The sequence below is a fragment of the Bifidobacterium thermophilum genome (assembly GCF_002846655.1).
In the GTDB taxonomy this organism is placed as follows: Bacteria; Actinomycetota; Actinomycetes; order Actinomycetales; family Bifidobacteriaceae; genus Bifidobacterium; species Bifidobacterium thermophilum.
The window spans coordinates 1-57,671 of record NZ_PCGX01000011.1; the positions used below are offsets into that span (position 1 = coordinate 1).

Sequence of the window (57,671 nt, forward strand, 5' to 3'; positions counted from 1 at the left end):
CCCGTCGAAGCCTTGGTGGGCCCTCACCCCGCCAACAAGCTGATAGGACGCGACCCCATCCCACGCCGCCAGAGCTTTCCCGGACCCCCATGCAGGAGCCCGGCACATCCGGCATTACCACCCGTTTCCAGGAGCTATTCCGGAGCATGGGGCAGGTTGGTCACGCATTACTCACCCGTTCGCCACTCTCACCCGCAAGCAAAGCCTGCAGGATCCCGTTCGACTTGCATGTGTTAAGCACGCCGCCAGCGTTCATCCTGAGCCAGAATCGAACCCTCCACAAAAAAACAATGCGGAAAGCCAAAAACAGACTCTCACAAAATAATTGACGGTCGCCTAATAAGGAAAGGCGACTCGCACGAAAACCCCGACCCCCATCAACCGCCCTCGCGGACTCCCACGCAGGACAATCAAACACCCCGCACGGAAGCGGGGACCGGACTGGCAATCATTGACTATAAAGAAGTAGTACAGACACGCTCTTGAGTTCTCAAACCACCACCACACACCCGACAAAACCAACCCCCCAAGGGAAGCCGGCCGGCGAGCGGCAGCAAGAGAACAACATACACCACCAACACCACCCACGCAAACCAACCACCCAACCACCACCCCACAAACCCCCGGAAAACCAACCAAACACCGGCGTGTCGAAAACACCACACACAACCAACCAAACAACAAAACAACACCAAAAACACGGCGCTTAGTCGCAGCTAAATCCGGTTGCCTTCATGCCCATTGCCGCACTCCGAGCCAGATTTGCGTACCCCGACTATTCCCGATTCAATCAGCCAACGTCGTTTCGAGTGAACCATCCGACGGTGGTGTCCCAACTGTACATTTGAGTGACACACTTTCTTTCGAATGCGGAAGGTAATCAAGCACCCCATACCAAGTTCCGTCATCATGTTCCGATGCTTCTCCCCGCGTATTCATCGCCTCCTGGCATGTTAGGAAATCCTGTTTACCGATGCGGTATTTTTGTGGGTACAGATGCTGCAGTGTTGCCTGTGCCTGAACGTAATAGCTTTCCGGCGTATGGTCGAGCAAATCATTGACGGCTTCAGTCGTGCCGTGCCAAGTACCTTCTTCGTGACTCACACTCGGCTTGGTGATTACAACTCGTTTCGGCATATCAAGATAGGGGATGTCCAGGAGGTGCCGGACAGCAGATGGCATGAACAAGACAGCACACAGGACGGTGACGATTGCTCCGAATCTCAACACCCACATACGAGCTCGAGTATAGATTTCAGGCTGTTTTCGCCACCGAAGCGCGACTAGGACGGTGATGGCGGCAAACCCAATTGGCGTAATACCGAACATGATGCTTCGCGCGAATCTGTTGACGAATACTGACGCAATCATCCACGCGATGGTGACGGTGACGGCTGCTGCAATCGGGATTTTGTAGGCGTTACGATTCTCGTCAGCGGCTTGTCTCCACTCGCGTTGTGCCGTCTGCTGCATCCGGGGAAATTCGATGTGGATCGGTTGGGAATCATCGCCGATCAAGGTGTCAGCCGATTGGCGTTCTTGGTTAGAAACTTCGCCGTAGCCCGCTCTACCAAACGACTCGTTCATCATGAACTCCTCCTCGAGTGATTTGTTCGTTTCCCTCGTGCTTTCTTATACCTTTCTTGGTACACGGCATCGCACATGGGTGTGCATCCCATTTTCGGCCTGGACATGCCATTATCGGCAACTGTCTGTATCGGCGTGTCGCGGCGATATGATGATACTCAATCCGGTTGCGAACCACCGCACTCGGAAGTAACGATGATGCTCCACAAAGAAGGGGCGCAGGCAAGGGAACTGCGAGAATACGGCAGACCAGAATCGGCCAAAACAGAAGGGAAAGATGATGGTTCAGCACACAATCTGGCATTGGGGTAAGTTGGCAGATGGGTCCGCGCGGACGCTGCGAGACGCCATGTATGGGGAAGCTGTCGGCGATGCATTGGGTGTCCCATTCGAGTTCAGGGCTCGCGGTACTTTCACATGCACAGGCATGGCATGGGACCGCGCGAATGGAAGCGTCAGCGTCGGAGGTGGAGTTGGGGCTTGGCACCAACCCGTCGGCACATGGAGCGATGACACCGGAATGGCCTTGGCAACCTGCGATTCGTTGCGGGAGCTCGACAGAGTGGACGTTGCGGATATGCGTGACAAGTTCATACGGTGGCGCGACAGCCAGGACTACAACGTTGACCTGCGATTCGACATTGGCGGCGCTACAGCGAGCGCACTCGCGAGCGGGCACGGATTGGCGGGCGAGCGCGACAACGGCAACGGCTCGCTCATGCGCATCGTCCCGCTGGCGTTCACGGATGCCGACGACGACGAAATCCGCTCAGTGAGCGCGATTACGCACGCTCATCCGATAAGTTGTGAAGCATGCGTCACGTATGTTCGGTATGCGCGGTTGCTGCGGGATGGCGCGTCACCGCTCGAGGCATTGCATGACAAACGAGTCGCATACGGTTTGAGTGGAGTCGCTTCTAGAACCACCGCAGGAGTAGGGGTTGACGATTTGACAATCATTCCCGAGCTGAATCGAAAGGACGTTGCATCCAGCGGATTTGTTATCGATACCTTGGCGGCTGCGATCTGGTGTCTGACCACCACCACGAGGTATGCGGATTGCGTGCTTGAAGCAGTCAATCTGGGAGAGGACACTGATACGACAGCCGCGGTGGCGGGCGGTCTTGCCGGAATCGTCTATGGTATGGGTGCGATTCCGGATGAATGGCTGCATCTGCTTCGTGGCAAGGATGTGATTGACCGTTGCACCAATCTTCCAGAAGACAACTGAACGGTGCGGATCGGCTTGCTTTACCGGCTGCGGCGGAGCTGGAATGGGGGTTGGCGATTCCACCGGCATCAGGGTCGAGATATATAGCGCGTTCCAGGATGTCACGCTGCGAAATCCACGCTGGCGTTCCAATGCTACCGGTCGAGATATCTAGCAGGTACCAGGATGTCACGGATATCCCCGACATCTCGAGAATCCCGGGTGTCTCAGGGCTCCCTGGCATACCGGGCACCTCGGGTATCTCGGATATCTCAGATAAGCACTTCCTGCCCTCGTTAAATCTCTTCGAGCTGTTGTGAAGACAGGATGACCACGTCTCGACGTTGCCTCGCGATGATACGTCGATCTTCCAGGTATCGAAGTTTACGCGACAGTGTTTCCGGCGTGGTACCCAGATATGACGCAAGTTCCTTCATCGTCATCGGTATTCGGACACGCCGTGAGCCACCGGCGCTTTTCGACAGGTCGAGCAGATACGACGCAAGACGTTCCTCGACTCGCCCCATCGCGAGAAACTGCGTCTGTTCTTCCACCCTCGCCATTTTGCTGGCGATTGTGGAGAGCAGTCGGATACTCAGCTGCGGATGCGCGTCCAAAAGACGCATAAAATCCCGGCGCAGCAGGACGCACACCATGGTGTCGGCGAGCGCTTCCCCGTACAGGTTCTGGTTGCTGGCACCGAACAGCTGGCTCTCGCCTTCGTAGCCGCCTGGTTCAATCACTCTTAACAGTTGTTCACGACCATTGGAGGTGATTCTATAGACCTTCATGCTTCCCTTGGCCACGATACTCAATTGAGGATCGGAGTGCGAGGAGAAAACGATATCGCCCTTATGAAAGGTGCGGAACTTGGTACTCCGTTGAATATTCAGCTGGTCTTCACCGCTGAGGTCTTGAAATAGCGGTACCAGTTGCACACACAAGTCTTGAGGCATGATATCGTCTCCTTCCCTTCATCGTGGGGGTACCATCACGCAATCGTCGTCACGAAACCCTGACACCGGATCATTCTCGTGAGGCCGCTCGCTCAGGACCGTTTACTGCACACGTCTTTCGTCCGTGGATTCGTAGATGCGATGCGCTTCCTCGAGCATACGGTAAGTTGCCGCAAGCGTGGGGCAAGCATCATCTGGAATCGTGTAGCCATTGGTGAGATCCCTGATTCGCGCAAGCTCGTCGCCGATCTGGGGCTGCGCACCATTAGCCAACGCGATTCGATCCCGAATGGTTTCGTAACGCTTGCGTATCTCGAACACTTCAGGATGATGCGTTCCATGCGCGCGCGTGATGGCGAGCGTACCCAAGTCGAGTTGCTCTGCATGGTCTGCGAGATAGTCGGTGAATGCTGTCATAACTGTCCTTTCAAGTGGTTGAATTCATAAGTTCCGTGTGACTCATCAGATGGTGATGACGTGCATGTGGAAGGGCACAGCAGCGTCGAGCACCATACGTTTGTCGTTTATCACCGTTGCGCCGCGGTTCGAGTGGAAAGCACAGGATATCCGACCTTTTCGATGGCGTGTGCAACAGTTTGTGCATCGGTGAGATCCTCGTCAAACCGGAACGTCACTTTGCTGTTCGCAAACGAGACGTGCACAGTATCCTGGTCGACTCCCGGCACGTTGCGTGCGGCAGCTTCGATCTTGAGCATGCACGACGGGCAGGTTAGCGTATCCAGTTTCAGCGTTGCGGTGTTCATCTTGGTATCTCCTTTCATGCCGGTGGTGTTCACCGGCCGGTATCCCCGGCTGGCAGCCGGGACCATTGGTTATGCCGCCACAGTATCGATAACGGACCGCGGCTGTCCTTGATAGGTATCAAGTTTTCTGATATTCCAGTGACGGGTTCCATGATTTCTGTCAGTCCGGTAACGCAGCAGTCGCATGCCGTTGAGAATGACCGCCAGCACACTCGCCTCGTGGACGAACATGCCCACGGCCATGGTGAGCCACGTGGTGAGCACCAGCCCGGACAGCAGTAGCGCTACCGTACCCACTGCAATCGCAATGTTCTCGCGCATGTTGCGCACCGTGCGCTTCGCCAGGCCGTACGCGTGCGGCAGGCGCGACAAGTCGGAATCCGCGAGCACCACGTCGGAGGTGTCGATGGCCACGTCGGTGCCGTTGCCCATCGCGATGCCCACGTCCGCGAGCGCGAGGGACGGGCTGTCGTTGATGCCGTCGCCGACGAACACCACGCGGCGGCCTTCGTCGCGCAGGCGCGAGATGTACGCGGCCTTCTCGTCGGGCAGCATGCCGCCGACCGCGCGGTCGAGGCCGAGGCCGGCCGTCATGAGGTCGACGGCGCGCTGGTTGTCGCCCGAGAGCACCACGACGTTCCTGACGCCCAGGCGGCGCAGGTTCCTGATGCCGTCGGCGATGCCGGGGCGCAGGCGGTCGCGCACGCCGAGCATGAGGCGGATGCGTCCGTCGAGGGCCACGGCCACGAGCGAATCGCCGTGCGATTCGAGCTCGGCCGCGTCCGCGCGGGCCGTGGAGCCGAGCTCCACGCCTTCCGTTTCGAGGAAGCGCGGGCTGCCGACGAGGATCCGGTGCCCGTCGTGCACGGCGCGGATTCCGCCGCCCGTCACCACCGACACCTCGTCCACCTGCGGGGCGGGGACATCATCGAAATGCCGCACGATGGCCTTCGCCAGTGGGTGCTGCGACTGTGCCTCCACGCCGACGAGGTAGCGCGTGGCGTCGTCGGGGGCGGGGGCGGAGGAGGTCGCGGCGGCGTCGGGGGCGAGGGTGCTGGAATCGTCGTAGCGCCTCACGTCCGTCACCTGCGGCATGCCGACCGTGATCGTGCCGGTTTTGTCGAACACGAAGGTGTCGGCGGAGCTCAGGCGGTGCGTCACTTCGCTGCCTTTGATGAGCACGCCGTGGCGCGCGCCGTTGCCGATGCCGGCCATATTCGACACGGGCACGCCGATGACGAGCGCACCGGGGCAGCCGAGCACGAGCATGGTGATGGCGAGGTCGACGCGGCGCGTCACCAGGCCCACGATGACGGCGATGACGAGCACCGCGGGCGTGTAGTACGTGGCGAAGCGGTCGATGAAGCGTTCCTCTTTGGATTTGGAGTCCTGCGCGTTTTCGACGAGCTCGACGATCTTGCCGAAGGTGGTGTCCTCCCCCACCGTGTCGGCGCGGATGGTCAGCATGCCGTCGTCGAGCAGGGTGCCGGCGGAGGCGCTCGATCCCTTGGATTTGTCGACGGGGATGGGCTCGCCGGTGATGGCGGATTCGTTGACGAGACCGGTGCCCGACGTCACGACGCCGTCGACGGGGATGCGGTCGCCGGTGGTGACCTTGACGATGTCGCCGACGCGCACATCGTCGACCGGCACGGTTTCGAAGGTGCCGTCGGCGCGGCGGACCGCGGCGGATTGCGGCGCCATGTCGGTGAGGGCGCCGATGGCCGAGCGCGTCTGGTTGAGCGTGTAGCGCTCTATCTGGCCGCCGACGAGGAAGAGGAACGTGACGATGGCGGATTCGTCCCAGCTGCCGATGAGGAATGCGCCAAACACGGCGATGCTCACGAGCACGTCGATGGACAAGACCCGGACGCGCAGTGCCTGCACCGCCTGGATGAGGATCGGCAGCGCGCCGACGACCGAGGCGGCGATGAACGCCGTTGCGTAGGCCGGCTGCGAGTGCAGGGCGAAGCGCGCGACCAGGCCGGCGGCGATAAGCGCGCCGCTGATGATGGTGAGCTGCGGCTTGTGACGCAGGATGAAGCTCTGCATGGGCGGGGCCTTCTTTCGTGGTGTCTGTCGCGATGTCTGATGGTGCCCAAGATACGGGCGACGCGCCGGGAAAACATTGACCGCCGTCAAGTTCGGGGAAATTCTTTGGGATGTTTTTTGGAGGTGGCGGGGCGAGGCGGGCGGCGGGTGGAACGAGGCGACGGCAGAAGACAGGCCATAGGAAGCGTTCGGGCGCCCTTTCGCGTCGGAAGTCTCTACCACCGCCTATGCAGACACCCGCGCGAGTGCGTCGACGAAAAAAGCAAAACCGCATGATTCCGCGGTTTTCTGGCATCCGCCATGCGTTCGGTACACGTACGAAAACCTATCTGCCGGTTTGTGGGGTCCCGCGGCGCGAGACGCCAACGCAATTTCAACGTTTTCGGGCCCCGTATACTCGCCCCACCCCCGGAAAAGGACCCCACAAATCGCGAAATGCACCCCCGAAACCGTATCGAACACCAGGTAATGCGGCTATGTGCCCACGCCCCTTGTCTAGCGGAGCCTATCATGTATGACAATGACTACTCCCGGCACCCGAGGAGCGAAGGAGCCCCCATGAAGGCAGGAAACATCACCGGCTACTGGCCGCCCTGCGCTGACGAAACGGCGCGCACGCACAGGTACCGCCCGGTCAGCGAATGCGAAGCCGCCATCGCCGCAGGCACCGCCGGCCCCTGTCACAGCGGCGAAAGCGGACTTGTGGACTACGGCATCGTGGAGTGGGGCGACGACGACATCGTGTCGATTAACGGAAAGCGCACGCTGTCGGGGTATGTCTTCATGCTTGAGGACGCGATTTTCGGCTGCCCCAGGCTGCACCTGTGGAAAAGCAACGCGTCGGTGCATCAGGGCGCGGGCACGGCGGTCGGCGGTGTGTGGGGGCTGGAGATCGACCCCGAGGGGACAGAAATCATCCCCTATCGATCGATCAGCTCTATACGCGAGGATGCGCGCAGCCGCAACTTGATTCTCACCCTCGACGATGGTACCGAGCGCCCATTCCCCCTGACACCGTTCCCCTTCCTCTCAGGCCGTGCCAAGCGCCGTCATCAGCGCGCGGAGGAACTCGCCAAGCTCATCAACCAGCACCGGTAACCGCCGATACCGGGCGCGTCGACCGCTGCCGTACGCTCGACGCGCCCGCGCAGTGCAGATACGCCATTGGCTGTTTCCGGGTCTGCACAACACTCGCATTACGGCGATTTTCCCTTCTCGCGTTCTTCAACGCGACATTCTCCGCATCTGTCTGCTGGAAAAAGTGTTGTAATCGACACTTTTTTCCGGAAATAAATGTCGATGTTGACACTTTTTTCGAGTTAGGGCGGTAGCGCTACAGTGCGGGCGTCCAGAAAAGGACCGATCGTATGGAACAAAGCATCACGTCAGACACGACAGTCGACATGTTCATGCACGCGCCGGAATTCCATCGCGCTCTTGATGACCATCTCGCACGATTGCGATAAGCAAGCTCACTTCCCCGGGTAGACGCCAGGCTGCATCGCGAACAGATACCGCTAACCGATGGCAGCCAACAGGTCCAGTACCGATGGCATTCACCTGTCATGCGACGCCACAATCGCGTGAAGGTCGGATACTACCCCCGCTCTCCGCCAACGACGAACCCTATCCTGCGGTTGTGAGACTCATACGTCACACAGCAAGACGATAGCCCAGCCAAGTAGGTTGATCGCCACCGGTACATTGGCGCCTATGGGACCGGCCAGTCACACAGCAGACAGATAGCGTTCCCAGCAGGCGATCAACGAACTGTACCCCGCCGCGGTGCGACCAGCCGATCACGCCACACGCAGATACCGGCGTTACCGCACGCACGACGGTTCCACACGCACGACAGCTGCCACACATACGGCACACGCGAAGCCCCAACACACATCGCGACACGAACAGCACGACACAACTAGCACGACACTGCGGGCAATTCCCCAAATTCCGCGACATTCCGCGGTATGCTAGCGAACGTACGTACCATCACATAGGAATACGCGGGCCGTCAGACCGGTCCGGCGGTCGCAGAGCATGACGAAGGGAGAGCCAATGAACCGGCCGGTGCTGTACACCGACTTTGACGGGGTGCTCAACGCGTTCCCTGACAAGGAAATCCAAGACAACGGCGGGGTCGGGCATACGCAATGGCTCGACGACAACGATTCCCGCGCACAGCTCTATAGCACAGAACGCGCATTCGTGCTCACCGGCGATGACATCGTGCGCACCCCATGCGGCTACTATCGCATCCGCTGGTCGCGCAACATCGCACAGACTCTGCATCGACTCGCATCCGAAGGCGATATCGAACTCAACTGGCTGACGACCTGGCAACCGTACTGCTCACGGATTCTCGATCCGCTGCTCGGTTGGGACCCGCACATCGAACACACCGCCATCTGGTACGACCCCATCTCATACGAACGCCGGTACACCGGAAAACTGAGCACGGTATTCTCCCGAGTACGTTTCGAAGCCACCCAAGCCGACCCATCGCCGGTCATCTGGCTGGATGACGAGGAATGCTATGAGACCGCGGCAGACAGAATCCGCGCACTCTCCCCCAAAGCGCCCGTCCTCATGGTGCGGCCGGACGCCCGGATTGGAATCAGCCGCCGGCAGTGGCGCATCATCCAGAAATTCATCAGGAAGCCTGAGACATTCCCCGAACTGACACTCGACGAGGAACCGACCATCCGCAAGTATCCGGGACATCTCGGATTCTGAGGGCACACGCAATCTGTGAGCGCCGAGAGTCAGACGGGCGTGAATCGAACCAGGAATCATTAGGAATCTGCACACAACAAGGCAATCAAACCGAAGGATATCGTGCGCGCGACCCGGGTAATCCGCCGGGCGACCACCCGGGCGTAACACAACATCGGCAGGGCGCCGAGGCGTCCCACCGATGTACCAGTTCCCCGCCTGCCTACCGTTCCTCGCCGGCGGTCGCCCGCTGCGCCAGCCACAGAGGAATCAGCGAAATCGCGACCATCACCACCGCGACCACAGAAACCACAGGTGCCTGATGTGGCCGGAACATGTTATTCATGATCCAAATCGGTAACGTGGTCACGTTCTGTCCTGCAGTGAACGTCGTCACGACGATCTCGTCGAAGCTCAGCGCGAACGCCAGAAGCCCGCCAGCGATGAGAGACGTTCGGATCCTCGGGAATGTCACTTTGGTGAATGTCGTCCACAGCCCGGCCCCAAGGTCGGCGGAAGCCTCCTCCACATGCCGTCCCAGCTGGCCGAGCCTGGCAAAAGCGTTGTTGTACACTGTCACGATGGTGAAGGTGACATGTGCGACAATCAGCGTGAAAATCGACAATTTCACCCCCAGCATCGTGGTGAACGCGTTGTTGAGCGCGATACCGGTGACGATGCCGGGCAGTGCGATCGGCAGAACCACCAGCAGATTGACCGCGCTTTTACCGAAGAACTCGTAGCGCTGCAACGCGATGGCGCACAATGTGCCGAGAATCAGGGAAACGACGGTCGCGGCGACGGCCACTTCCAAGCTGGTTCCCACAGCCGCGAGCAAACCGGTTGATGACAACGCCTTCGACCACCATTGCAAGGTCAGCGAGCGCACCGGCCATGATAGCGTCGTGCTGCCGTTGAACGAGTTGACGACAACCACAAGCAGCGGCAGATAGATGAACAGCAGAATCAACACGGTAAGCGTGCCGAACACGATTCGAGTGGGTTTCTTCAGTTCCATGGAAAGCTCCTTTCTCTAGTCCCCTTGCTTCTCTTGTAACCCATGTCCTACGGTTTCGCGTTACAGCCGTTTGAGTGCGCCGGTTCGGCTGACCAGAAGCAGGTATCCCGCGATGATGATGATCGGGATCAACGCACATGCTGCGGCCATGGGGGCGTTGTTGGCGACACCGACATCCGTGTAAATCAGGTTGCCCAGCACCTGAGTCTTTCCGCCGACAATGCCCGCGACGATGTAATCGCCCAGTGACAAGGAGAAGCTGAAAATCGAACCTGCTACCATACCCGGCACAATCATGGGCAGCAGCACACTGCGAATGGTCGTCCACGTGTGTGCCCCCAAGTCACCGGACGCTTCCAGCAGAGATTCAGGGACTTGCTCGAAAGCGGTGAATATCGGGGTGATTGCGTACGGCAGCCACAGGTAGACCTCAGTGACAATCACCGCGGGCAGTCCGTAACCGGGCGATTGCATGTGCAATGGCGCCAGCAGCATGTCCAGCAGTCCAGAACCGGAGAGCACTGACCGCCAAGCGTACGCCTTAACCAGATAGCTCGCCCACAGCGGGGTGGACACGAGAATCAGGAGGATTCTACGCGCCTTGCCCTTGGACATGCGGGCCATGAAGAACGCGATCGGAAAGGCCAGCAGCACGTCTGCCACGGTGGCGATGACCGCAATCAAAAGAGTTCTGCCTGTCACCGCAAGGTACAGCTGATCAGTAAACGCTTCGACGATATTTGAGAACGTCCAAGTCATCTCGACCGCACCGGTGTATTCGTTGACCGACCATAGCGCGGTGATCAGGAGGGCGAACAGCGCGACGATGTAGACGAGCGCCATCCATCCCACCGGCAGCACCAGCAGCGCAACCCGGTGGACGACGGGATGGTTGTAGAGGAATGTCGAAATCGGCTTGCTGACCTTCTTCTGCCGAGCCGCTATCGGCGTGCTCGGGGAGATGACCATAGCGCTACGCGCCGGTTCGGCAGGTCGTGTCGTTGTCGTGGTCGTCATGGTCTCACCCCTTGATTTCCTGCCATGCCTTGGTCCACTCCGTGTAATCGGTGCACTTGACGTTCTTGCGGCCGTCGATACACTGCGAGATCGGAGTGTTCCAGTACCAGATCTTCTTCTCGAAGTCCTTGTCACCGGCGTGGTAGATGTCGCAGAACTTGCTGTCGGTTGCATACTGGCATGCGTTCTTGTTCGCCGGCGCCTCGCCGAAGTATTCGGTCGCCTGGGCGTTCGCCTTTGGACTGTCGATGTAGTTGAGCCACTGATAGGCGCAGTTCGTGTGCTTGGTCTTCGAGCTGATCATCCACGTATCCGACCAGCCGGTCACGCCTTCCTCGGGACTGGTGATGCCGAATTTCGAGGAATCCATCTGGTTGTAAATCACCTGCCATCCGGTACCCACCACGGTGTCGCCGCTTTGGAACGCCTGGGCGAGTTTGAGGGAATCCGACCAGTATTCGCCCACGTTCGCGTTCTGCTCCTTGAGCAGGTCGACGGCGGCTTTCAGCTGGGTCTCGTCAAGCGCGTACGGGTTCTTGATGTTCAGTGACGGCTTGTGCTTCATCAAGTAGATCGCGGCGTCAGCGATATAGATCGGGGAATCATAGGCAGTGACTTTGCCCTTGAACTTACTTGCCTTGGCTTTATCGAAGACGACATCCCACGAGGTTGGCGCCTCGCTGAAGTCAGCCTTGTTGTACATCAGGAGATTAGCGCCGTACCCGTGAGGAACACCGTAGGATTTGCCGTCCACTGTGTTGAAATCACGGTTCTTAAGGAACGAGTAGACGTCCTTGTAGTTGGGGATGAGACCGGTGTTCACCGGCTGGACGAGTCCGGCGTTGATGAGCCTCAAAGTCAGATCGCCGGATGCGGCGACCACATCGTAGGCATCGGAGCTTTTCACCAGATTGTAGGCTTCATCGCTGGTTCCGTAGGTTTTGGAGGTGACTTCGCATCCGGTTTCCTTCTCGAAGTCGCTCACCCAGTCGATGTCCGGGTCGTCAGAGCCATCTTCCACGTATCCGGGCCAGGCGAGAATCGATACCTTGCCTTCCGATTTGCCGAGTTTTTGCACGGCTTGCGCGGCTTTTGCGCCTGACGTCGACGTTCCGGAGGCACCGCAACCGCTGACGGCGAGTACGCCCGCCACTGCTACCGCCGCTGCGATCGCGGCCACCCCGTGTCGCCGGCCGTGACGTCGGCTGTTCGCGGCGGCGGTGTCCGTGTTGTTCCAATCGGGTTCGATCCAGTTGTTCGTGTTCATCATGGTTCCTTTCTTCTTCCTGTTCTCTTGTCGTTTACTTGTCCCCGTCCAGCGCAATCATGTCGCTCTTGTTCCATGCAAGCGCCAACGTGTCACCGGGGTCGGGTACGGATTCCCCGGCAGGCCTGACGACAGTGAAGGCGACGTTCCCTGGCAAAGTGACAATGATGCGGTATTCCGTACCCAGATATGTGCAGTCGGACACCGTGCCCTTGGTGAGGATGCCGTCCGCCGATTGCTCGCTCGAAACGCTGAAGGTGATGCGTTCCGGGCGGATCGCATACCGACCGTCGCCGAGCCCTGCATCATACGAAAGCTGCTGCGGCACGAGGTTGGTGGTGCCGACGAATCCAGCCACGAAATCATTCGCCGGATGGTCGTAGATCTCGCTCGGCGTGCCCATCTGCTGGATACGCCCCTTGCTGAACACCGCGATCCGGTCGCTCATCACCATGGCCTCCTGCTGGTCATGTGTGACGAATACGAAGGTGATGCCAAGTTCGCGCTGCAGATGCTTGAGCTCGACCTGCATCTGCTGACGGAGCTTCATATCAAGCGCGGACAGCGGCTCGTCGAGCAGCAGCACCTTGGGCTTGAGCACGAGGGCCCGTGCGAGGGCGACGCGCTGCTGCTGGCCTCCGGACAGTTGGCGGATGCGGTAGTCGGCCTTGCTATCCAGCTGGACCAGCTCAAGCATGGCATGCGCGCGATCGTACCGTTCCTCCTTGGCGACGCCCCTCACTTTCAACCCATATGCCACGTTGTCCAGCACGTTCATATGCGGGAACAGGGCGTAGTCCTGGAATACGGTGTTGACATCGCGATCGAACGGCGCCTTCGCAGTGACGTCTTCGCCGTCCAGCGCAATCACGCCTGAAGTCGGTTTTTCAAAGCCCGCGATGAGCCGCAGTGTCGTCGTCTTCCCGGAGCCTGATGGTCCAAGCATCGAGAAGAACTCGCCTTGACGCACCGAGAGGCTCAGATGGTCAATTGCCACGAACGAACCAAATCGTTTCGTGACATCAGTAAGAGTGATTGAATCCGCTACCATATTCTTCTCCTTTCTTGCGTTGTGGAAATCATATGATTCTGTATGTTTAAAGCACTGAGGTTATGAGTTAAGACACTGAAAACGCCGTTACAAAGCCATAACCAACGATAAAATGTTCAGCATGAGCACACCATTCGGCCGCATGAGCATCTTCCGGCCCGTCGCGGAAACCACGAAAACAGACCTCATTGTCGATCGTCTGACTCGGGCGATTGAATCGGGGATCTTGAAAAACGGGGAAAAACTGCCCGGAGAAGCTCACATGGCGCACCTATTCGCCGTCTCGCCGATCACGGCACGGGAGGCCTTGGAACAGCTCAGAACGGATGGCCTGGTCACCACGCGCAGGGGACGCGACGGCGGCAGTTTCGTCGTCAGCGACCCGGCAGGCAATATCAGCCGGCTCGAACGCAGCCTGCTGCACATGTCAACCATGGAGCTACGCGACTACCAAACGTATTACACCACTCTTATGTTCCGCTCCGCACAACTCGCCATGCACAACATCGCGCATGACGGGCGCAACAACTTGCTTGACACGCTACGCACACTCATCGCCGACCTGTCCAGCGATTCGGCGTCTGCCCATACTGATGCCGACCAGCCAGGTGACACTGCATTATCCCCCGGATACCACGAGATGCAGCTGCATCTGGAAATCGCCGCGGCGACGCAATCACCGAGCACGGTCAACGCCCTGCTTGAACTGCAAAACAAGCTCCACCATCTGCTCTGGCTCCGGTTCACCGACCGCAACCTCGCCTCCACGCTAGTTGGCATATACCGCCAGGCGGAACACGATCTCATCCAGCGCAATCCCAAATCGTTCAAAGAGCATATCCTTACACCGATCAACGAAGGATTCGCCTGGCTGATCAGTCGCAGAATCGCCTTGCGATGCGCCGAATCCGGCACCGGACATCGGAACGCCGCACATGCGGACACACCCGAGCAAGTGGCACACTGAATTCACAAGATGTTCAATGCCTATGCCGTCATATTGCATCAATGGGATATGGACGTGACTGACGCCATCTCGACGAGTGTCATCACCAAACAGGAATTCGACGCCCTCAGCGAGCGGCTGACCAGACCATTCCTCGAACAACACCCCGAATCCATCGGAGGGGGTCTTATTCCCTCGCCCGACTTCCTACCCGACGCCCCCTGGCATTCCAGCTGGTGGACCGCGGAACACGACAGTCACGAAACAACGACAATCAAGCCGCTACAAGTGTCCAGCAACCCCCGTTCCGCATCATTCTATGATTTCACGCAACAGGATTGGTGGGTCGGCCCGCAACAAGCCGACGGACTGCATATCACCGGACCGTATATCGACTACATCTGCTCCAAGGAATTCGCATTGACGTTAAGCCGGCCGTTCTACGCCAATCAACGCTTCGCCGGCGTTCTCGGCATCGATCTGAGTTCCAAAACCGTCGAGGATCTGGCCGACGATCAACTAGCCGCACTAAAACGTCCCGCGGCCGTGGTCACCGGGGAACGGTATGTCATCGCCTCCACGGCAGCGCAATTGCCGTGCGGGACATTCGTCACGGACGTGCCGTCAACCGAGGCGGTCAGCGTGGTCAACTGCGGCCCACTCGGCCCGGCAAACGACACAAGCACCACCGCGGCACGGGAATCATTGACACTCTTGACATTCTGACCGCTCTTGAAGTTCTTGCACCATCCCGCGAAACCCCTGCCGCATCACCGTGCAAACAGCACGGCGAAATACGCCAGCGTGACCACGACGCCGCCGATCAGACCGCCCAGATGGGCCCACATGTTGATTTCCTTATTCGTCAGGCCTGGTGCGATGCACAACGCCACGTTGAGCAACACCGCTTTGAAGTCAAGGAACTGGTTGAGCCCAGGGACGAATAGCATCGCCACATAGACGCCCAACAGACCGCATATCGCACCGGAGGCTCCTGCGGACACCACATAGTATTCGCCGCGGGATTTCTGGACCCGCCATGTCAGCAGGTTGCCGCACAATCCGGAAACGAAATACACCACCAGCATGAACAGGGACCCGCCTAGCAGGCCCGAGCCGAATATCCGTTCAACCAGCACACCCAGATTGAACAGGGAGAGCATATTGCATGCCAAATGGGTGATGCCAAAATGTACAAACATCGATGTGATCATGCGCCACCATTGGCCATGTTCGAGGTCCCAGACCGTCATCGCACCGAACCGATGGGCGACGTCGATATTCGTGCTGCCGCCGGCGACGGTTTCGATGATGAACACAATGACGTTGATTGCAATCAGAACGAATGTCGCCGGGGCGATGGTCGCCGCCGTCTGGGCAATGGTGTCCATCGTGGGCCTCCTTCACTACGTATTTCACCGCAACGGTCCATTACCGGAGCGGTGCGCCCCGTTCCGTACCCTCGGATTTCAGGAACCGCCGGCATTCCCGACTGCGGATACCTCGACTGTACCGCCGGGCGGGGTCAAGGAACGGGCGGTTTGAGCCAGTGCGCCCAGGTCTTGTCCGGACTCGAACCACAGCAAAAGTCGCTGTAATCATGCCACCGCGAACTTCCCGACGCGGGAGTACAGTGTCTTGCACGTCACCGCTTGACGTGCAGGCCATCCACACCCGTGTCGGCAACGCGAACGGGAATCGTCCAAGGTCCAGGGAAGGAGGACGCCATGAACCGCCCGGTCATCTACACCGATTTCGATGGCGTCCTCAATGCCTTCCCCGACAGCAAGATCCAACGCCGCGGCGGTGTCGGCCACACCGGGTGGCTCAAGCCCGACGACCCACGCGCGTCCTTGTACAGCTGTAATCGCGCGTTTCCGCTGACCGGCAATCTTGTGGTCGAGGTGCCGCCCGGCAGATATCGTCTCCGCTGGTCACGCGAGCTGGCTGACGGTTTTTACAAGCTCGCCGTCGCCGGCATGATCGAACTGGCCTGGCTGACCACCTGGCAGCCGTATTGCGTCAACACTCTCGACCCTGCGCTCGGCTGGAATCCGGACATCGTACATACCGTACGCTGGTACGATCCCGTCACCAATCAGGGACGATTCTCCGGCAAACTCGACACGATATTCTCCCGCCTACGCTTCGAGACCTACCAGGAAGACCCGTCGCCAATCATTTGGCTTGATGACGAGGAATGCTACCCCGCGCGAGCCAAGTACATCGAAACCTGGAAGCCTGCGGCGCCCCTGCTGATGATTCGCCCGGACGAGCGCATCGGCATCTCACGCCGGCAGTGGCTAATTATCCAAGATTTTGTCCATCATCCTGACGAGTATCCATCCGTCACTCTTGACGAGGAACCAACCATCCGCGCCCATGCCACGCATCACGGGCTATGAGCCCGACTTCCGCCGGCCGCGCCACACCAGATATCCGATTCCCCCGACGATAACAAGTCCGCCGGCAGCGAGCGCAATCCAGCACCACACCCGCGTCGTCGGCCCCGCATGCGATGTGCGCCCCCGACCGGCCTCCGCAGTAGCGTTCGGCACACGCACCCCGGAGACCAACAGCCGGTGCGTATTGACGCCATAGGGCGTGCAGGTCATCAGGGTCACCCGATCCTCGGTGCTGGAAATCCGCAATATCGCGGTGTCCTCCGGCTTGATCACCGTCACCCGGTCAACGCGGTATGTCATCGTCGCGCCAAGCACCGTCAGGGAGAAGCGGTCGCCGACGGCCATCTCATCGAGCCGAGTGAACATGGATGCTCCAGCGAGCCCGCGATGGGCGGTAATCACCGCATGGGTCGATGAGCCGCCCACCGGCAGGCTCGTTCCCATCAAATGCCCGGCCCCCGCGGACAACACATCCGACGATGTACCGTGTCTGATCGGCAAATGGATCCCTATCGATGGAATCGAAATGGTGCCCATCACCCCATCCGGGGTTTCAAGCGCCAATCGATACGCTTCCGCGGCTTGGCTGTCCTGGGCGACACCGAGTGTCGGCTGCCCGCTTGCCGTCAGCCAACGGTTATACGCCTTCGCTTGAGCGAGCGCCCGGTCGCGTTTTGTGCTCGGCCACGCCGCCACGGCGCGTTCATGATCGTCCGCGATTGTGGCGAGGCGTCCCGTTGACCATGCGCGCACAATCGGCGGGAGCATGATCAGAACGATTGCCGCGGCAAGGAGCGTAACCGCCATGATTCGCATGGCGATGATTCGCCGTTTCACCGGCATGCCCCGCATGTGCAGGCAGTCCGCATGGCTTCGATGGTCCGCTCGAGGTCCACGATTCGCCGGATTTGCTGGGAGATGAGCACGTCACGCAGGTCCTCCGATTGCCGCCTGTCCGGCTGTGATTGCTGGTCGGTGTCCGCACGGCGGTTCATGGCCGAATTCGAATTGCGGGCAACGCCCATGGCTGATGTCGTCGCCGCTGAAACCATCCGCGTCGAGGGCGAGGCAGATATGGCGGATGCGGCTGGCGAGGCAGGTACACCAGACACGCTTGACACACCAGACGTGGCATGCGCACCAGGCGCCACCGGAGGCACCGATGCCGCAGCCCTTCTCCCACCGACGCCGGCACCCGCTCGCATATGTGTCTGCGCCTGGCGCCAACGATCGAGATCCCGCTCGTACGCCTCATCTTCAGCAAGCTGTTCAGGCGTCTCCTCCGTGCCGATGTTGCGCCACCGGGCGATGCACCGCTCAATCCGCTTGTATCCGATCAGGGCGGAATCCAAGCCGGCTTCGCGGAAAATCCGCGCCGGCGATTTGCCTTGCCGATATTGGCGCATGCAGACGCGCTTGAACGCTTCCGTATACCGTATTCTGCCTGCACTGACCGCGACTACTGCCGGAAGGGATCGCAGATATCGCAGCTCTTCCGCGGTGAATGTGCTGTCCGGCAGGTCCAGCCGTTGTCGAGCATGGCTGAGTTGTCGCAAAACCAGCAGGCGATGTGGCGCTGTTCGCGTCATCGTCGTCTCCTTTTGTTCACGTTGGTAACGGTGTTCATTTCCGGTTCGGTGCCGGCCGGCTTCCCCCGCCAGCCGGCAACCACCCCGGAACGGCATTGGGGCAGTATAGTACCTGATGAAGCCTGAATATAAGCCCCGGGCGTACATCCGAACAGCACACCGTGTGCGATTGTGTTCGATTGCATGGCCTCGGCAGCTTCATCGGCTTGGGCCGCCCCGCACGCCATCACATGCGTCGTTCCATCCTGCGGATGATGGCAAGCGAGATGCCGGCAAGCGCCAGAAGCACCGCCGCCGAACCCGCAATCACCATGCCACCTGCCGCACCGGTCAACGGCAGTTCGGTCAACGATTTGACGTTGCGCACCCGGATGGCGCCGTCCTCGTCCGCAGTGACCAAATCATACGGGTCGAGTCCGGTGTCGCTGAAGGTGACGACCGTACGCTGGCCTGTGGCATCGTAGGTGAGTGTCACTTTGAACGAACCGGTCACCTGCGCGGCCCCGTCGGCGACACGGGTCTCACGCACGGTGTACGTGCCGTCCTCCAACCCGGAGAAGGTGACCTGCCCATGCTCATCGACATCCGCCGCATAATCCTTGTTGTGCATCTGCACCGGCTTGCTGTTGTCCGCGTCATACAGCGTGAAACGCGCACCGGTCACGGTGGAGCCGTCCGCGAAATACTTCTCGAATTGGAAGGTGTTGGTGTACACGTTCACTGTGGTGGATTTCCCGGACGCCACGCCGCCTACGGTCACTTGGGCGCAGTTACCGGCCACCTGGTCGTCAGCGGCATGGTCGTTCACGGTGGCCTTGTAGGTGACGGTGAACGCTTCTCCCGCGGCGCTTTGCATGGTGTCCAGCACGCTGCGGGCGATGGTGACGGTGAAAGTCGGGGCGGACCCGTCCCCCACACCCTTACCATCGACGGATTGGTCCGCCGGATCGACGGTGTAGTCGGCGGCCGGCAGGGCGGTGCCGTTCTTGCCGTATGTCACGGTGATATTGCTTTTCGAGGTGTCGATGCTCAACCCGCGGCTCGCGTAATCCTCGAACACGTAGGTGAAATCATCGCCCCTGCCGGTCGTCGACGGGACGGTTCCGGTGATGTGGTAAGTTAGCTCGTCGCCCACCCGAACAGTGCCCTGTTGGTCGCCGGTCACGGTTTTCGTCGGTGGGGTGCGATACGCCTCGTTTTTCACGATGACGCTGCCGTCGGTCTTGAAGATATCGTGCTTCGTGCCGACCAGCATGGTCAGCGAGCGCACGGATGCGGGCATGTCCGTGACGCCGTCCGACAGTTTCTCGGTGACATCGACGATCGCGTACAGTCCACCTTGCAGCCCAGTGATAGTCAAGGGGTCTTGCGTTGCAGTGTATTGTGCGCCATTTGTCTTGACATAATTGGCGAGCTCGTCGGCGAACAAGCGCGAACTCGCATCTGCAGCCCACGGGAAGGTGGTGCTCTGGTCGATTGGGGTACCGCTGACGGCCTGCGCCCACATGAGCGGGTCGACGCCTTCGGGCGCTTCCTGTTGCAGCGCCGCTTTGATGGCCTGGCGGACCGCGGAGTCGGCTTGGCTTACGGTGGTCAGTTCGGCGGAATCGTCACCGTTGAATGTGGCGATAGGCGCGACGGCGAAGGTATGACCGATGATTTCGCCTCGCGTACCGGCTTGGATGATGATTGATTTGTCGTTTTCCGCCGCAATGGCCGGACTCGGGGTGAGCGCCGCCGTACCGAGCCCGATGATGCCGAGCAACGCCACGCCCGCCGCTGCAATCGAGCGGATCGGCGATGGCTTGTCTCCCCACGACGATGATGGATGGCTTGTTCTGGACGAGGCCCTGTTCCAGGCCTGCGAAACGATATGTATCAGGGATGTCATGATTCCTCCTCCTGCGGTGTGTTGCTAGTCACGGTGGGCGTGAACTTGAATATGGTCTGGGCTACAGCGGTGCGAATCCGTGCTGCGGCGGCGAGCGCGGGGCGCCGGATTGGCGTTCCCGACCGGCGTGAAACGCATGGTTCTCATACATTCGGCTCTTTGTGGCCATCCGGCTCAGCGCACTGAGCGCACTCGCCGGGTGAATCGGACGAATCTGGCGTATCGGACGAATCTGGTTCATCGGGCGTTCCTTTCGGCGACGCGCCTGCGGGAACGCTTCAGAATCCACATGCCTGTTCCGGCGAGCGGCAATCCGACGGCAAATGTCAGCCAAGGACGGTCCAGATGGATACCGGAGGCGCCGGTAAGCGGAATCTGGTCAGCGAGAGCGAGGGACGCGGTGTTGACTATCGTGCAGGTGGCATGCATGCCGGGCGCGATTGCCACATCGCCTTCGGACGAGACGCTGAGCACGTTGCCAGCGGCATCCGCGCATGCCCAGCTGCCGGACTCGTATCGCGCGTAATTCTGGTATGGTTTGCCGTCTACGGTGTAGTCGTCGTTGTGCGCTTCCGCCAGACGGTAGGTTCCCGGTTCGACCGTCTTCGCGGGCAACGCAGCGGTATGCTCGTCCTCGTGTTCGGATGGCGCAGCCGGGCCGATTCCGCTTCCGCTTGCCGTGTCCCCAGATGATGCTCCCGGTTGTGGGGCGGAGGCGGAGACCAACGATGCCGACAGATTCCAGGCGGCCGGCTGCGCGGGAGTGTAGGCGGTCGCGTGGGTGTTGTCCACGGTTTTTACGAGCGTCAAACTCGGCGCGGCGACCTGTACGACCGGCCTCGCGTATGCCGCGGTCAGTTCGTCGGACACGCTTTCCTCGCTGCTATCCCCGCTGACGGTGAGCGTGACGGTCTTGTAGCGCAACAGTGCCGAGCCTTCCGCATTCGAGAAGAATCCGGGCTGCCCGGAGCTTGTAGCGTTGCCGGGAGCATCGGTCAGTTCGTCTCCGGTGTCCGGGTACTTGCCTGTTTCGATGAAACTCCGGTATGCCGCTGCGGTCGGTGTGATGTCAATGGATACACGGTAGGTGGTTTCCGGGTCCAAGGTCTTACCATCGGGCATGCGCAAGGTCAGGGTCCCCGTCGCCTGGTCGAAGGCGGCAACCATGCCGTCGGTGGATACCGCCGAGCCGTCCGCCTTGCTGGCGCTGATCTGCGGGGTGACCACCGCGTCGGCACCGGTGGCGGGCCACCCGTCGTCGTCCAACGCGACCACCCATGAGGACAGGGTGTCGCTGATACTCACATCACGGTATCGGATGGTGGATGTGATGATCATCGCGATATCGTCGAAGGCCTCCGCAAGACTGTCCGGATCCGTGCCCGAATAATGGACACCGTTGGCCGCAGTCGCCAACGCCGCCATATTCGTCTCCGCGGCTTTGCCGGCGCTCACCGCGAACAGCGCCGTCCCGTCCGCACGCTTGTTGGCCTCCGCGGCGGCCGCATCGAAGCAGCGGCCGTCGGGATCGGAGCTGCCGTTGCCGTAGACGCCGTACCGGTTGTTCCAGTCATCGCCGCCCATGGCAGACGTGCGGAAGGTCGGCGAGCCGTCTGAAAGCATAACGATATATCGGCGATCGGCAGTACTGCCGTTCAGCAAACTGTTCGCGGCATGCATGCCGGCCTCCCAGTTTGTGCCACCGCCGGCGGACGATGACGCATCCAGCCCTTCAAGCGCCGTGGACAGCGCGGACGCGTCACCGGTCCATTGGCTGCCATTCATGGGAACAATGCTTGCGCTGGTATCGAAATCAACCAACGCGATGCGCACATTGCCGCCGATTGACGGGTCGAGTAGCGTCGTGGCGAGCCGTTGCGCCGCCTGCGTGACCACCTGCCATCGGGTCAGGCACATGCTTGGCCAGTGGCAGTCAGGATCCTCATGTTCCGCCATACTGCCCGAGGAATCCAGCACAAGAACCACGTCGGCGCTTTTATGATCGACGCTGCCGCTGGTGCTCTCTGCACCGGTAACGCTCAATGTGAGCCGATACCGCTCATCGTCGAGGCGTTCGATGGTTTTTGTGTGCTCCGGTTCAGGAAGTTGCGCAGTCGCGCGGTCTGCCGCGGGGCGTGCCGTCGGTTGCGCGCCTGCCTGTTGGGAATCGTCCTGCGCCGAGCTTGTTTGCGCCGAACTGGCCATCGCCGATTCGGCCTGTGCCGAGCCGGCCTGCGTCAATCCAGACTGCGCCAATCTGACCTGTTCAGCGGCATTCGCGAACGCTTCACCCGGCAGCGTCCAAACCGCCATTGCAAATAATGTCAATACGCATACCGCGAATGCGCAGATGGCGCGATACCGATCATCGGCACGCCGGCTATGCTTCGCGATTCCCGTCGTACCGCCATCCCGTCGTCGTGTCATGGCTCCTCGCTTTCCCTCCTCAGACGCGGCTTCCGTGCCGGAGACCGCCCGTTCAGTGGTCGATAGCGGCAGTGTAAAATCCGCGCCATGCTGCGCGGAACCCCCATATTCACCCCGAATCATGGGGACGGGGAGACTTCTCCCCCGTCAGATTTGCCCACTGGCATGGTTCTGGCGACTTGCGATACTCCCCCGTTCACCCCTTGATTCCGCGGATTTTTCCCCTATCTCACGTATTTGTCCGAATCTTGGACACTTAGTGACTCGGAAGATCTCATGCTGGTCAAGGACTCACCGAAAGCGGGGGTGGCGATGACAAACAGACACGCCAGGACAACGGCGTCGCCGGTGTCTGCGCTCGCAACGCCCATGGCCGCGCAACGCCACATTTCCCATCAATCTTGATCATGGTCGGCAACCGAAGACGGTACGCACGGCCGCAACGCAACACCGAAAATCATCGATCAGAACGGACGGAAAAATCCCTCTCTCCCGACGCCAGCGGCACGACATCGATATCGACATGCTCGACGCGGCTCCAGCGTGGCCCTGCTTCCACCGCATTCTCGAAACGTTCCAGGTCAATCCCTTCGCCCTGCGCCTCAAGCTCGACCGAGCCGTCCATACGATTGCGCACCCAGCCGGTCAGCCCGTACCGGCGCGCCGCCATCACCGTAAAATAGCGGAATCCCACGCCTTGCACCATGCCGGTCACCAGCATATGCACACGTGAATGCGATGCGGGTCTGTACGTTTGCGACGCCATACTGAGCCGACCTGGAATCAGATGAACGCGCGCGGGCCGAAAATCGCGGTCCCCACGCGCACGATGGTCGATCCTTCGGCGATGGCGAGCGCCATATCGTTCGTCATGCCCATCGACAGCTCGTGACAGTGCGCTGTACCGGGCGTGCCGGCCTGAAGAATCCGATCGCGCGTCTCGCGCAAGTGAGCAAAGCCACGGCGGATCACCGCTTCGTCGTCCACGTGGGCGCCGATAGTCATGAGGCCTTGCAAATCAAGGCCTTCGAGCGTTCCAATCTGCTGGGCAAGATCGACGGCCTGAGCCGGGTCACACCCCGACTTCGATTCTTCACCGGACTCGTTGACTTCCAGCAGCACGCCGGCGGTGATGCCGCGCGCGACGGCGCGACGGGCGATTTTCTGCGCCAAATCAAGGGAATCTACGGATTCGATGGTTTCAACCACCGGCAGCACCTTGCCGATTTTGTTGCTTTGCAACTGGCCGATGAGATGGAAGGGGATGTGATGTTCCGGATTGTCGTCATGCACATCGTCCTCACCGACGGCAGCGCCCAGCGAAAAACCGCGCGCGGCGCACTGTCGGGCAAGTCCTTCGGCCTTGGCGATGACCTCCTGCGGGCGGTTCTCACCGATCATACGGACGCCCGCATCGATGGCGGCCATGATCTCGCCGACATCACGCGTTTTCGTGGCGGCGAGCAGCCTGACCGAACCCGGCTCTCTGCCGGCCTCCATCTCCGCCTGGGCGATGCGGTCCAGCACGCGATGCACGCCGTCCGCAATCTGTTGCGCCCAGCCCTCGTCAATGGTCTCGTTCGCCAGATCCTTGTGATCCATATACGCTGTCATGCATGCCTCACATCCGCCCGCGGACACGGCTCGCCCCCGCAGGTTGTCCTGTTTCCTGGTCCTCATCGTAGTAGGTCTTGTGTATCGCAGCGATGATCGTTCCGATGCTCGGCGATGATGTTCCACGTGAAACCATCGAGCAGGTCGGAGGGACGGCAAGGCACAGGCTGCGGCAGCAGCCCCAGCATCCATGCGCAATAGCCGATGACGCGTTCAGGGCTTACGCCTTCCTCGCGCAGCACGCCCAAATCGAGGGCACGATCGCGCTTGGCCAGACGCTTGCCGGAAAGGTCGTCGACCAGCGGCAGATGTTCGAACTGCGGTATTGGTGCGGTTGCGGGCGATGCGGCGGGAGATGTTTGTGCCGGCGAGACGCTTTCCAACGCGCGGCGAATCCACAACTGAATCGCCGTGGACCGCAGCAAATCGCGCCCGCGCACAATCTGGGTGACGCCCATATCGAAATCATCGATACTGACGACGAACTGATACGCGAACAGCCCGTCAGAACGCCGGATGACGACATCGCCGACCTGCCGCCCCAAATCGATGCGTTGCGGCCCGAACACCTCATCGTCGAAAACGATCGTGCCCACGGGATTGGCTCGCCCAGGCACCGCAATACGCCAGGAATAGCGGTCGCCGCGGTTGATACGGGTGTTGCGCTCGGCGGCAGACAAGCGACGGCACGTTCCCGGGTAGACGATGAAACCATCGCCCTCGTTCGGGGCGGATGCGGCGCGAATGTCAGCGCGCGAGCAGAAACACGGGTAGATGAGCGGCGATTCCTCGTGCGGCTCTCCGTTCGAGTCTGGGCACCCGTCCGCAGGGACGGTTGGCTGCAAGATATCCTGCGTCAGGATATCGTCCAGCGTCATACCACGCAGGGCATCAAGTATCTGTCGATATCTGTCAAGTCTTGATGACTGATAGACCGGGTAGCCGTCCCAATCCAGCCCAAGCCAGTGGAGGTCATCCATGATCCACCGGTCAGCATCCCGCACCACGCGCGGGGCGTCGATATCCTCGATCCGCAAGATCAGTTTTCCGCCGCGGGACCGCACGCCCAGCCAAGCGGCGAGCGCCGCATACGCATTGCCGATATGCATGCGTCCGGTCGGCGATGGCGCCAGACGCCCGATAACCGCTGAATGTTCCACGCTTGCAGTCTATCCGGCCGTGTATCCGGCCGTGCAGCCTTTGCCGCCCGATCTGTCGCCAGGCCCGCATGGAACGCACGGCACGGCCGGTCCTTTCAATCCATCCAGTGGAACCAGGCGTCGAAAACATGATGCCCGATGTAGCAGTCTTTTTCGTCCTTGCTGGTCAGCAGGGTATCCACTCCCAAGCCATCAGGTAGACGCAAACGGCCGATTTCGGGGGCGAGTATCTGATACCCATAGTTCGCCAGGATCTCGGGGATGCGCTGTCGCGTATCCCATGGCACGGCAGAGACCAAATCATCGGATACCGGAAGGTAGCCACAGCTCCCCTTGCCGTCCAACGCCACCCTCGCCTCTACCACCTTCATCAGCGCGGCCAACGGGGCGATTCTGCATACCACCACAGATGCGTACCGGGTCACCTGGTATCCGTCACGAATCTCAGGCTCCGCGCCTCTACGAGCCAGGCGGATTTCGACAAAACTCGCCCAGCCACTGCCATAATCACTATCCTCGATAGAGAACACCGTTGACTCGGGCGTGCGACCCAGTTCGGCGGCAATCCGCCGATAGTCAGGCATGACCCAATCCCCGAAGACTTCCGCGTCTTCGCAAGCCAGTGCAAGAAGGTTGGGATCCGTGACAAAATCCTGGCCACAATCTGCAAGCATCATGGCATCAGCCTACCATGCACGCCAGCATCACATGGAATCTGGAGCGAGAAACAAAAAACCGCAGCCGAAGCTGCGGTTGAAAGTGCCCCCTCGGGGATTCGAACCCCGGACACGCTGATTAAGAGTCAGCTGCTCTAACCAACTGAGCTAAAGGGGCAAGTTGGTTAGTCGATTTCTCGAACCGAATGATTACTATACTCGTCTCTGATTCGAACGCAACTTATCCCTCCTCTCGGCGTGTCGCATTCCCGGGGAGTATGTCTGAGCCGCAACCAAGGCACAACCGAGGTGCAACCGAACCGCGACGAATCCGCGGTCGAACAACAGCCTGGCCGCCGGCGAATCTTGAAAATCGCGATGGATGCCACACAATCCGGCAACCGTCACCTACCATCCGGCGACCAAGACTACGGTTTCCGCTACACTGACACTTGCGCCGACGTCCGGCGCATCCATCCACGAACCCTGCCGCGGGCTAATCATGTCCAAAGCCGGCAGGCGCCGACCCCCGCCTATCACGCTTGGGAGTCATGCGGCCGATGGAGGCACAGGCGCCCTGGCACGCGAATCCATTTGTTTCGTCGCGCAAGCGCAAAACCAGAGAACACAACACACAAAAACGAGAGAGAAGCAGAGCAGTGACTTACTCACTTTTCGTCAAACTGGCTGCCGAATTCGTCGGCACCGCCATCCTTATGGTGTTCGGCAACGGCTCCGTTGCCAACGTCGAACTCAAGAACACCAAAGGCCATCATGCCGGCTGGCTGAACATCGCCATGGGCTACGGCTTCGGCGTGATGTTCCCGGTGCTCATGTTCGGCGCTGTCTCCGGCGCCCACATCAACCCGGCCATGACCCTCGCCCAGGCCGTCAACGGCTTGTTCCCATGGAACGAGGTGCTGCCGTACATCATCGCCCAGCTGCTTGGCGCCATCGTCGGCCAGCTCATCGTCTACGTCACCTACTACCCGCATTACCGCGACACCGAAGACGCCGAAGCGATCCTCGGCACCTTCTGCACCACCGACGCCGAAAACGACCGCGTGAACTACTTCCTCAACGAGTTCTTCGGTACCTTCATGCTGGTGATCGGCGCGCTGTGCTGCCTGTCCATGCCGTGGGGTCAGAAAGATCCGGCGGCCGCATCCATCGTGGTCGGTTTCATCGTGTGGGGCCTGGTCACTTCGATGGGCGGCCCGACCGGACCTGGCCTCAACCCGGCCCGCGATCTGATGCCGCGTCTGCTGCATCAGCTGCTGCCGATTCCGCACAAGGGCGGCTCCCGTTGGGGTGAAGCCTGGATTCCGGTGGTTGCGCCGATTCTGGGCGCGATTCTGGGCGCGTTCCTGTTCAAGACGATTTTCGCCTGAACGACTGCCTAGCACACAGCCCGGCGGCGGCACGGCATCTCAGTCCGTGCCGCCGCCGGGCTTTCCTGTATCCGGCATTTGAATCCGGATTCGGTGAAAACCTCGCAAACCCGTTCCGCGAGAATCCGGTGATAGGGATACGTGGGACTAGACTGAATCCCAATGGTTCCCGCGTGGGGACGGGAAGCCGCACATGGCGTCATCTGGGCGCTGGCAGCGGTTGCGAAGAACAGAAAGGTAAATATGGACGCGGATCTGGTAATCGTCGGTGCAGGTTTGTTCGGCCTGACCGTGGCGCAGCAGGCGGTCGAGAAGCACGGCGCGAAGGTGGAAATCATCGACGTGCGCGATCACATCGGCGGCAACGCATATTCATACATGGACAAGGAAACGGGCGCCGAAATCCACAAGTACGGCGCCCACCTGTTCCACACCTCCAACCCGCGCGTCTGGGAATACGTGAACCGTTTCACCGAGTTCACCAACTACGTCCACCGCGTGTACACCACGCATAATGGCGAGGTGTTCCCGCTGCCGATCAACCTCGGCACCATCAACCAGTTCTTCCACGCGCACTACACGCCGGCCGAAGCCAAGGCGCTGATCGCCGAGCAGGCGGGCGAACTCGCCGGCACCGACCCGGCCAACCTCAACGACAAGGGCATCTCGCTCATCGGCCGACCGCTGTACGAGGCGTTCATCAAGAACTACACGGCCAAGCAGTGGCAGACCGATCCGAGCGAACTGCCGGCAGGCATCATCAAGCGTCTGCCCGTGCGTTTCAACTATGACAACCGCTACTTCCGCGACACTTGGGAGGGCCTGCCCAAGGACGGTTACACGGCGTGGATGGAGCGCATGATTGACGATCCGCGTATCCACGTGACCCTGAACACCGATTTCTTCGACGAATCCCAGCCGCTGAACAAGAAGGCGCTCGTCGGCAAGGTGCCAGTCGTCTACACCGGTCCGGTCGACCGGTACTTCGATTACGAGCTCGGCGACCTCAAGTGGCGTACCGTCGATTTCAAGGAGGTCCGTTACGATGAGGGCGACCATTTCGGCTGCCCGGTCATGAACTTCGCGGATTCCGACGTGCCGTACACCCGCGCCATCGAGTTCAAGAACTTCAATCCCGAACGCAAGGATTCCCAGAACCCCGACAAGACGGTGGTTTGGGAGGAGTACAGCCGCTTCGCCACCCGCGAGGATGAGCCGTACTACCCGGTCAACACCGCGGAAGACAAGGCGCTGTACGAGCAGTATGCCGCCAAGGCCGCGCAGGAGCCGAAGGTCGTGTTCGGCGGCCGTCTGGGTACGTACAAGTACTACGACATGCACAACGTGATCGACACCGCGCTCACCGCCTACGAGGAACAGGTGGCACCGCTGCTCGGCTGAGACCGAGGCGATGGCGATCGCATCGGATCGCACCGAAACAGCCGAAACGCCGGCATGGGATTGCTGATTCCATGCCGGCGTTTGCGTATTGCGCCACGGTGGATACTGGGCATAGGACGTATCTCATCCCGGTGCGACTGGCCAGTCGCATCACTGGCAACTATGGCCCACATGCGCCGGAATACCGCCCCGATCGCGTCGCCGTGCAACCAGACAATCACACTACAGCCAGATACCGCCCCAGCCACACTACCGCAGCAACGAAAAACCGTCTGCCTACACCGGGAAATCTCTCAGCGTCGGCAGACGGTTATCAATAACGGGTAATCACGGTATCTGGCAGCAAATATCAACAATCATCTGTCGCCAGACACGCAACGCACCCAATCAGGCGTGCCACACGTCCTTGCCAGCGGCCTTCGCAGCCGCGACATCGGCGTCAAGCTGGGCCTCATTGGCCTCGGATTCGCCGGTGATGAACTTCTCGACGAGGGCCTTCGCCTCGCCGTCCTCGTGCTGAACGGCCGGGGACTTCATGAAGTACGCGGAAGCGGACAGCACCGGGCCGGCCAGATGGCGGTCAAGCGCGATCTTGGCGGCGCGCAGCGCGTCGATGACCACACCAGCGGAGTTCGGGGAATCCCACACCTCGAGCTTGTACTCGAGATTCAGCGGAACATCGCCGAAGGTGGTGCCCTCAAGGCGCACGAACGCGAACTTGCGGTCCTCAAGCCACGCGACATAGTCGGACGGGCCGATGTGCACGTTGTGCGGATCCATCTCGTGAGGAACGATGGAGGTGACGGCGCGGGTCTTGGAAATCTTCTTGGATTCCAGACGCTTGCGCTCAAGCATGTTCATGAAGTCCATGTCGCCGCCGACATTGAGCTGGTACGTGCGGTCGAGGCGCACGCCACGGTCCTCGAACAGGCGGGCGAGCACACGGTGCGTAATGGTCGCGCCAACCTGGCTCTTGATATCGTCGCCGACGATCGGCAGACCGGCCTTGCGGAACTTGTCAGCCCACTCCGGGTCAGAGGCGATGAACACTGGCAGGCAGTTCACGAACGCGCAGCCGGCATCGATGGCGGCCTGGGCGTAAGCCTTGTCAGCCTGCTCGGAACCGACCGGCAGGTAGCTGATGAGGATGTCGGCCTTGGTGTCGCGCAGCACCTGGGCAACGTCCACCGGCTCGGCGTCGGATTCGGTGATGACCTGACGGTAGTACTCGCCGAGGCCGTCACCGGTCGGGCCGCGCTGCACGGTGACACCGGAGACCGGCATGTCCTTGCAGAACTGGTACGTGTTGTTCATGCTGGCGAAGATTGCCTCGTTGAGGTCTTTGCCGACCTTGGCAGCATCAACGTCGAACGCCGCGACAAACTCGATGTCCTTGATGCGATAGCCACCGAACACATTGTGCATGATGCCGGGGATCTTCTCATCGTCCTTGGCATCCTTGTAATATTCGACGCCTTGAACGAGAGACGAGGCGCAGTTGCCCACGCCAGCGATTGCCACGCGAATGCTCATTTGGACTCCTCTTAACTAAGCGTTGCGTTATTCCAAACTTCAAGCATACCGTTTCGTTTGGAGAATCACACACGAAATCAGGAAGAAACATCGCCAATCGGGGTGGACATGCTCCACCTGCCTGCCTCGTACAGACAAATCTGTGCTCATTGATGGTTTTTAGAAGGCCTAGGCGGCATGGACGCGGGCGCGGGTAGCGGCGGCTTGCACACAGCTTTGGTTCCGTCTCGGTTCATCCGTCCGCGCCCCGGCCTGAACCAATAATCGTCGGCAAGACACCAATGCAAGCGATACGCGCTCTTCCCCAACCGGCAAACATCGCCGGCGAGTCTCAAGTTTGTAAGAGTTCCGGTCACAAGGAGCGGTTTTTCAGGTGCTCCGGCTACGGTTGCAACCATGGCTTCACAGAAACGTAGTGCTTCATCACGCCCACGCAGCGCGCGCAGCGCATCATCCACGCGCAGCGCCGGGAGCGACGCATACGATTCCAACAGCTCACAACGGGCTTCAAACTCGGCATCACACAGCTCAAGCGGTACACGCGCCTCCCAACACGGCTCCCATCGCGCACACGGCTCGCACAGCCAGCGCAACAGCCGTTCCTCATCCTCTGCATCATCGCGCCGAGTCGCGGCAACACGTCACAGCGGGCCGGGAACCCACCGCGCCGAGGGCAAAGGCCCGAAAACACGCGTCAAAGGCCGTCATCTGATTCTCAAATGGTCGCTCGGATTAATCCTCACATTCATCGCGGTCGCTGTGGGCGCATTCGCGTACTTGTATGTGACCACAGAAATCCCGCAGCCCGAAAAAGTCGCCATGGCCGCGAAAACCACCGTCTACTATTCCGACGGCACCACGCCAATCGGCAGCTACGCCGCTCAGAACCGCGAAATCATCGACTGCTCGACGTTGCCGAAATACGTTGGGCAAGCCATCGTCGCCTCGGAGAACCGCACCTTCTATCAAGACAAAGGCATTGATTTGCGCGGCATCACCCGAGCTCTGATCACCAATCTGCGCACCGGGTCGCGGCAGGGCGGGTCGACCATCACCCAACAGTACGCGGAACGGTATTATCTGGGCGAAACGACCACATACAAAGGCAAGCTGCGCGAGGCGATCCTCGCCATCAAAATCGCACAGACCCAGTCCAAGGACACCGTGCTGTGCAATTATATGAACACGATTTACCTCGGACGCGGCGCGTATGGCATCCAAGCCGCAGCGAAAACATACTTCAACAAGGATGCGAAAGATCTGACCGTGTCCGAAGCCGCGATGCTTGCCGGCATCATCCCCGCGCCGAGCACTTGGGACCCGGCGATCAGTCCCAAACAGGCGACTTCGCGATTCAACCGCGTGATTCGCATCATGAAGGAGGACGGCTACATCACCTCGGCGCAGGCCGCGGAGGCCGCCATGCCGCAAACCGTCGCCCAAACCACGGAAAACACCTATCAAGGGTATAAAGGCTACCTACTGACCATGGTCGAACAGGAGCTGGTCAATTCCAAGGCATTCACCAAGGATGAACTGGAAACCGGCGGATACAAGATTGTGACGACTTTCGACCCCACCTTGCAGAACGAGATGCAATCCGTAGGCGACAACCGGGCGTCCGGCATGCCGGATGGTATGCAGGTCGGCGCCATAGCGGCGGACCCACGCGACGGCAGCATCAAATCGATTTACGGCGGCACCGATTATCTGACCCACCAACTCAATAACGCCACGCAGGCCACCTATGAGCCGGGCTCGACGATGAAACCCTTCGCCCTGCTCGGAGCCGCGCAGGCCGGTGTCAGTTTCAACACCATGTTCAACGGCAACTCGCCGCAAACCTTCAAAGGTCTGATCAGTTCGGTGGCCAACTCCGGCAACGTCAGCTACGGCTATGTGAACCTGTACAAGGCGACCGCCTTCTCCGTCAACACGGCGTACATGCGGCTCAACGAGAAGCTCACACCGCAGAAAACCGCGGAAATCGCGCATTCCGCGGGCATTACGAGCGATATCGACGAAACATCGCCGTACAACGTGCTCGGCATCAACTCGGTGACCGTCAAGGAACTCACGCAAGCCCACGCGACCATCGCCACCGGCGGGGTCAAGCACGCATTGCATTGCGTGTCCAAAGTCCTCAGCTCCGACAACAAGGAGCTGTACTCCGCGAAAACCGGTGACGAGCGCGTGTTCGAGGAGAACGACTGCGCTTTGGTCATCAAAGCGATGGAAGGCACCGTGCAATACGGCACCGGCAAGGAAGCGCGATCCATCGGACACACCATCGCCGGCAAGACCGGCACCGCAAACGATGCGTACGCGGCCTCCTTCGTCGGGTATACGCCGCAATTGATCAGCACTTGGGCCATGTGGTATCCGGACGCGAACGGAAATCCGCAGGAAATCCCCGATTTCAACGGGTACACGCATTCGGAGTATCCAGTGCATCTGTTCACCGAATTCATGAAGCAGGCACTTAAGGGCACCGAGGACACTGCGTTCCCGACCGCTACCGACGACGGCAAGGTCGGCGGACCGGACGGGACATGGGGAACGGGCGGCAGCGTCACTCGCCGCTCCTATTCGGGCTCGTCCAGTTCGAGCAGCCCGTCCCCCTCTGCATCGGCGACTACGGGCACCGCGCCTTCGACCGGTTCCACCGATGAGGGGAACACCGGCAATACGACCTCTGGCGGTTCCGGTGCCGGGGCAGGCGGCGACGGCTCGAATACCGGCACCGGCGGCACGGGAGCGGGAACGGATGGTACTGGTGGAGACAGTACTACCGGCAGCAACGGCACAGCAACCGGGCAGTGACTTCTCCCATCGTTGCTGAGACAAGAACCGTCTCTCTTTATACAAACTGGCTACGCCGAGCGGCTTCTCAGCGTAGCCAGTTTGTATAAGAAGAAGGGAAGGTAGAACCGTCCGGCACGGCACAACCCGTCCGGCACAGCACAACCGCAATCCAGATAACAACGGGCCCGGCCACCGTAAAACACAGTGACCGGGCCCGAAGCTGCCGAGCCGATACGTGTCCCGGCGAATCAGCTCAGGCTGCCGGACTCAAGCTCAGCGCTCGGAGCGATTAATCGCGGAGATAATCGCCTTGAGCGAGCTCGTGATAATCGAGGAATCAATGCCGACACCCCAGATGACCTGGCTGTTGTCACCCTCATCGCTGATCTGGCACTCCACATAGGAAGCAGCCATAGCATCGGCGCTTGCGGTCATCGTATGCTCGACATAATCCTTGACGGACACCTTGATACCGAGCGTGCTGATGACGTTGATGAACGCGTCAATCGGGCCGTTGCCGGTACCGGTCAGCTCGCGAATCTGATCATCGCCGCTGTTCGCGAGATCGGTGCCACGGTCGAGCATCTTCACCTTGATCACCGTGTCGGAACCGTCCTCGCCAGAAGAAACGGATACGTTGAGCAGCTTGAGACGACCCCACTGCTTCAGGGTATCGTCGCCGTGGTCGCCAACAACCGCACCCGCGGCGGTGGCGCCGGAATCCTCAACCGGCAGGTACTCGTCCTTGAACAGGCGCCAGATGTCCTCGTCCTTGACTTCGCGCTTGGTTTCGTCCGCGTAGGCCTGCACGACCTTCTCGAACTCGATCTGCAAACGCTTAGGCAGATCAAGATTGTGGTTCGTCTTGAGCAGGTAAGCCATGCCGCCCTTGCCGGACTGGGAGTTGACGCGGATAATCGCCTCGTAGCTGCGGCCAATGTCCTTCGGGTCAATCGGCAGGTACGGCACCAGCCACACGAACTTGTCAAGGTCGGCACCAGCACGCTCAGCCGCCACCTGACGAGCTTCCAGACCTTTCTTGATGGCGTCCTGATGAGATCCGGAGAATGCGGTGAACACGAAGTTGCCCGCGTACGGGTGACGCTCGGAGATCTTCAGCTGGTTGCAGTATTCAACGGTCTTACGGATTTCCGGCACGTTGGAGTAATCAATCTGCGGGTCAATGCCCTGGGTGAGCATGTTGAGCCCGAGCGTGACCAAATCCACATTGCCGGTACGCTCGCCATTGCCCAGCAGGCAGCCTTCCACGCGGTCGGCGCCGGCGAGCACGGCCAGCTCGGTGGCGGCAACGCCCATGCCCTCGTCGTTGTGCGGGTGCAGGGACAGCACGATGGAATCGCGGTCCTTGAGGTTGTTCGAGACGTACTCGACCTCGTCCGCGAACACGTTCGGCGTGGTCATCTCGACCGTCGCCGGCAGGTTGATGATCATGCGATGGTCCGGCGTCGGCTTGATGACGTCAATCACCGCGTTGCACACCTCAACCGCGTAATCCGGCTCGGTGCCGGTGAAGGATTCCGGGGAATACTCGTAGTAAAGGTCCGTGCCCTTGGCTTCGCCCTCGAGCTGCTTGCACAGCGTGGCGGCGTCCGTGGCGAGCTTCTTGATGCCTTCCTTGTCCTTGCGGAAGACGACCTCGCGCTGCAGCACGGAGACGGAATTGTAGAAGTGCACGACCGCGCGCTTGGCGCCGCGCAGGCATTCGTACGTCTTGCGAATCAGGTGCTCGCGCGCCTGGGTGAGCACGATGATGGTCACGTCGTCAGGAATGAGCTCGCGCTCGATCAGCATGCGGATGAAATCGTAATCGGTTTCCGAAGCGCTCGGGAAGCCGACCTCAATCTCCTTGAAGCCCATGGAAATCAACAGATTCCAGAAGCGCAGCTTACGCTCGGAATCCATCGGGTTGACCAGCGCCTGGTTGCCGTCGCGCAAATCGACGGAGCACCAGCGCGGGGCGCGGCGCAGCTTCTTGTTCGGCCACGTGCGTTCAGGGAACTCGAACGGCACCTGCTTGTCGTAGGCGACGTACTTGTTGTAAGGCATATTGCTCGGCTTCTGCGGACCGCCGATGAATCGCGCCGGAGGCAGCAGCGGGTCGTTGTTCCCTCCGTTGGACGCTGCGGCGACTGCCGCGAGATCAAATACTGATGATTGATCCTGACCCATCACTCCTCCTTATCTTGGTTGTGCCGCAAACCACGGCATCGTTTCGTGCGCGGTGTACCACGTCGATGGGTGCCGTGCTGCGCGTTTACCTCCGCGTAACACGGACGGTTTCATCCTACCGGGGGGTATCCATATTCCATCGGCAGGTTTCGGGATATGACCATGAAACGTCAGGGACAATCCTGCATTGCACACCCACCTCCTACGTGTCGGCCATTGCAGGGTATCCGGTCGGTGTCACGTTCATGGGAACGCCGCGTGTACCGCAGATGAACAATCGGGATATTCCGCGCGCGACGCGTTTTCGCCCCGAGATACCGCCGTACAGTGGGATGCATGACACTTCGATTCCGTGATGACGGCACGTTCCGCATCCTTCAGGTCTCCGACATCCAGGACGGCCCGCACGTCAGCGAGGACACCTTGCAGCTGATCGGCGACGCCGTGCGTGAGGCCGACCCCGATCTGGTCGTGCTCACCGGCGATCAGATCCGCGGGTACGACCCCGCATACATCGACACGTTCATCTCGCGTCGCGGCGACAGGCCCGGCGACCATGTGCGCGTCGTCAGCCGTCTGGAAGCCGCAATCGAACACGTGCCATCGCAGCGGGAGCTGTGCCGTCGCAATACCTTGCCGGCACCCGACGAGGACACGCTTATGGAGCGCACACGGCAGAACGTGAGGTCAACATTCTCGCAGTTCCTCGGGCCGATTGCGGCCCATGGCGTGCCATTCGCCGCCACCTACGGCAACCATGATTTCCAGTGCGGCATCGACGTGGACGAGCAGGACGACCTGTACCGCGAGATTGACGGGTGTCTCAACCCGGTCGCCGGCAGTGGTCCGCTCGCATTGGAACCCGGCACGTTCGCGCTACCAGTGCTCTCGAGCCGCGGCGAGCGCATTGCGATGGGTGTGATGATGGTCAATTCCGGCGATTACACGCTTGATGGGGACGCCTCGCGGGCAGTGCCGTCCACCGGCCCGGTCAGTTCCGGGGCGCATCCGGTTGTGCAGGGACGCGGGCTCGATCTTGTGGATTCCGACGGGTATGGTGTGCCGTCCGCCGCCGCGATTGACTGGCTCGCCGATGCCGAACACGAGTTGAGCGCGCGAAACGGTGATGGTATGCCTGTTCCCGCCATCGCCTTCCAGCACATTCCGACACAGGAGTTCTACGATTGCCTACGCGAAGTACCGTGGTGGACCATGAACGCCGTCGAGGGGACGCGGGCGTTCTCCGGGCGGTGCTTCCTGCTCGATGAGACGGTGTGCCGACCGGGTTCCACGCTCGGTGAATCGGTGAACTGCGCGGATATCAATGTCGGCGAAGTCGCCGCGATGAGACACGCGGGCGGGTATTTCGCGCTGTTCGCCGGGCACGACCACAAGAACGCGTACGTCGGGCACGCAGGCGGGCTTGACTTGGGTTACGCACCGACCTGCGGATTCGCCAGCTACGGTCCCGATGCTGATTTGCGCGGGGTGCGGCTGCTGACTTTCCGCGAAGATAATCCCTCCGCCTACCACACACGCATGATTACATGGGGTGAACTTGGTGGCGGTGCCGTGCACGACAAGCTGCGGGTGTTCCTTGGCGATTACGGCGCCGCCGATGCCGCAACCGTGCGCAATCAGCTACGCCGGCCGAAAGTCGCGGGGGCGATTGGGGTTGCAGCAGCGGGCTTGTTGAGTGCCATCGCCGCACACCGGCGGAGGCAGTAGGAGCGACACGCAATCGGGCGGCGGCCAGGGCGACGGGTGCTTGCTGCCTCGGTATCTGTCTGCAATGTACGTGAGCAGTCGCGCCGCAGACGGATACCCAGCAGACGCCCACGCTCAACCACCCAGCCCACCTGCCGTGAGACCTGACAGTCACACGGCGGGCAGATACCCGGCAGCGCCGGACAGGCGACGGGCCTGTACGCGACGGCCCTGCTGACGTCGCTGCCATTCCGCGTTCGCTCGCAGTCGCCGCTCCCAGATTCTGCGCTCCCACGTCACCGTCGTTCCCGCTTCTTGGCTGCTTGTCTGATATTCCATAATTGTCACCTCCTGTTGGATATAGCGTCAGTTGCCCTGTTGCTTCACACGAATTCGGGCACATCGAATCACTGCATCCGCCACAAACCGGAGAATCAACAACGACCCGGCCGGTATTATTGCGTGATTTCGCCCGCCGCGATATTTACCGGATGACGGATCCTTCGACCGTCATGGCAATCCGGGGGCCGGCAACATGGCACATGCAGCAGATTCCTTCGATGGAACGCATCATCATACGAGACATGTCAAGGCTCCTTTCTTGCTCACCGGTACGTTGGCCAGGTCCAACCGCCCCGCCAAACCGCTTATCGCCGCGGCTTACTCCATCGTAACAACCTACCCACGCGCATGCAAGACCTGAGATACAACAACGGCTGATACCTGGCCATAACCCGGACGCATCGCCCACGACTCCCCCAAACGCAATGATGGGGGCGGAGGCTCGAAACCTCCGTCCCCATCATCAGGTCTAGGCTATGTGTCGCCACCCGCTATCAGTCAGCGTAGGCAACGTAGCAGCGGGCGACGTGAACACTTGCCATCGCGCACAATCACCATTGATTCATGCGACCGGCGAACGCGTACTGCACATAGCGTCAACCGACGTGCACTGGCCGTCAGCCCTCAATCGCGATGCGATGAGCCTGCTCGACCTGCGCCTTGGCCTCCTGCTTCGGCATCTGCAGGTGCAGCGTGCCGTCCTTGTACGAGGCGTGGATATCGGATTCCTTCATGTCGTCGCCGACATAGAAGGTACGGCTGCAAGTGCCGGCGTAGCGTTCGCGACGCAGCCACTTGCCTTCCTTGTCCTTGTCTTCCTTGGAATCATTGCGATGCGCGGAGACGGTCAGATACCCGTCCTTGAGCTCGACGTTGATGTCGTCCTTGTTGAAGCCCGGCATATCCATCGCGACCTCATAGCCGTGATCAGTCTCGCGCACATCCGTGTTCATCAGGCTGCCCGACTGAGCGGCGGCAAGCTGACGGCCTTCATCAGCCGCGTCACGCCAACCCGCGAAGAACGGATCGTCGAACAGATCAGAGAACATCGTGTCATTCATCAAAGCCGGAAACATAGCCATAATCGGTACTCCTTCATATTTGGAGCCAACGCGGCTTGGCAGCCGACCGTATCGACACCCAGATGCCGCCGGCCGGTTTCGTAGACCCGCGTCCGGAACCCTCCCGGGCTCCTGACCTTGACCTTTCACTTCATCCAACTTCCCACGGCGAGGTTCATTCCGGATTTTCACCGTGGGGAAACATGCGGATGCAGAAGAATTCAGGATGCTTGATATGGCGCCATATTCAGCCGACTGTGACTGCGACCGCGGGAGAGCTGGAGCGACTGCGGGAGATTGCGATCGATTTGTCTCTATCGCAAGAAACTCCCGGGAGAATTCGGCAGAAACGACGATTTCGAGATAATCTCCCAACGACATCGTTGATATTCCGCGACTCATGAAATCAGCCCGATGGGAGTTTATCGGCGAATGCGCAATAATACGATAAACTCCCACGCGGCACCGGGACTTTCGTCAATCACGGCCGCCGACAGCATAAACTCCCGCCCGGTTCAGTCCACCCAATCCTCGACTTTCGCGGCCTTGACCGGGTCATACGTGTCCGGCTCCACAACAATGTCCAGCGTGTAATACGGAATGGCGGCGCGCAACTGTTTCTCCAGCCGATTGATCGCGGCGGCGTCATCCAGCTCGGTCTCGTTGCGGAACTGCACCTTGAGTAGCACGAGAATGCGCTTCTCGGACAAGTGCATGGCCGCGGGATCGGCAAGCACCCGTTCAACATCGGGATTCTCCGCCAACACTTGCGTAATCACGCGATATGTGTGGTCGCTTGCGCCTTCGCCGATCAGCAGCGATGAGACCTGCACGCCCAGCAGCAGGGCCCCCACGATCAGCAGTATGCCGATGCTGGTGCCGCCGATGGCATCCCAGATTTCATCACCGGTCAGAATCGCCAACAGCGACCCCAAAAACGCGAAAGCCAGACCAATCACGGCCAGCGTGTCTTCGGCAAGCACAACCGCCAAATCACTGGATTTCGTACCTTTCCAGAACTTGATGAGGCTGAACGGGCCGGGATCATGCGTTTCCTCGAAGCGTTCCTTCGCCTCCTTGATGCCGTTGTGCAGGCTCCACCCCTCAATCGCCGCGCAAATCACGGTCACGACCAGCACAATGGCCATATTGTGCGCATCCACGGCATGCGCCTGCGGCCCGCCGGAGACGACTTCGCGGATTTTCGCGATGGATTCGCTCGCCGAATACACGCCACCGATGGCGAACAGGGAAACTGCAACGATGAACGAGGCAAGATACCGCGCCCGCGACCAGCCCAGCGGATGCTTGCGGCTCGGCGGCCGGTGCGACAGCTTATTGCCGATGATCAGCGTGAGCTCGTTGCCGGAATCGGCAAGGCTGTGGACGCTTTCAGACAGCATTGAAGCCGAATGCGTAATCATGAACACCACGAATTTCACCGCCGCGACCATCACATTCGCCAGCAGCGCGGCGAGGACGGCAATACCGATTTTCGCATTGTGTGGTTCCGTGCCGTCCGGGGCCAGATCGTGATTCATGGCGGCGTTGCCGTTGGGTTGCGGCCGGTTGCGTGGCACATCAGGGATGATGCCGACGGGTTGCGCCTGTTGTTCGTCTTCCTTGCGATCTTGTGTGGCCATCGTCGTCCTCCTTGGCCCGGTATCACAACAGTCCAATACCGGATTCCTGTTCCAGCATAGCCCGGGATCGGCGGCGGGCGCCCACGGTCTTCATGCGTGTCCGATAACATGATGTCTGGTGTGCCGTCTCGCGACATTCCGGGCGACATACCGACAGCGACGACGCACAGACCAGAAGGAGGCAGTTTCGTGAGCGACGTGAAGGCGCAACTGGAACGGCTGCGGCCGGTCTATGAAACAGGCGTGCTTCGGCTGTTGCTGCGCAATCATGCGATGACATACGTCGCGTTGCTGCGCACCTGCTTCAAACCATTGACCGCCGAGCTGCCGAAAGAGACGCTTGAGATGCGGCTGGCGAGCGCGCTCGAGGAGCTCTCGCACGATGGCGAATGGCAGTACAAAGACGGCGAGACCGCCCAGGACAGCGCCCATCAGACGCTGGTCGAACTCACTCGCGAGGGCGAAGGCGATTACGCGTGGCTCGCGAACTCGTATGACCCCGCTTCTCACCATTATCTGTACCGTTTGACTGCTCGCGCCCACCGCGCGATCGACGCGCTGTCCCAGCTTGAGGACACGACCCGCGCACTGTCCGGTGCCCAGGCGAATTCCATCATCATGGAGGTCGAGAACGCCCGCAAACGTCTGACCGTCGATCCAAGCGAGCGCATCGCCCTGCTTGAGTCCGAAGTCAAGGAACGCGAGCAGGAAATCAGCCGGCTCCGCAACGGTGAATCCGTGGAGTCCCTGAGCGACAAGGATGTCGAGGATATCATCGCCGTGGTGCACAACACCTTGCGCGGCGTACCGGTCGACCTGCATGAGCTCGCGCTTGAGGAACGCGACAACGGCGACGCGCTGCGCCGACGTATGCAGGAGAACTCAATGAGCGTTGACGAGATTCTTACTGCATACCATGAGCGCTACCGCCGCTCGATGCGCGAGTCGGACAGCGGGCGGCGTTTCGAGGACGCGTTCCAGGTGATTGTGACCGACGAGGGCCGGCGGCAAATCGATGATGCGGTGCAGGATATCGCAAAAAGCCCGTACCTGCACGGTGAGCCGAATCAGCTGCTCAATCAGGTGCGGGCGGAATTGAAGCGGATTTACGAAGGCATCGAGGATGTCCGCCATCAGGTGCGCGTCTCGGACGAAGCGGTGAGCCGTCTGGTCCGGCAGCGCAGCGACACCCGGTATCGCACGGCGTTAGACACGTTCAACCGGCTGTTCGCGACAATCAGCCAAGAGATCAAGGCCGGTGCGTCTTCTCCCAGCCCGTATTCGTTTGATGTGGGCGACGCCACGCTGCTTGCGCTGCCTACACGGCCGGCACGCCCGATGGCTTTCGCAGCGCCGCCGAGTCTGGATGCCGTGTCGTCAGTTCAGGATGATGACAATCCCGGCTTCGCCGACGTGGATTTGCGCGCGATGGTCGAGGCGGGCGGACCGCGGTTGCGGCATATGCTGTCACTGATCGTGCAAGACCCGATCATGCGCGACGGGCGGGTTGACGTCGCGGCGAGTTTCAACCAGTTGAGCGATTCGGAACGCCGCGAAAGCGAACTAGTCGGTTTCCTGGGGACCTTGCGCGTGGACGATAACGGGCAGTTCTCGACATGGCGATGCGTGTCCGCGGACGGTACGACACGCGCATGGCGTACACGGCCGGTACTTGCAGACGTTGGCGTGTTGCATGAGATTATCGAAGAAGACGCATGACGGATGCCGGCTGGTGACGGGCGGTGACCGCGAGACGGGCGAGGAGCATAGGCCGAATCAGCGCGAACGGCATGTACGCGAATCCGGCGACACGGAACTTGTGGAAAGGGCGGGACGATGACCGACGAACTTGATGACATGATGGCCGCCATGGGCACTGCTCGCATGGACGGCGACGCCGATGCCATGGTGGATGCCCATGAAGACGGCTCCGGCGAGACCGACGGTGTGTCGAATGCCGGCAGGGACACTGACACCATAGGGGATATCGACCCTGCGGACAATCCACATGCGCTGTTCCCCGGGGACACGAGCACGATGGACGCCGAAGCACGCGCGGCCGCCATCGCGCTGAAACGTGACCGGTTCATCACCGGTGACGCGTATGAGACGGCGTTGGACCATGTGGACGAGGTACGCCGCTCGCTCAACGACGACCTGCTTGAACTGGTTGATGTTCCGCGGTACCAAGTGATGTACGCCAGACCGGTCACAGCGGATGGATTGGGGATGCGATCCTTGAAAACCCGGGCATCGCTGACACGCGAGGAGGCGGCGATGCTGGCTCTGCTGCGCATTCGTGTGCTCGGCTATGAGAGCTCACGCGAATCGTCCAAAGACTGGATCATCAGCACGGACGACATCCGCGCCGCGCTGACCACAGGCGCCGGCTGGCTGGCCGCACGCAATGACGAAGAAGGCGTGATGAAACGCATCGGCATCGCGATTTCACGGTGCGTGACCTACGGATATCTCGCCCCCGTTGAAGACACCGATGACATGTACTGCATCACGCCGCTGGTCCCTGCCGTACTCACCACCGAGCTTGCCGAACAGTGGCTGGGCAAAAGCGAGAACAGCGCCGCGGGTAGTGCGGATGACCCCGAAGAAGACGTCCAGATAACCGCGAATACCGATACGTCTGATATTGCCGACACGACATACACGAATACCGCTGACGGTTTGAATGCCGGCGCTACCGCCGCCCAAACCGGCGAAGAAACGAGGTTGTGATGACCGACGAAGCGCTGATGGCCGACCACTGGATGCTTGCCAGCCGCCAACTGGTCAATTGGGGGTCCTACGAGGGCTACCACGTGTTCTGCCCGTCCATGGACCCGGACATGCCAATCACCTTGCTCGCGGGTGCCAGCGAATCCGGCAAATCCACGCTGGTGGACGCGCAGAATTCCCTGCTCTACCCTGCTGGCACGGCGTTCAACAAGGCCTCGAATTCCGGGCGTTCCGAACGCAGCGACTACACGTATCTGCGTGGCATGACCGCCGTGGCGGATGACGCGGAGGGCGGGACGGCCGTCTATCTGCGCGGTTCTGCCGAGGACGGCACCCCGAGTGCGGTGTGGGGCGCGATTGTGGACACCTATGTCAACCGTATGGGCGGCGAGATGCTCTCATGCGCGAAGTTCCTGTACCTGTCCCCCGGCGACGAGCGCGGCAACGTACGGCGCCAATACGTGTCCTGGAACCATGAAATCGACCCGCGAAAGATGGACGGCTACCGGTCCTCACCGTTCACCGCCGACCAATTGCGCAAGGTGTATCCGGGGTGCGCGGTGTATTCGAACGCGGAAAACTTCCATGAATCCGTGTGGACACGCATGGGATTGAAAGCCGCAGCATGCCGGTTGCTGTACAAAATCCAGTCGGCGGATGCGCCTTCGCGGCTTGACGACATTTTCAAGCAGGGTGTGCTCGATGTCCCGAACGCCCTGACCAAGGCGCGCGAGGCGGTTGAGGATTACGACCGGTATGCCGAGAACTTCCGCAGTATGGAAGAAAACGCCCGACAGATGGACGCCTTGCGTGAAATCCGCGACGAACACACCGAATACGATAAGGCGGCCAGGCAGGCGCGTGATCTGCAGGTCACCGATCCGCAAGATGACGCCGGATTGACCACCTTGCGCTCGTGGGTGTTCTCCCGGTTGGCGTCCGCGGTACGCGACCAGCTGCCGCAAGATCGCCGCGAGCTGGAGAGGCAGCAGGAGCAATGTCACAAAGCCGATACGACAGTCGAAAACGTGCAACGCGAACTCGGCGAAGTCACCGAGATGATGCACGGCGCCGGCGGCGACACCCTGACCCATCTGGAAAACGAGCATGAGCAGGCGTTGCAGGAGCTGGAACGGATGCGTCATACCGTCGGGCGCATCCGACAGGCGTTCGCTCGGGCGGACGAGCCGATGCCCCAATCCGAGGCATCGTGGGAACAGCGCCGGCAGGAAGCCCAGGATTTCATTGAGGACGCGAACGTGCAACGCGATGAGCTCCAGCGACAGCGGGACGCTTGCGTGGTTCGCCGCAAAGGCATCACCGACCGTCTTGACCCGATCAAGCGCGATTTCGAACGGCAAAGCCGCAAGCGCACCCGTATCACGCAAGACATGGAAGACGACCGCGCGGCGATTGCGCAGGCGACCGGGCTGAGCGAGCGCGATCTTCCCTATGTCGCCGAGCTGATGGACGTGCGCAAAGACGAAGAGCGGTGGCGTACCGCGATGAACGTGGCCTATGGTCCTATTGCGCAGATCATTTTGGTCGACCGCCGTTACGAGCGGGGATTCGCCCGAAAAGTCAGCACCATCGACCCGTCAACCATGTTCCGCCGCACTTGGCAGTTCATTGATATCGACGATATCGACTATCAAAGCGGCACCCAGGAACACGGGGAGGACGGCGAGCATGACGACCGGCTGTCCGGAAAACTGCGGTTCCGCGAGGATTCTCCATTCTTGGGATGGCTGCGCGAGCAGACCACATCCCGGCGGCTAGACGCGCTGTGTGTAGAACATATCGACGACGCCGACACCGCCCGGCAAATCCAGCCGGACGGGCAGATTAAAGCCGGTCAGCGTGGTTCGTATGGCACCAAAGGCATCAACCAGGTCATCGGTTTCGCCGACGAAGCGTACCTGCGCGGGCTCAAACAGCAAATCGACCGCCTGTCCGAACAGCTCAGGCAGTGCGAGTTGGATGGGGAGGACATCAAGCGCCAGCAAAGCCATCTGGACGAACTGCGTACCTTGTCATCGCAAATCGCCGATCTTTCTTGGACGGAGGTCGACGAAGCCGGCACCGAAGCGAATGTGGAACGCCTTGAGCGCGACATCGACACGCTACGCAACGACCCGAAACTCGCTCAGCTCGCCGAGCGACGCGACCAACTCCAGCACGCGCTGCGGGACGCGCTGGACTCGCAGGCGAACGCCCGGTTCGCCGCCGCCAACACACAGCAGGCCGTCGACGCCGCCGAAGCGTGGCTGACTGAACGCGCGGGGCAGATCGCCGACACCGCGGAACAGCCGACGCTACCGGATACCGTCACCGAACTGCTGTCCACCGCGTACAGCGCGGCGACCGGTTCTGTGGCCGGCGAACTGGCCCATATGACTGTTCTGCCAGGGCAACCCGGAATCCGCAGATTCGACGAGCGGGTGCTCGGCATGGTAGGCAATGCGATCACCAAGCGCATCAGCGAGGCGTCCACTCAAGCCAACAAGGCACGGGCATCCGTCGAACGGCGCATGTCCGACTATCTTGCCCGCTGGGCCGCCGACGACACGACCGTCACCCCCACGGTGGACGACTACCGGTATTACGAGGACGAGTTGAGGGACCTGTCCAAAATCGTGGCGAAGGCGGCTACCCCTGAGGAAATCGCCAACAGCGTGGACAAGATGCAACGCGACTTCAATGAGCTGAGTATGAGCCTCGAGAATGACCAGCGCGAGGTGCGTGAACAGCTCGACCGTATCAACTCCATGCTGCGCGACCAGCAGTTCGGGCCACGCCACGGCAGTCTCACCCTCGACGTCACCATCAGGCCACGCAGCGCAGCCTTCAACGGCACGTTACGCCGGACCATCGGGCGACTCAACAGCTGGCAGGCGGAGCAGCCCTCCGGCGGCGCGTCCGACAGCCGCACCGCAAAGCGGGCGTTCGACAGCTGCAAACCGATGGTCGAACTGTTGCGTAGCGAGCTGGGCAAAGTGCGCGATACCGCGGGAATCCGCCAATATGGTGCCCGCGATCTCGATTCTCGCGCCCGCAGCTCCTTCTACGCGGTCGTCCACCATGATGACGGCCCCGACGAACGCATCTCCTCGACCGGCGGCAAATCCGGCGGTGCCTTGCAGGAGCTCACATCCTTCGTGTACGGAGCTGCGCTCATCTACCTGTTGGGCGGCGATATCAGCGGACACCCCACCTACACCACGCTGTTCCTCGATGAAGCGCTCATCAAGGCGGACGGCCGGTACACGCAGCGCGCACTTGCGGTGCTGCCACGGCTGGGATTCCAAGTCATCGTATCCGCACCGGAAAGCAAAACCGGCGAAATCCTTGAGATGGCGACGCGCGGCTATGTGGTGCTGAAAGACGAGCGGCTCCATTCGCATCTGCAGGAACTCGATCTGGTCGGCGCACATGCGGACGGCGGACCATTCGAGCAGCGCAATCCGTCAGCTGGCAAATCGTCGACAGGCACGGCGGCTTCCAGCATTCCGGCTGATGCCGGGAACGCCGACGATACCGCGGAAACCAGCGATGTCACCAACAGCGGCGATTCCACAGCCTCAAGCAGCAGAAAGCCACAGTCATGACCGGCATACGCGCACGTGGTGTGAACGCCCGGACAGCGCCCACGGAAATCCGCGATGCCGTCACCAGATATCTGCAACGGCGTCGATATGATGCCGAACCGCGATGGCCGTTGGTTTTCTCCGTGCGGTGGCCGGACCAGCGCACGCTGACCGCCCAAGCGCCCGACTGGCATAAGGCCAACAATGCGTTGCGCGAATGGGCGCAGCGTCTAGGTTGTCCGGTCACGAACAAGCACCGGCTGATGGTCACGCCGGTGGAGTTGATCGACACGGTTACGGTTGCGGATGAGCAGACCGCGTTGCGCATCGCGGACCGGACGAGCGCCCGGCACTACCGCAAGGCGCGCCAGCGCATCGACCTGTTGGCCGACGAGTGCTCGATTCCTCGCGACACCGCGGCATCCGTGGCGAAAATGCTGGACAGTGAATCAGATGTGGATGTCACACTGGTGATTCGCGCCGCGCAGTTCTTCGGCGCGCACGATGCAACCGGGTTGACTCCACGGCAAGTCCCGCTCGCGGGGTTCAGCGCGAAATGGCTTGATCAGACGCATCGCCGCAACGTCATCTGCACCTTGTGCGGCAAGGATTCGCTGGGATTGTCTGACCGCCCGCCGGAGTTGCGTATGCGCTGGCTTGACCCGGCCTACTCGAACGAACCGGAAATGATGATCACCAGGCCGTGGCGGCCCGGTGGCGAGCGCGATATCCGCTATGTCATCATCGTGGAGAATAAGGATACCTACCAATCCATGCCCGACATCGCGCACGGATTGTGCGTTTGGGGAGCCGGTAAGGCGATTTTGGCATCAATCGCGCTGCTACTGCCGTGGCTTACCACCGCAAGACCGGACGACGGGGATGATTCCAGCCCGCAGGTCGTCTATTGGGGCGATATGGACGCCGACGGCTTGGAAATCCTCGACGCCGTACGGCACACCGGGGTACGCTGCCAATCGCTATTCATGGATTTAGAAGCCTACCAGCGCTACTCATGGTTCGGCACCAATCTCGCCTCAACCAGCACACCGCTCACTTCGCGCGAGCCCAAGGCGACGCCCACACTTGACTTTGGCGAGCGTGAGCTCTATCTGCTCACATGTGGCGAGGCCGTCGGGCAATCCGACGAATCCGGTTTGTCCGACGGTCCAACCCATCTGCGCGTCGAGCAGGAGCGAATCCCGCTCATTGACACGGCCGATGCGCTCCGCTCGCTTGGATGGCCGATCGCCGCCAATAATGACAAGGAGACACAATGACAGACAACGCACACCCGACACCAGTACGGCTCGAAGCCGGGCAGACGGCCCCGGATTTCACGCTTCCCAGCGACACGGGCGATACCGTCACCCTGTCCGCACTGCGGGGCAAGAACATCGTCCTGTACTTCTACCCTGCGGCGATGACCCCAGGATGCACGACGGAAGCCTGCGATTTTCGCGATAATCTTGCGCGCCTGTCGGCACTCGGTTTTACCGTGCTCGGCGTGTCGAAGGATCCGCTCGACAAGCTTGCGCGATTCCGGGAGCGCGACCATCTGACGTTCCCGTTGCTGTCAGATCCTGATCTGACTGTGCATCGTCTCTACGGCGCATACGGCGAGAAGAATCTGTACGGCAAAGTGCGTCTGGGCGTAATCCGTTCGACCTTCGTGATTGACGGCGATGGCATCATCCGCGTTGCGAAATACAATGTGCGGGCGAAGGGACATGTCGATGCGTTGTTGCGGACGCTCGACAAACTCGATGATCAGGAGTGGATGCGACAGTAGAGCGGGCTGGTCGCGAACCAGTCGCGGGCTGATTACGGGCGCGCAATGCCCGGTAATCACGCCCAGTGACTACGCCCAGTAGCCATGACTAGTGAGCACGCCCAATAATCATGCCCAGTGGAAGAGCGAAACCCCGCAGCGCGAACGGCAGTAGGCGTTTCCCAACCATGTGTGCCGCGAATTCGGCCACACGGCGCCCAGCCTTGGAGCGTTCTGGCTCATCCAAATGCTGGGCGCGCGACCGTCGGCACTGCGCGAACCGAGCAGGTTGAACCCGTTTTTCTCCACCAGCCAGTCCGGATGCTGGGTGGCGATGGCGAGCCCCTCCTCAAGTGTGAGCGGCAGACGCTCATCGGAATCGATAAGTTTGCGCGCGACATCCGGTTCGCGGTTGATATACGCGGTGCCCGTGTGTGGGTCGATGACCAGGTAGAACGGACCTTCCGGCGGTTCGAAACCGTCTTGCGGCAGGAAACTGGCGATATCGCGCGGCGGCATCGTTGTGAAACCGGCCATGCGGTTGATGCTGGTTCGTGCGATCAGGGATTCCGGCGACACCAACTCGCGCGTAGGCACGAGCAGGATATTCGCACCGAGATCGCTGTCTTCGAGCGCGCTGATGAGCGGGCGGGCAAGCGCGCGGAATGCCTCCGCGCTCATATCGGCCACATCAGGGTAGCCGAGCGCGACAATACGGTCGAGCTGCTTAAGTGCTTCCTGTGATGCGATGGACATACCTCCAAGTGTAGGACATCCGCGTGAGGGGCGGTGCATCGCGCGCGACACACCCACGCGGGTTTGCATGTCCGATAGTTCGTGGTATTCTATTCGAGTTGCCCGGTTACGCGCGCAGGCGCGTTTCCACAAGCAATGGAGGATTCGCCTAGTGGTCTATGGCGCACGCTTGGAAAGCGTGTTGGTGTAACAGCCTCACGAGTTCGAATCTCGTATCCTCCGCCCGGATTTGAACCCCGGAAACCGTTGAAAACATTCGGTTTCCGGGGTTTCGCTTTGATTCCCCCCGATTGTCGGTTCCCCCCAGGTACCCTCCGTTTGGGGCTATCGGCCAATTCGCGCGCCCACTGCAAGTCTCTCGGCACGGGCATAATCCCAAAAACCGTCGGCCGACACTAACAGGCACCTCATCGTCGGCAGAAGCAGAAAACAGACCGTCTGTCGATACCCACCATCAGCACACCATCGGCAGAAGCAGAGAGCAACCGCCCGTCACCGGCACCCGGCACGGGCACAATCCGCTCGCCCCGCTAACCCCGCGTTTCAGTCCGCGCGCCGCCGCTCCAACCGCTACACTTGGCAATACGACCTCACAGTACGGCCGGTAAGCCCTTGCAATACCTCTTGCCCGGCCGTCGACGGAAAGGAACAACGATGTTCACCCTCTGGCTGCGCCGAGCCGCGGCGTATATCCTTCGCATCGTACTGCCAGCATCGTTGCTGTCGCAGCTCATCGGCACCCTGCTGTTCGGCAAATCCTCACCGGGCGGAGCCGCTGAAACCTGGATCGGCTGCGCCAGTCTGCTTGTCGCCGGCGTCATCTCCGCCTTATCCACACGCAACGGGCAATCATGGGCGCACCAGCTTCTGCGTCTGCAAGTGCTCGACCAGGAATCCGGCGCCCCGATATCAGCCCTGAGAATGGGATTGCGAGAACTGGCGCATCTCGCTGATTTCGCGTCGTTGTGCATCGGCTTCCTTTGGCCGCTGTGGGACAGTCAACGGCAAACCTTCGCCGACAAAATCGTCAGCACCGTTGTCGTCAGCGTTGACAAGCCCGAATAGCTTGTAACTCCACAAACTAGTTACGCAAAGCAAGCCGTCAGCGCAGCCAGTTTGTACTCGTCATGGGTGCTTGCCAACATCAGCCGCGCACGACGCCGCATCCGAAGCGGTAGAGCGCCCAGCCATGCCCGTATTGGCCAAGATCACGCACTTTGACGAGCGTGCCGTGGCGCTCATATTGCGCAATCAGCCCTTCGTCGTGGAACGGGTCGAACTGCTGGCGGAACGTGAACATTTGCAGGCTCGGTGCCTGAGGACCCATCGTCAGGAAATATGTGGGAGTGTCGCCGCCACCCAGCGGGCACACGGTATTGAGCAGCCGCGCGTCATCCCCCGAGGCGAAGGACAGCTCGGTCTGCTCGAAAATCGCGCCGTTTTTCTCTTTCATCGGGTTGTAAATCGGGTACAACATGTTGGCCCCGTACAGGCTTACTGCGTACATCGAGCCATTTAGCGGATCGGATATGACGACCGCGCGCGTACCGGTCACCTTCACGACCTCGCCGAGTGCTCGATACTTGCTGGATGTCAACTGTTCGTCCGGCCGCTCATCGGTCAGTTGCACGTTGTGATACACCGATTGCGACAACCCCGCCCGTTCCGTATTGCCGAACTGGCAGGTGACGGCGAGCGCCGCCAGCACGACCACAACGATGCTCTGCCGGGCGGTACGCGTCAACCGGATGTCGCCGCACACACGGCCACCGCTACGCACACGGCCACCGCCCTTCCACGGCATCGGGACCGACACCGATCCGTCACCGCCCGCCACCGCACACGCGGCGAAGACCAGCAGCGGAATCACGCCGAACGGAATCACGCTCAGTGGCCGGGTCTCCGCCCGGTACCAGGCAGCGGCGACGATATTCGGGAACCACCCGGTCAGCGAGGTCGAGCAGACGAACAGCAACATGAGCAGCAGCCATGCGACGACCAGAGCAATCGCATCCCTACGGGTGTTGTGGTATCCGCTTTCACCGGGATGAGCAGCGTTGGAATCAGCACGCTTGAACACTTGCTGCGGCCGTGCGATCACGTAGCCGATGACGACCAGCGCAAGCACGGTCACGCCCGCCATCAACCACCCGCCCGGGCCGGAGATATTGTCCGTAATGAAGGTGCGCAACGCTTGAGGCACCGTGCGCGATGGCACGAAGGTGTGGAACCATGCCGCCGGATTGCCGTACCGGTTGGATTGATAGGAGCCGCGCATATATACGAGCAGCGCCGCAGCCCCGCATACAACCGCGCCGGCGAGCCCCGCGATGACTTTCCACGGCATGCGCAGCACGATGAACGGCGCCATGAGCAGCAGCCAGGAGAAGACGATGCGCGGATGGGCGAATATGCACAGCCCGCCGATGGCGATGAATCCGAGAATCCACGGCCATACGAGCGCCCGCGCCTGCGCCTGCTTCATCGTGGGAGCGATTTCGGACGCGGTTTCAGGAGCGGTTGCCGGTGCGGCGGCCTGCGTCCCCCGCCCAGTCTTGTCATCCGCCGCGGCCCCCGCCTTGTGCCGCCGCCAACGGTCGGTCAGGGCGTCACACAAACGCAACGTGATATACAGCCAATACGGCAGAAGCGAGGTCGCCAGTCCGTAGGCGTACAGCGGACCGCGGGCGAGCATCAGGAACGGGTGACTCGCCGAGGAGACGGATAGCACGGGCACGATAATCGCCATCGCGCAGGAGAACGGCCGCCAACCCTGAGGATCCACTAAACGTGTCCAGTATGTGGACAACAGCAGTACGCCGGCCGGCCACACGACGCCCGAAGTCACCAGCCATACAATGTTCACCGCTGTGTAAATCGGCATCTTCGCGCCGAACACCGACGCCAGGTTCACCAACCCGGCTGCCAGCATGTGGAACAGCGGCGGATAATACGCGTCATTCGGCCACAAGTGCGTCGCCGAGCCGAGCCCCTCCCCCAGAATGCGGCGGACGAAATAATAATGCGCCGGAGCGTCAATCTGCTGCAACGGATACTGCCAAATCATCGACGTGTGCGGGAACCACCCCATCACCACGCCAAACGCAATACCCACCCCGATCACTGAGCACAAGGGCACCATCCAACGAGCACATCTCACCCGCCCATTCTATCCGAACTTACGTGTGGCACGAATTCACCGCTTATCAACGAGGCGGCCCCGAAATCAGCCAAAATCTGCCAAAATTCGCCACGCATGGGACACGTACAGGAATGGAAACGCTGCGCATTTACGATTTTCCCAGCATTTCGCAAGTACAATGCCAGTGTCGTGCAAGACTACACGAACGTAGACTAGCAATAGTGTTGGTATGGGATCATTGCCCCGCTGACCGGAGCGCCTCGGCCAACGCCACCATGTACGCACCCGGCGGTCAGCACCGCCAGAGACTGGAGAAGTACCGCATGTTCGTTCTCAAGAACGCATGGGCAGCGCTCACACGCCATAAGTGGCGTTCGTTGCTCACCATCATCACCGCCCTGATTGTCACTTTCGGAACGATGTTTTCCACTGCGGTCATCCAGGCAAGCGACACCGCGTACGGCTCCGGCTATGACGCTCAAAAGCCCACCTTCGATCTGAAGCTTAAGCAGTCCGTACAGTCCAAGTACAACGGCGCCGACTCCAGCTGGACTAAGAACTACCTGTCGTGGACGCAATATTCCACGTACGCCAGCGCCGCGCAAAGTGCGAGCATCAGCTTCACCTACACCTTCACCGAATCCGTGCCGGTCAGGCAGACGTCGAAGTTCAAGGCCGTTGCAGGCACCGCCGACCAGGATGCCAGCAAGACCGGCGGCGAGTTCACGTTGCGAACCTTCTACAGCAAGGAGGCCGCAGCCGCCAATGCGCAGGGCGCCTTTACCATCGTCAAGGGCAAGAACCTGTCCTATTCCACATCCAGCACGGATTCGACGTCAGCGCTGATCTCCGAAACCGTTGCCAAGAAGAACAATCTCAAGGTCGGCGACACCTTCACCATCGCCAGCCCCACCGACGCGAAGACCACCGTCAAGCTCAAGGTTGCCGGCATCTACCGGTACAAGGACGGACAGACAGCCGCCTCCACGAAACTGGCAAAAGACAACCGCGACAACGCGATTTTCGTCGGTTATTACGCGTTCGCCATCAACAACTTCGACACGACCACCGGCAAAGGATGGGCGGTTCCGGATCTCCAGGTCACCTTTACGCTTGACAGCGTGAGCGCGTACAAGAAGTTCGTCGCGCTGGTCAAGAAGGCGAAGCTGCCGACCGGCTACGAAATCGTCTCCACTTCGCTTGAGGCCTACACCGAAAGCATCAAGCCGCTGGGCAAGTTGGCGGAACGCCTGCGTATCGCCCGGATTGTGCTGCTGATTGTCGGCGGGCTGCTGCTCGTTGTGCTGGTTGTGCTCGGTCTGGTGCACCGCCGCGGCGAAATCGCGACCGCCATGCTGGTCGGCGTTACCAAAGCGCGCATTGCATGGCAGTTCATGCTCGAAGTCCTGTTCCCCACGGTATTTGGCTTCGCGATTGGCGCGCTGGCCGGCGGATTCGGCACCAAGCCGCTCGCCCATCAGCTTGCCGGCGGCTATGACGTGACGATGTCCGCGAGCCTCGTTTGGCAGACCATCGGCTACGGCCTGCTCGCTTGCCTGGTGCTGTCGTTCATCGCCATGTTCCGCGTCGTCGCCGTACGCAGAATCTCACTGTTCGCACCGCGTGACAGCGGCGATTACGCCAACGTCAGCAATGTCAGCAATGCCGAAAGCGACGACAGCGCCGGAGATGCAGGAGACACGGGAGACGTCGAAGACGCGCCGACGACACAAGCCGAGCAGACCAAGGAGGAATCCAAGTGAGCGAAAACAACGAGCCGACCAAGGCCGACCAGATCGAACAGCTGGACGAATCCACGGAATCCGTGCAGTTCAGCGTCGTTATTGACGACACCGCGGATGACGCCGATCTCGATACCGCAGATACCGCCACGGCTGACGAAGCTGACGAGACCGACGATGCAGCCGAAAGCGCAGATGAGCAAGCTGCACATGTGGACGCGGATGCGCAAACCGACACCGCAAACACCGACACCGCCGAAAACGCCAGCAAGGCGACGCCCGATGCAACCGCAGCGGCACCAGCATCCGACAAGACGGCCGCCGGCAACACCGCCAAACCCGGGGTCTCCACAGCCGTTCCACACACCCACAGCGCCCGGACGGTTGCGCACGCCGACACCGCGACCCGCGCATCATCCCACATCGACAGGGAACTGCGCCAACGCCGCCACATCACACTGAAGGCATACCCGTCGTTCGCATTCAACAACGTCATCCTGAGCAACCGCAAAACCGGCCGTGACGTGCTCGACAACATCAGCATGGACTGCTATATCGGCCGCACGTACGCAATCATGGTCGACCCCGATGACGCCGAGCAGCGCGCAGGATTCATGGCCGTCGCCTCAGGCATGGTGTTTCCAACCAGCGGCAGGGTCATGCTGAAAAGCAGCGATCTCGCCTCTTTCGACCCAGCTGAAGCGCGCGCACACCGTCTAGGCGTGGTGCCGCAGCGCTATGCAATCCGCGACGACTTGGGTGCCATCGCCAACCTTGTGTACACGATGGACGCGTCCGGCCGCAACTTCCTGCAGCCCAAGCCCGATATCGCACGTGACCTGCTGGACCAGACCGGTTTCGGCGATGGCAGCGACCTTGCCGTCGAGAACTACGAAGCGCTCGTGCACACGCCTGCAGGCAAGCTTCGGGAGATTGACCGCAGGCGTCTGTCCATCGCGCGTGCCATCTGCTGCGAGGCCGAGGTCCTGTTGCTCGACGAGCCGACGGGCGGTCTCGACAAGGAAGACTCCGCGACCATCCTCGACCTGCTCAACAAGCTCGCCCACCCGAATCGGCGAACCGCGGATTCCGGACGTTGCGTCATCATCGTCACCGACAATGACGACGTGGCCGACGCCTGTGACGAGGCGTTCACGCTGTACGACTGACGGAAATCGGCACAGCCGAACAGTCGCTAGTGCCGATACGCGATAGAACAATGGCCTGCACCTGCGAAAGTGGGGATGCAGGCCATTGTCAAACCGTGCCCAGGTTGCCTAAGCAAGAGCGTAGCAACCCGGACCAAGCTAAGCTCATACCACGCGCTGGTGAAACTGCTCGGCGAGCGCTGGAATGTCCGGCTCGCCGTACTTGTCCACCAAGTCGAGCCATGCTCGGCGGTTCCCCTCGCCGAAACGGGCCGCCTTGTTCGCGTACGATTGCGCGGTGAGGAACTTCGGAGGCACGGATTTGCTGTTGTATTTATCAGCGACCATGACCACCTCTTGTTCGAGGTTGACGGGCACGTAATCCGCCGGCGGCAAGGGCAGCCCCTGCCGGATTACCTCGTCTTTCGTGAGCCCCACGCCGGTATGGTTGCGAGCGAACTGGGCGATGGACTCGTCCACGCCTTCATCCAGCAGGTACTGGTAGCCAAGCAGGCCGTGCTCGATGTAGTGCGGGCCGTCGAATTTCAGGGGCTCGCCGTCGGACCCGTCGTGCTTGAGCACACGGTACGTGCCGATGTCGTGCAGCAATCCGCCAATCACCACAAGGTTCTCATCCAGCAGTCTCGGCGGGATTTCGCCACCGGTGATGCCGTCGGAGGCCGCAGCCTGCGATGGGTCGGGACGCCCGGAATCATCTTTCGGCAGGGTGCAGCGCCGCACGAACAGCGCATTCTGGTGCCGCACGATTTCGCGGGCGATGGTTGCGACGATGACGCAATGCGTGTGTATCAGATCATATGCCGCCTGTGATGGCGCGATTTTCCTGTGCAGCTCATCGACTTGGGCCAGTGTCGGAACATATCCACTCATACCGTCCATTGTAGGGAACGAGCCGAATCCTCTCCGCCCGTTGCGCCAGAAGCGCCCCTCACACAAACTGTCTGCGCAACGCGCCCTCCCAGCGTAAACAGTTTGTAGACACACGAAACGGTTACGCCCAGGGGCCCTCCAACGTCACCAGTTTGGAACCTCCCACAAACCAGCTACGCTCACAAGCCTCCCAGCGTAAACAGTCTGGGTGAAGGCGACTCAGATGGTTTCGATGCGGAACTCGCCGGTGCGGTTCGAGGCGACGAGCATCTGGTCGTTGTCAAGCTCCGTCCAGCCGTCGGCCTCACTCTGTGGGAAGCCGGAGCTGGCGACGACCACGCCCTCTGCCGTGCCATCAGCGTCCAGAATCCGCCGATATCGAATCACGCGATAGTCGATGGCATGCTGCTGCCAGCCGTACCCTGAGTAGACCTCCATGATGCGCGACGGGACCTCCGTCCGCCCGGACGCACGCAACGCCACCAGCTGATCGCCGCTTTGAATCATGCAATTGTAGCTGGATTTCGGGTAGCTCTGCCGCAACTCGCGCACCGCCTGGGCGACCGCCTCATCCAGCGGGAAGCCAAAACCGATGTATTCCAAAATCACCGCGAAGAATACCGCGGAATCGCTGCGACCGCCCGTGGACAGAAATACGCTGTGATCCACGGGAAAATCACGGTTCTCAATGATATTGCGGCCCTGATCGTCCGAAATATCGCCATTATGGATGAAGCTCAGCCCATTGGCGAAGAACGGCTGCTGGTTCTCCAGAATCAGCGGCAGATGCGAGCTGGCGAGGCGGAAATGCCACAGCGCGCCGCGAGCCGGCTGCTGGGCGAGATCTTCAAACACCGGGTCATGCAAAGCCGACGTAGTGGTCTTGTACAAGCGAGTGCCGGTTTCAGGCGAAGGCGCACCGCCATCCCTGTGGTACGGCGGTTCCTCGGGCGTGCGCAACGAAGCGGTGCCCCAGCCGTCATTGTGGACCGCGCTCATTGCACGGAAGTCCTTAACAGCCTGACCGTCCAGCACATCCTCCAGACTGCGGTTGAGACCCGCAGTCGCATAACCCAGTAACCTGCACATAACCATCCACTCTAACGGGCGGCGGGACACGGCTGGTGCGCGTGGCTATAGGGGTTGGTTATAGCAAAGAGCCGCCCCTGCGGACGGCTCTCGATTGCGGCAGTCATTGCTGCTGTCGCCGGTTCAGCAGCGGCTTCGGTCACTGGCTCTTGCGCTGGCCTGTTGATTGGCGCGACGAACCACCCGATTTTGCTGTGCCGTGATGCTGCGAGGCGCGGTCGGACTTGGCCTCGGCGCCCTGCTGCGAGCCTTGTTTCGCAGGCTTAGCGACGGACTGCTTGTCGGCGTTGCTGCCGGGCTTCACGGAGTTATCTGCTTTCGCCGTAGTATCGGGCTTGGCGGCAGTCGCATTTTTCGCGGGTTTCGACGCTTGCTCGGACTTCACCGCCGGTTTCACCGCCGGTTTCGTTGACG

47 protein-coding genes, 2 tRNA genes and 1 rRNA gene (1 of these 50 running past the window's edge) are annotated in these 57,671 nt (G+C 60.6%); 19 read left to right on the forward strand and 31 right to left on the reverse strand.

All coding sequences use genetic code 11. From position 1 onward, the window contains the following. Nucleotides 1-284, reverse strand: a 16S ribosomal RNA gene (locus CQR48_RS07915); the annotation flags it as partial. A 502-nt stretch (nucleotides 285-786) separates the two neighbouring features. Next, nucleotides 787-1,590 (reverse strand): hypothetical protein, encoded by an 804-nt coding sequence (locus tag CQR48_RS07925; protein ID WP_101452565.1) that lies wholly within the window; start codon nucleotides 1,588-1,590, stop codon nucleotides 787-789. Between the two features lie 346 nt (nucleotides 1,591-1,936). On the opposite strand from CQR48_RS07925, the gene CQR48_RS07930 reads away from it, so the two are divergent. Continuing rightward, entirely contained in the window at nucleotides 1,937-2,818 is an 882-nt protein-coding gene (locus tag CQR48_RS07930) for an ADP-ribosylglycohydrolase family protein (protein ID WP_101452566.1), read from the forward strand. A gap of 275 nt (nucleotides 2,819-3,093) precedes the next feature. On the opposite strand, the gene CQR48_RS07935 is transcribed toward CQR48_RS07930, so the two are convergent. The 4 genes from CQR48_RS07935 to CQR48_RS07950 form a co-directional block, all read right to left on the reverse strand. Then, nucleotides 3,094-3,753, reverse strand: coding sequence for a Crp/Fnr family transcriptional regulator (locus CQR48_RS07935; RefSeq protein WP_101452567.1), 660 nt, complete (start codon nucleotides 3,751-3,753; stop codon nucleotides 3,094-3,096). A gap of 102 nt (nucleotides 3,754-3,855) precedes the next feature. Continuing rightward, the gene (locus tag CQR48_RS07940) at nucleotides 3,856-4,170 is read right to left on the reverse strand and encodes an iron-sulfur cluster repair di-iron protein, ric (protein ID WP_101452568.1); all 315 of its coding nucleotides are present in this window, start codon (nucleotides 4,168-4,170) and stop codon (nucleotides 3,856-3,858) included. A gap of 110 nt (nucleotides 4,171-4,280) precedes the next feature. After that, nucleotides 4,281-4,517 (reverse strand): heavy-metal-associated domain-containing protein, encoded by a 237-nt coding sequence (locus tag CQR48_RS07945; RefSeq protein ID WP_015451127.1) that lies wholly within the window; start codon nucleotides 4,515-4,517, stop codon nucleotides 4,281-4,283. Between the two features lie 69 nt (nucleotides 4,518-4,586). Next, complete coding sequence (locus CQR48_RS07950) at nucleotides 4,587-6,569, reverse strand: heavy metal translocating P-type ATPase (RefSeq protein ID WP_101452569.1); 1,983 nt, start codon at nucleotides 6,567-6,569, stop codon at nucleotides 4,587-4,589. 558 nt (nucleotides 6,570-7,127) lie between these two features. On the opposite strand from CQR48_RS07950, the gene CQR48_RS07955 reads away from it, so the two are divergent. Both CQR48_RS07955 and CQR48_RS07960 read left to right on the forward strand, forming a co-directional pair. Beyond that, the gene (locus tag CQR48_RS07955; protein ID WP_101452570.1) at nucleotides 7,128-7,667 is read left to right on the forward strand and encodes a hypothetical protein; all 540 of its coding nucleotides are present in this window, start codon (nucleotides 7,128-7,130) and stop codon (nucleotides 7,665-7,667) included. 960 nt (nucleotides 7,668-8,627) lie between these two features. Then, a complete protein-coding gene (locus CQR48_RS07960) occupies nucleotides 8,628-9,305 on the forward strand; it encodes a hypothetical protein (protein ID WP_015451130.1) in 678 nt (225 codons plus the stop codon). A 202-nt stretch (nucleotides 9,306-9,507) separates the two neighbouring features. Here the strand turns inward: CQR48_RS07960 and CQR48_RS07965 are convergent, their stop codons facing one another. From CQR48_RS07965 to CQR48_RS07980, 4 genes are read right to left on the reverse strand one after another with little or no spacing between them, the layout of a single operon-like run. Continuing rightward, nucleotides 9,508-10,302, reverse strand: a complete 795-nt coding sequence (locus CQR48_RS07965) for an ABC transporter permease (protein ID WP_015451131.1) — start codon at nucleotides 10,300-10,302, stop codon at nucleotides 9,508-9,510. A gap of 60 nt (nucleotides 10,303-10,362) precedes the next feature. Further along, entirely contained in the window at nucleotides 10,363-11,319 is a 957-nt protein-coding gene (locus CQR48_RS09355; protein WP_015451132.1) for an ABC transporter permease, read from the reverse strand. 4 nt (nucleotides 11,320-11,323) lie between these two features. After that, on the reverse strand, nucleotides 11,324-12,589 hold the full coding sequence (locus CQR48_RS07975; RefSeq protein WP_231485544.1) for an ABC transporter substrate-binding protein: 1,266 nt from the start codon (nucleotides 12,587-12,589) through the stop codon (nucleotides 11,324-11,326). A gap of 31 nt (nucleotides 12,590-12,620) precedes the next feature. Continuing rightward, nucleotides 12,621-13,637, reverse strand: coding sequence for an ABC transporter ATP-binding protein (locus tag CQR48_RS07980; RefSeq protein WP_101452571.1), 1,017 nt, complete (start codon nucleotides 13,635-13,637; stop codon nucleotides 12,621-12,623). A gap of 121 nt (nucleotides 13,638-13,758) precedes the next feature. On the opposite strand from CQR48_RS07980, the gene CQR48_RS09360 reads away from it, so the two are divergent. After that, entirely contained in the window at nucleotides 13,759-14,604 is an 846-nt protein-coding gene (locus CQR48_RS09360) for a FadR/GntR family transcriptional regulator (protein ID WP_244898976.1), read from the forward strand. Between the two features lie 48 nt (nucleotides 14,605-14,652). Then, nucleotides 14,653-15,309, forward strand: a complete 657-nt coding sequence (locus tag CQR48_RS09365) for a cache domain-containing protein (protein ID WP_244898977.1) — start codon at nucleotides 14,653-14,655, stop codon at nucleotides 15,307-15,309. Between the two features lie 44 nt (nucleotides 15,310-15,353). Here the strand turns inward: CQR48_RS09365 and CQR48_RS07990 are convergent, their stop codons facing one another. Then, complete coding sequence (locus CQR48_RS07990; protein ID WP_015451136.1) at nucleotides 15,354-15,974, reverse strand: rhomboid family intramembrane serine protease; 621 nt, start codon at nucleotides 15,972-15,974, stop codon at nucleotides 15,354-15,356. 336 nt (nucleotides 15,975-16,310) lie between these two features. Between CQR48_RS07990 and CQR48_RS07995 the strand changes: the two genes are divergently transcribed. Continuing rightward, nucleotides 16,311-16,988: a hypothetical protein gene (locus tag CQR48_RS07995; protein WP_015451137.1), complete on the forward strand. Its 678-nt coding sequence runs from the start codon at nucleotides 16,311-16,313 to the stop codon at nucleotides 16,986-16,988. Here CQR48_RS07995 and CQR48_RS08000 read toward each other — a convergent pair. From CQR48_RS08000 to CQR48_RS08050, 10 genes are all read right to left on the reverse strand, one after another. After that, on the reverse strand, nucleotides 16,983-17,795 hold the full coding sequence (locus tag CQR48_RS08000; protein ID WP_244898978.1) for a class C sortase: 813 nt from the start codon (nucleotides 17,793-17,795) through the stop codon (nucleotides 16,983-16,985). The two genes, CQR48_RS07995 and CQR48_RS08000, sit on opposite strands and share 6 nt — an antisense overlap. 26 nt (nucleotides 17,796-17,821) lie before the next feature. Further along, nucleotides 17,822-18,577: an HTH domain-containing protein gene (locus tag CQR48_RS08005; RefSeq protein ID WP_101452573.1), complete on the reverse strand. Its 756-nt coding sequence runs from the start codon at nucleotides 18,575-18,577 to the stop codon at nucleotides 17,822-17,824. 226 nt (nucleotides 18,578-18,803) lie between these two features. Next, nucleotides 18,804-20,468, reverse strand: a complete 1,665-nt coding sequence (locus CQR48_RS08015; protein WP_101452575.1) for an isopeptide-forming domain-containing fimbrial protein — start codon at nucleotides 20,466-20,468, stop codon at nucleotides 18,804-18,806. Nucleotides 20,469-20,529: 61 nt separating this feature from the next. After that, the gene (locus CQR48_RS08020; RefSeq protein ID WP_101452576.1) at nucleotides 20,530-20,709 is read right to left on the reverse strand and encodes a hypothetical protein; all 180 of its coding nucleotides are present in this window, start codon (nucleotides 20,707-20,709) and stop codon (nucleotides 20,530-20,532) included. Beyond that, a complete protein-coding gene (locus CQR48_RS08025; RefSeq protein ID WP_180335139.1) occupies nucleotides 20,706-22,781 on the reverse strand; it encodes a DUF7604 domain-containing protein in 2,076 nt (691 codons plus the stop codon). The genes CQR48_RS08020 and CQR48_RS08025 overlap by 4 nt, the downstream gene beginning before the upstream one ends. Before the next feature lie 571 nt (nucleotides 22,782-23,352). Next, nucleotides 23,353-23,661 carry an acylphosphatase gene (locus tag CQR48_RS08030; protein WP_015451144.1) on the reverse strand — a complete coding sequence of 103 codons (309 nt, stop codon included), beginning with the start codon at nucleotides 23,659-23,661 and terminating at the stop codon, nucleotides 23,353-23,355. Between the two features lie 17 nt (nucleotides 23,662-23,678). After that, on the reverse strand, nucleotides 23,679-24,509 hold the full coding sequence (locus tag CQR48_RS08035; protein WP_101452578.1) for a YggS family pyridoxal phosphate-dependent enzyme: 831 nt from the start codon (nucleotides 24,507-24,509) through the stop codon (nucleotides 23,679-23,681). Nucleotides 24,510-24,571: 62 nt separating this feature from the next. Next, the gene (locus tag CQR48_RS08040) at nucleotides 24,572-25,669 is read right to left on the reverse strand and encodes a glutamyl-Q tRNA(Asp) synthetase (RefSeq protein WP_101452579.1); all 1,098 of its coding nucleotides are present in this window, start codon (nucleotides 25,667-25,669) and stop codon (nucleotides 24,572-24,574) included. A gap of 95 nt (nucleotides 25,670-25,764) precedes the next feature. After that, complete coding sequence (locus CQR48_RS08045) at nucleotides 25,765-26,346, reverse strand: hypothetical protein (RefSeq protein WP_101452580.1); 582 nt, start codon at nucleotides 26,344-26,346, stop codon at nucleotides 25,765-25,767. Between the two features lie 83 nt (nucleotides 26,347-26,429). Continuing rightward, nucleotides 26,430-26,503, reverse strand: a tRNA-Lys gene (locus CQR48_RS08050). Between the two features lie 481 nt (nucleotides 26,504-26,984). Here CQR48_RS08050 and CQR48_RS08055 point away from each other — a divergent pair. Then, complete coding sequence (locus CQR48_RS08055; protein ID WP_015451149.1) at nucleotides 26,985-27,716, forward strand: MIP/aquaporin family protein; 732 nt, start codon at nucleotides 26,985-26,987, stop codon at nucleotides 27,714-27,716. Between the two features lie 243 nt (nucleotides 27,717-27,959). Further along, a complete protein-coding gene (gene glf, locus CQR48_RS08060; RefSeq protein ID WP_015451150.1) occupies nucleotides 27,960-29,117 on the forward strand; it encodes a UDP-galactopyranose mutase in 1,158 nt (385 codons plus the stop codon). A gap of 387 nt (nucleotides 29,118-29,504) precedes the next feature. Here the strand turns inward: glf and CQR48_RS08065 are convergent, their stop codons facing one another. Beyond that, a complete protein-coding gene (locus CQR48_RS08065; protein WP_015451151.1) occupies nucleotides 29,505-30,650 on the reverse strand; it encodes an inositol-3-phosphate synthase in 1,146 nt (381 codons plus the stop codon). A gap of 396 nt (nucleotides 30,651-31,046) precedes the next feature. Between CQR48_RS08065 and CQR48_RS08070 the strand changes: the two genes are divergently transcribed. Further along, nucleotides 31,047-33,473 (forward strand): transglycosylase domain-containing protein, encoded by a 2,427-nt coding sequence (locus CQR48_RS08070; protein WP_101452581.1) that lies wholly within the window; start codon nucleotides 31,047-31,049, stop codon nucleotides 33,471-33,473. Between the two features lie 255 nt (nucleotides 33,474-33,728). Here CQR48_RS08070 and leuA read toward each other — a convergent pair whose 3' ends face one another. Continuing rightward, nucleotides 33,729-35,645, reverse strand: coding sequence for a 2-isopropylmalate synthase (gene leuA / locus CQR48_RS08075; RefSeq protein ID WP_101452582.1), 1,917 nt, complete (start codon nucleotides 35,643-35,645; stop codon nucleotides 33,729-33,731). Nucleotides 35,646-35,981: 336 nt separating this feature from the next. Between leuA and CQR48_RS08080 the strand changes: the two genes are divergently transcribed. Continuing rightward, the gene (locus tag CQR48_RS08080) at nucleotides 35,982-37,373 is read left to right on the forward strand and encodes a metallophosphoesterase family protein (RefSeq protein WP_101452583.1); all 1,392 of its coding nucleotides are present in this window, start codon (nucleotides 35,982-35,984) and stop codon (nucleotides 37,371-37,373) included. A gap of 150 nt (nucleotides 37,374-37,523) precedes the next feature. On the opposite strand, the gene CQR48_RS09200 is transcribed toward CQR48_RS08080, so the two are convergent. The 3 genes from CQR48_RS09200 to CQR48_RS08090 form a co-directional block, all read right to left on the reverse strand. Further along, on the reverse strand, nucleotides 37,524-37,691 hold the full coding sequence (locus CQR48_RS09200) for a hypothetical protein (RefSeq protein WP_155804625.1): 168 nt from the start codon (nucleotides 37,689-37,691) through the stop codon (nucleotides 37,524-37,526). A 620-nt stretch (nucleotides 37,692-38,311) separates the two neighbouring features. Continuing rightward, entirely contained in the window at nucleotides 38,312-38,776 is a 465-nt protein-coding gene (locus tag CQR48_RS08085) for an Hsp20/alpha crystallin family protein (RefSeq protein ID WP_015451157.1), read from the reverse strand. Nucleotides 38,777-39,270: 494 nt separating this feature from the next. Further along, entirely contained in the window at nucleotides 39,271-40,398 is a 1,128-nt protein-coding gene (locus CQR48_RS08090; protein WP_101452584.1) for a cation diffusion facilitator family transporter, read from the reverse strand. 189 nt (nucleotides 40,399-40,587) lie between these two features. Between CQR48_RS08090 and CQR48_RS08095 the strand changes: the two genes are divergently transcribed. The 5 genes from CQR48_RS08095 to bcp all read left to right on the forward strand — a co-directional run bounded on the left by CQR48_RS08095 (nucleotide 40,588) and on the right by bcp (nucleotide 48,510). Continuing rightward, nucleotides 40,588-42,117: a DUF3375 family protein gene (locus CQR48_RS08095; RefSeq protein ID WP_101452585.1), complete on the forward strand. Its 1,530-nt coding sequence runs from the start codon at nucleotides 40,588-40,590 to the stop codon at nucleotides 42,115-42,117. A gap of 117 nt (nucleotides 42,118-42,234) precedes the next feature. Further along, a complete protein-coding gene (locus tag CQR48_RS08100) occupies nucleotides 42,235-43,131 on the forward strand; it encodes a DUF4194 domain-containing protein (protein WP_052401682.1) in 897 nt (298 codons plus the stop codon). Beyond that, nucleotides 43,131-46,739, forward strand: a complete 3,609-nt coding sequence (locus tag CQR48_RS08105) for an ATP-binding protein (RefSeq protein ID WP_101452586.1) — start codon at nucleotides 43,131-43,133, stop codon at nucleotides 46,737-46,739. Before CQR48_RS08100 ends, CQR48_RS08105 begins: the two co-directional genes overlap by 1 nt. Further along, nucleotides 46,736-47,998: a DUF3322 and DUF2220 domain-containing protein gene (locus tag CQR48_RS08110; protein ID WP_015451162.1), complete on the forward strand. Its 1,263-nt coding sequence runs from the start codon at nucleotides 46,736-46,738 to the stop codon at nucleotides 47,996-47,998. The genes CQR48_RS08105 and CQR48_RS08110 overlap by 4 nt, the downstream gene beginning before the upstream one ends. Next, on the forward strand, nucleotides 47,995-48,510 hold the full coding sequence (gene bcp, locus CQR48_RS08115) for a thioredoxin-dependent thiol peroxidase (protein WP_015451163.1): 516 nt from the start codon (nucleotides 47,995-47,997) through the stop codon (nucleotides 48,508-48,510). Before CQR48_RS08110 ends, bcp begins: the two co-directional genes overlap by 4 nt. Before the next feature lie 108 nt (nucleotides 48,511-48,618). Here the strand turns inward: bcp and CQR48_RS08120 are convergent, their stop codons facing one another. Then, complete coding sequence (locus tag CQR48_RS08120; protein ID WP_015451164.1) at nucleotides 48,619-49,245, reverse strand: DUF5701 family protein; 627 nt, start codon at nucleotides 49,243-49,245, stop codon at nucleotides 48,619-48,621. Nucleotides 49,246-49,382: 137 nt separating this feature from the next. On the opposite strand from CQR48_RS08120, the gene CQR48_RS08125 reads away from it, so the two are divergent. Then, a tRNA-Ser gene (locus tag CQR48_RS08125) sits at nucleotides 49,383-49,467 on the forward strand. Between the two features lie 432 nt (nucleotides 49,468-49,899). Beyond that, nucleotides 49,900-50,310: an RDD family protein gene (locus tag CQR48_RS08130; RefSeq protein ID WP_101452587.1), complete on the forward strand. Its 411-nt coding sequence runs from the start codon at nucleotides 49,900-49,902 to the stop codon at nucleotides 50,308-50,310. A gap of 79 nt (nucleotides 50,311-50,389) precedes the next feature. Here the strand turns inward: CQR48_RS08130 and CQR48_RS08135 are convergent, their stop codons facing one another. Continuing rightward, complete coding sequence (locus CQR48_RS08135) at nucleotides 50,390-52,387, reverse strand: DUF6541 family protein (RefSeq protein ID WP_343206339.1); 1,998 nt, start codon at nucleotides 52,385-52,387, stop codon at nucleotides 50,390-50,392. Between the two features lie 323 nt (nucleotides 52,388-52,710). Between CQR48_RS08135 and CQR48_RS08140 the strand changes: the two genes are divergently transcribed. Both CQR48_RS08140 and CQR48_RS08145 read left to right on the forward strand, forming a co-directional pair. Next, a complete protein-coding gene (locus tag CQR48_RS08140) occupies nucleotides 52,711-54,150 on the forward strand; it encodes an ABC transporter permease (RefSeq protein WP_180334593.1) in 1,440 nt (479 codons plus the stop codon). Continuing rightward, entirely contained in the window at nucleotides 54,147-55,298 is a 1,152-nt protein-coding gene (locus CQR48_RS08145; RefSeq protein WP_101452590.1) for an ATP-binding cassette domain-containing protein, read from the forward strand. The genes CQR48_RS08140 and CQR48_RS08145 overlap by 4 nt, the downstream gene beginning before the upstream one ends. A 144-nt stretch (nucleotides 55,299-55,442) precedes the next feature. Here CQR48_RS08145 and CQR48_RS08150 read toward each other — a convergent pair whose 3' ends face one another. The 3 genes from CQR48_RS08150 to CQR48_RS08160 all read right to left on the reverse strand — a co-directional run. Further along, nucleotides 55,443-56,168 (reverse strand): HD domain-containing protein, encoded by a 726-nt coding sequence (locus CQR48_RS08150; RefSeq protein WP_033493592.1) that lies wholly within the window; start codon nucleotides 56,166-56,168, stop codon nucleotides 55,443-55,445. A 219-nt stretch (nucleotides 56,169-56,387) separates the two neighbouring features. Further along, the gene (locus CQR48_RS08155) at nucleotides 56,388-57,257 is read right to left on the reverse strand and encodes a class II glutamine amidotransferase (RefSeq protein WP_101452591.1); all 870 of its coding nucleotides are present in this window, start codon (nucleotides 57,255-57,257) and stop codon (nucleotides 56,388-56,390) included. Between the two features lie 139 nt (nucleotides 57,258-57,396). Continuing rightward, nucleotides 57,397-57,671, reverse strand: partial view of a KUP/HAK/KT family potassium transporter gene (locus tag CQR48_RS08160; protein WP_371836389.1) — the 3' portion only. Its footprint extends 2,236 nt past the window's final position; only the last 275 of its 2,511 coding nucleotides appear in the window; its start codon lies beyond the right edge, outside the window; it ends in the stop codon at nucleotides 57,397-57,399.

What these genes read in the sequence shown, in the direction of transcription:
- CQR48_RS07925 (WP_101452565.1), bottom strand. Translation starts at nt 1,590, where the DNA reads ATGATGAACGAGTCGTTTGGTAGAGCGGGCTACGGCGAAGTTTCTAAC.
- CQR48_RS07930 (WP_101452566.1), top strand. Translation starts at nt 1,937, where the DNA reads ATGTATGGGGAAGCTGTCGGCGATGCATTGGGTGTCCCATTCGAGTTC.
- CQR48_RS07935 (WP_101452567.1), bottom strand. Translation starts at nt 3,753, where the DNA reads ATGCCTCAAGACTTGTGTGTGCAACTGGTACCGCTATTTCAAGACCTC.
- CQR48_RS07940 (WP_101452568.1), bottom strand. Translation starts at nt 4,170, where the DNA reads ATGACAGCATTCACCGACTATCTCGCAGACCATGCAGAGCAACTCGAC.
- CQR48_RS07945 (WP_015451127.1), bottom strand. Translation starts at nt 4,517, where the DNA reads ATGAACACCGCAACGCTGAAACTGGATACGCTAACCTGCCCGTCGTGC.
- CQR48_RS07950 (WP_101452569.1), bottom strand. Translation starts at nt 6,569, where the DNA reads ATGCAGAGCTTCATCCTGCGTCACAAGCCGCAGCTCACCATCATCAGC.
- CQR48_RS07955 (WP_101452570.1), top strand. Translation starts at nt 7,128, where the DNA reads ATGAAGGCAGGAAACATCACCGGCTACTGGCCGCCCTGCGCTGACGAA.
- CQR48_RS07960 (WP_015451130.1), top strand. Translation starts at nt 8,628, where the DNA reads ATGAACCGGCCGGTGCTGTACACCGACTTTGACGGGGTGCTCAACGCG.
- CQR48_RS07965 (WP_015451131.1), bottom strand. Translation starts at nt 10,302, where the DNA reads ATGGAACTGAAGAAACCCACTCGAATCGTGTTCGGCACGCTTACCGTG.
- CQR48_RS09355 (WP_015451132.1), bottom strand. Translation starts at nt 11,319, where the DNA reads ATGACGACCACGACAACGACACGACCTGCCGAACCGGCGCGTAGCGCT.
- CQR48_RS07975 (WP_231485544.1), bottom strand. Translation starts at nt 12,589, where the DNA reads ATGATGAACACGAACAACTGGATCGAACCCGATTGGAACAACACGGAC.
- CQR48_RS07980 (WP_101452571.1), bottom strand. Translation starts at nt 13,637, where the DNA reads ATGGTAGCGGATTCAATCACTCTTACTGATGTCACGAAACGATTTGGT.
- CQR48_RS09360 (WP_244898976.1), top strand. Translation starts at nt 13,759, where the DNA reads ATGAGCACACCATTCGGCCGCATGAGCATCTTCCGGCCCGTCGCGGAA.
- CQR48_RS09365 (WP_244898977.1), top strand. Translation starts at nt 14,653, where the DNA reads ATGGACGTGACTGACGCCATCTCGACGAGTGTCATCACCAAACAGGAA.
- CQR48_RS07990 (WP_015451136.1), bottom strand. Translation starts at nt 15,974, where the DNA reads ATGGACACCATTGCCCAGACGGCGGCGACCATCGCCCCGGCGACATTC.
- CQR48_RS07995 (WP_015451137.1), top strand. Translation starts at nt 16,311, where the DNA reads ATGAACCGCCCGGTCATCTACACCGATTTCGATGGCGTCCTCAATGCC.
- CQR48_RS08000 (WP_244898978.1), bottom strand. Translation starts at nt 17,795, where the DNA reads ATGGCGGTTACGCTCCTTGCCGCGGCAATCGTTCTGATCATGCTCCCG.
- CQR48_RS08005 (WP_101452573.1), bottom strand. Translation starts at nt 18,577, where the DNA reads ATGACGCGAACAGCGCCACATCGCCTGCTGGTTTTGCGACAACTCAGC.
- CQR48_RS08015 (WP_101452575.1), bottom strand. Translation starts at nt 20,468, where the DNA reads ATGACATCCCTGATACATATCGTTTCGCAGGCCTGGAACAGGGCCTCG.
- CQR48_RS08020 (WP_101452576.1), bottom strand. Translation starts at nt 20,709, where the DNA reads ATGAACCAGATTCGTCCGATACGCCAGATTCGTCCGATTCACCCGGCG.
- CQR48_RS08025 (WP_180335139.1), bottom strand. Translation starts at nt 22,781, where the DNA reads ATGGCGGTTTGGACGCTGCCGGGTGAAGCGTTCGCGAATGCCGCTGAA.
- CQR48_RS08030 (WP_015451144.1), bottom strand. Translation starts at nt 23,661, where the DNA reads ATGGCGTCGCAAACGTACAGACCCGCATCGCATTCACGTGTGCATATG.
- CQR48_RS08035 (WP_101452578.1), bottom strand. Translation starts at nt 24,509, where the DNA reads ATGACAGCGTATATGGATCACAAGGATCTGGCGAACGAGACCATTGAC.
- CQR48_RS08045 (WP_101452580.1), bottom strand. Translation starts at nt 26,346, where the DNA reads ATGATGCTTGCAGATTGTGGCCAGGATTTTGTCACGGATCCCAACCTT.
- glf (WP_015451150.1), top strand. Translation starts at nt 27,960, where the DNA reads ATGGACGCGGATCTGGTAATCGTCGGTGCAGGTTTGTTCGGCCTGACC.
- CQR48_RS08065 (WP_015451151.1), bottom strand. Translation starts at nt 30,650, where the DNA reads ATGAGCATTCGCGTGGCAATCGCTGGCGTGGGCAACTGCGCCTCGTCT.
- CQR48_RS08070 (WP_101452581.1), top strand. Translation starts at nt 31,047, where the DNA reads ATGGCTTCACAGAAACGTAGTGCTTCATCACGCCCACGCAGCGCGCGC.
- leuA (WP_101452582.1), bottom strand. Translation starts at nt 35,645, where the DNA reads ATGGGTCAGGATCAATCATCAGTATTTGATCTCGCGGCAGTCGCCGCA.
- CQR48_RS08080 (WP_101452583.1), top strand. Translation starts at nt 35,982, where the DNA reads ATGACACTTCGATTCCGTGATGACGGCACGTTCCGCATCCTTCAGGTC.
- CQR48_RS09200 (WP_155804625.1), bottom strand. Translation starts at nt 37,691, where the DNA reads ATGGAATATCAGACAAGCAGCCAAGAAGCGGGAACGACGGTGACGTGG.
- CQR48_RS08085 (WP_015451157.1), bottom strand. Translation starts at nt 38,776, where the DNA reads ATGGCTATGTTTCCGGCTTTGATGAATGACACGATGTTCTCTGATCTG.
- CQR48_RS08090 (WP_101452584.1), bottom strand. Translation starts at nt 40,398, where the DNA reads ATGGCCACACAAGATCGCAAGGAAGACGAACAACAGGCGCAACCCGTC.
- CQR48_RS08100 (WP_052401682.1), top strand. Translation starts at nt 42,235, where the DNA reads ATGACCGACGAACTTGATGACATGATGGCCGCCATGGGCACTGCTCGC.
- CQR48_RS08105 (WP_101452586.1), top strand. Translation starts at nt 43,131, where the DNA reads ATGACCGACGAAGCGCTGATGGCCGACCACTGGATGCTTGCCAGCCGC.
- CQR48_RS08110 (WP_015451162.1), top strand. Translation starts at nt 46,736, where the DNA reads ATGACCGGCATACGCGCACGTGGTGTGAACGCCCGGACAGCGCCCACG.
- bcp (WP_015451163.1), top strand. Translation starts at nt 47,995, where the DNA reads ATGACAGACAACGCACACCCGACACCAGTACGGCTCGAAGCCGGGCAG.
- CQR48_RS08120 (WP_015451164.1), bottom strand. Translation starts at nt 49,245, where the DNA reads ATGTCCATCGCATCACAGGAAGCACTTAAGCAGCTCGACCGTATTGTC.
- CQR48_RS08130 (WP_101452587.1), top strand. Translation starts at nt 49,900, where the DNA reads ATGTTCACCCTCTGGCTGCGCCGAGCCGCGGCGTATATCCTTCGCATC.
- CQR48_RS08135 (WP_343206339.1), bottom strand. Translation starts at nt 52,387, where the DNA reads ATGGTGCCCTTGTGCTCAGTGATCGGGGTGGGTATTGCGTTTGGCGTG.
- CQR48_RS08140 (WP_180334593.1), top strand. Translation starts at nt 52,711, where the DNA reads ATGTTCGTTCTCAAGAACGCATGGGCAGCGCTCACACGCCATAAGTGG.
- CQR48_RS08150 (WP_033493592.1), bottom strand. Translation starts at nt 56,168, where the DNA reads ATGAGTGGATATGTTCCGACACTGGCCCAAGTCGATGAGCTGCACAGG.
- CQR48_RS08155 (WP_101452591.1), bottom strand. Translation starts at nt 57,257, where the DNA reads ATGTGCAGGTTACTGGGTTATGCGACTGCGGGTCTCAACCGCAGTCTG.